Below are 57671 nucleotides of genomic sequence, written 5' to 3' on the forward strand. Positions count from 1 at the left end.
CGTCGGGCCCGTCAGCGATCACGGCAGGAAGGTGCAGCTCGGACACGGTCTTTCCTGTCACGTGTGCCTGCTGCGGCCGAAAAGCCGTGGGTCGGTCAAGCTGCGAAGCGCCGATCCGCTCGATGCGCCGCTGATCGACCCGGCATTCCTCGAGCACGACGATGATCTCGAGGTTCTGGTCGAGGGGTACAAGCTGACCCGGCGGTTGATGGCGGCGCCGGCGATGGCCCAGTTCGTGACGGAGGACCTGTTCGCGTCCCGGTCGCGATCGGACGACGACATTCGTGCATTGCTGCGCGAGCGGACCGACACCGTGTACCACCCGGTCGGAACGTGTCGCATGGGGAACGACGCGCTCGCCGTCGTCGATTCCCAGTTGCGCGTACGGGGAACGGAAGGCCTGCGCGTGGTGGATGCTTCGATCATGCCGACGCTGGTGGGCGCAAACACGAACGCGCCGACGATCATGATCGGTGAGAAAGCCTCTGATCTGATCCGGAGGATCTCCCGATTCCCGTCCGCGGTGCCGGAAACCGCGGTGTGAGTGGCCTTCTCGTGCCGACGTTCGTCGGCACGAAGGCCTCAACCGCACGTGAACGTTGCGAGCATGATGGGTGCAGCAACGTCCACGACCCGAAGGCAAGGGCTCGCCGAGACTGGACGTTGCCGGGGCGTCGCGCGCTTTCTGGCGTCGAGCGCTCGCGCGGTGACTCCTGGTGATGCGGCCAACCGCCGATCATGAACGCACCCCTGCTCGTTGAAGCGCAAGGCGAGCACGAGGCAAGCGATGCCGCCACCCGACGCGCGGATGCCGGGTGGCGACCTGCATGCGCCAACAACCGGAGAAAGACCGCTGCTTGCTTCATGGCGATGAGTCGCCGCAACCGAGGAACCCGTCGGCCGATCGATCTCGCTCGGCGTCCGGCCATGTCCGGGCGCAGGAAATATTCTTCCCCAGCCATCTATCCCGATGGCTTCGGCGTGTGTCATGCCGAACGCCGTCTTCAATTCGACGAGCCATGCCCGTGAACGGGGCCCCCTGTGCGGCGCCTGAACGCTGTCCGCAAGGTGTCCGCGTGCACGAAAGGCAACGACTCGGAAATTCAATCATGCACTCGCTCATACTCATCGCGGATGACGCACCGGAAATGTCGTCAACGCTCGATACCTGCCTGACTCGCCATGGCTTTCGAACATTCCAGACCCACCCCGCCCAGACCGTGCTGGCCACGCAACTGAGCCTGAAGCCGGATCTGGTCATTCTCGACGTCCGTGAACTGTGTGCGGATATCCTGGACATGCTCGCCAGGCTTCGACGGCAAAGCGATGCCCCCATCGTCGTCATTTCGGCGTGTGACCGGGACGGGGAGCAGTTGCGCGCACTGCACGCCGGCGTCGACGACTACATCGTCAGGCCGTTCGACCCGGACGTGGTCGTCGCGCGATTGCTCGCGATTCTTCGCCGCTCCGGCACGCTCGCGCCTGAACGTCGCCTTCGGGTCGGTGCGCTCGAAGTCGATACGGAAAGCTATATGGCGTGCGTGAGAACGTCCTCCGGCGAAACGCCGGTCTCCGTGACACTCGTCGAATTCCGCCTGCTGGCTCACATGGCCAGGCTGCCGAATCGTGCATTTACGCGCGTCGAACTGCTCGATGCGTGCATGGCGGACGTCAGCGCATCCACACGCACCGTCGACAGCCACATGAGCCGGTTACGGCGAAAGCTGATGGCCGCCGGGGCGTCGGGCATCGTGGAAAGCGTGCACGGCATCGGCTATCGACTTCGAAAATCCGGCTGACGGGGGAGCGTGTCGCGCGTGGCGTGACGCGGCGGTTCGTCCATCAGCCGCTTCTCCTTCGAGTGATCCGTGCCCCCGGAGTGGGAGAACTCGATTGCCGTTTGACACCCCGCTCCATCCGAGGTCAGGCAGGCTTCGATACAGCGGGCCGCGATTCACGATCGCGGCCCGCCACGTGCATCAGACTTCCGACCGTTACTGCGCGACGACCCCGTCGCGAGAAAAGATCAGCCACTTGTCGCCCGTCGACGGGAGCGCCGCGGTGTACGTCGTCCCGGTCTGGGTGCGCAGGCGCTGGAACGTCTTGCCATCATCGTTACTTTGAGCCTGCAGCCCGTCGACCCCGACCGCCAATACCGCGGAGCCACGGGACGCAAGCGCGGTAATGGAATTCCGGGTGTCGAGCGTCGCGCGTGACCAGGTATGGCCGTTGTCCTCGCTTCGCATCAGCGTGCCGCGCAGCCCGCCGACCAGCAGCACGCCGTTGGGCAGCGCCACGCCGCACCAGAACGACCCCTTGTAACCGGTCTCCACGCTCTCCCACGTGTTGCCTTTGTCCCGGGAGATCAGGAGTTGCCCCTTCTCGGCCGTGGCAAAGATCTCGCCATTGCCGTTCGAGAAAAGACCGAACAGATTCAGGTCCGACTTCTTGCCGTTCGGGAGCACGGCTTCTCTTTTGGTCCAGGTCTTGCCGCCGTCATCGGTGACGAGGATGAGCGACCAGAGTCCGACGGCCACGCCGTGGTTGGCATCGATGAAATGCACGCCGAACAGCGGGCGATCCTCGCTCGTCACGAGACGTTGAACCGCCCACGTCTCGCCGCCGTCGGTCGTCTTCAGGATCGCGCCCCAGTGGCCGACTGCCCACCCTGTCCTGGCGTCGATGAAACTGACGGACGTCAGCGTCGAGCTCACGGGCACGGACTTGGCCTGACGGTACGTCGCACCGCGGTTGTCGGACAGCAGGACGATGCCGTTCGCGCCGACACTCACGACCCGCGTGCCGGCCCAGGTCGCATCGAGCACGGGGGACTGGGTCGCGATGCTGGACTGGACGGCCGGAACGGGCCGGAGTTCCGATGCAGCTACCGCGCCTGGCATGCTGCCCAGCAGCGCGCCAAGGACGACGGCGCCGGCCGACAGGGAGAGAAGCTTGCGATACAGGGTCATGGAATCCTCTTCTTCTTCAATGGGCGAGCAGGCCGGGGGCACGGGCGGGCTTGCGCCGCGGGAAGATGCGCTCGAGCCAGACGGCGAACGCGGGCAGAACCGTCATGGCCATGACCATGTTGACGATGAACATGAACGCCAGGAGCTTGCCCATGTCTGCCTGGAACTTGAGCTCGGAGAACGACCAGGTGGCGACGCCGATCGCGAGCGTGATCGCCGTGAAGATGGTGGCCGTCCCGATCTCGAGGATCGATTGTTCGAGCGCCTTGACGATGCCGATGCCGTTGGCGAGATGCAGCTGCAGGCGGTTGTAGATATAGAACGCATAGTCGACGCCGATGCCCACCGCCAGCACCATCACGGGCAACGTGGCGACGGTCAGGCCGATCTGCAGCTCCTTCATGAACCAATATCCGATGAACGTGCCGATCGTCAGCGGCAGGCAGCAGGCGAGAACCGCGCGCAGGTCACGGTACGTGACGAGGACGAGCAGGACGATGGTCGTATAGACGTAAAGCATCATCGGCAATTCGCTGCGCTCGATTTCGTCGTTGACCGCGGCCAGCACGCCGGCGTTGCCGGATGCGAGCCGGATCTTCACGCCCGGCAGCTTGTTCGACTCGCGGAAATGCTTCGCGGCGTCGATCACCTGGGTGATCGTGGTCGCCTTGTGGTCGGCCAGATAGATGTTCACCGCGGTCATGCTGCAGTCCTTGCGCATCACGCCGGGCGTGCGGGCCACCTCGCCGGCGAGCGATGAATAGTTGTCCGGATCGATGGGGATCGCGGACATCTTCGGATTGCCTTCGTTGTATCCCTCGTTGTATTGGCGCAGCAACGACGAGAACGAGACGACCGACAACACGCCGGGGACGGCACGCATCGACCACACGAAGCGATCCTGGTAGGCGCCGACCTCCACGTTGTTGCAGGACTGGGGCGGCGCTTCGAAGACGATCGAAATCCAGTCCAGGCCGACGTCGTAGCTCGATGCAATCGAAACCGAATCCTGGTTGAACCGGGCGTCGGCACGCAGCTCGGGCGCGCCGGCCTGCAGCGTGCCGACCACGCGGTCCCGGCTTTCCCAGGCCGCCACGGCGAACACCACGACGGCGGCCAGCAGGACGATCGCCGCATTGCGCGGAATGGCGACCTTGGCGAGCACGCGGAGCACGCGGCCACGACGAACGGCGTGCAGCTCCGCATGCTTCGCATAGTTGCCGTCGACCTTGAGCAACGACGCGGCCAGCGGCAGCATCACCAGGTTCGTGACGATCTTGTACGCCACGCCGAGCGAAGCGGTGATCGCGAGCTCGCGCACCATCGGGATCGGAATCAGGATCAGCGTGACGAAGGAAACGAACGCGGTGACCAGGGCGAGCGTGCCGGGAATCAGCAGCCCGCTGAAGCTGGAGCGAGCGGCTTGCTCCACCGACTTCCCGTGGGAGATCTCGCGCACGATGAAATTGATCTGCTGGACGCCGTGTGACACGCCGATCGCGAACACCAGGAACGGAACCAGCACGCCCAGCGGGTCGAGCCCGTAGCCGAGCAGATGCAGCGTGCCGAACTGCCAGACGAGCGAGACGAGCGAGCAGGTCAGCGGCAGGATCGTCAGGCGAATGGAGCGGCAGTACCAGTAGACGGCCAGCGCGGTCAGGAGCAGGGCGATCGCGCAGAACTTCAGGACGGACGACGCACCGTTTGCAATATCGCCGATCTGTTTCGCGAAACCGATGATCTGGATTTCATAGTTCGCATCCTCGAACTTGGCGCGCAATTGCGATTCGAGCGCCTTGTCGAATGCCACATAGTCGACCCGCTCACCTTTCGCATCCAGCTCGTTGAGATCGGCGGTGACCATGGCGCTGCTCTGGTCGCGCGACACGAGGCTTCCGACGAAACCGCCCTGGGCGGTCGAGCGCGAAATGGCGCCGACCGTGTTGCTGTCCAGCTGATCGGGCGTCACGGTGCCGGGGATGAGCGGGTCGGCCCGGAATCCGTCTTCGGTGATCTCGTTGACGAATGAATTCGGTGTCCAGAGGGATTGGACGCTGCTGCGGGACACGTTCGGCAGGAAGGTGACCGCCTGGGTGACTTCATACAGGCGCTTCAACGCGGCCGGCGTCCAGATGCTGCCCTTGCGGGCCTTGACGACGACGATCAGGCGGTTGGCGCCGAGCAGGTCACCGCGATACGCGTTGAACGTCTGCGTGTATTCGTGGCCCAGCGGCAGTTGCTTCTCGAACCCGGCATCCATGCGCAGCTTGACGGCGAAGCAGGCCATGACGACCGTGAAAAGCACCAGGAGCCCCAGCACGAGACGCCTGTGACCGAACAGCGTATTTTCCAGCGAATGAAGAATTCTCAGCAGCTTGCTGGGTCGGGCTGCGTCGGAAACAGGCGTTTGATTCATATTGACCTCAGAAATTGCGAGATGCGACGATTGCCACGAAGTCCCTGTCACGTAGCGGGTTGGCCAGCGGGTTGGTCGGGCCCATGAAACGGGTGTAGTTCAATCCGACCTGCCAGTTCGCCGGGTTCTGTATGAAGTTCACATACAGGTTCATGGCCGTCACGCCGCGCATGAACTGGGCATTCACGTTCGGCGTGTTGCCGAAGAGGCCGTACCGGACGAATATCCCCGGATTGACCTGCCACCCGGGAATGAGGGTGCCGTCGTAGACCCAGTTGAAATCGACGTCGATCCCGCCGGAGTATTTCGTTCCCTGGGCACTCCCCGGCGTGTTGAGTGCGCCGGTCGCGAACAAATCGTTGAATTCGTTCCCCCACAGAAGCGCGCCCGGTGAAATCGGCGACCCGCCGTAGCTCTTGTGAAGCCCCGGATAAGCAATGATCACCGTCTCGGTCGTGAGTGTGGCGGTCTGGGCGCCGAGCAGCTTCAGGAATGCCGCGGAATTGCCCGGCTGCAGCGAGTAGAGGGTCGTCAGGTGCCACTGGAATCGCTTCTCGTCGACCCAGCAGTTCCCCCCTTGCGCGACGCATCCACTGGCCGGATTCAGCGGAACGGCATCTCGCGGCCGGTACGAGAGCTCGGTACCGATCGCCCAGTCGCCCACCGGGAAGTTGGCGCTGACACCGATCATGTGGCGGTCTTCCGGAAACCGGAAGACCGTCCCGCCCGTCGAACTCAGCGAGACTTGCGGGAACTTGTCGTGGTACGCGATCGTGTAGAAGCCGAGATTCAGGTCCGTTCCCGCCGGCTGGTAGCGAATGGAAAAACCATACTGCCCGCCGTTCTTCGGATGGACGGTCGAGACGCCATACGTGTTGTTGCCGGGCCCGACGATCTGATTCGACCAATAGCTGCCAACCGGCGGCAGGTAGTTCTGGTTCCAGTTGCTCTGGTAGTACCCTTCGACGTTCACGCCGTGGCCCACGCCGGAGGCGACGCTCACGATCGGCGCGGGCAGGATGATCTCCTTGACCTGCGCGCCGGGCTGGGACGCGCGATTCACGTCGATCGCGTTCGTCGCATTGACGCCGCCGATTTCCCAGATGCTTTCGCCCCAGCTGACGACCTGGTTACCCACGCGGACGCGGGCAATCTGGTCGCCGACGTTGAACTGCTTGCTGACCCACAGGTCGAGCAGGCGCGGCTTGAAGCGGATGTTCTTCTCGGCATCGGACGGGAGCCCGCCGCTCAGGTTGGGCGAAGGGTTGTAGAACAGGTCCTGTCCGCTGGTCGCGCCTGTCGTGCGGGTGCCGGAGTAGTCGTATTGCCAGGTGCCCCGTGCCATGAACGTGAGCCCTTGCGACGGCATCTTCAGGACCAGCTCGTGGTTGCCCTTGAGATAGCTCGTGAACGGATCTCCCTTGCCGTAGTTGATGTCGCCCTGATCGGAAAGGCCGCTCAACTGACCGAGCCGGCCGCCACCCGTCTGCGCACCGGTGGCCACGTTGTAGGTCGGCGACACGAGATTGCTGCTCGGCGACGCGGTGCGAATGCCGACGCCTGCCGAGATCGTCGAATCGAAACTGCCTTCGACGTTCCCGACCGTGAACGTGAAGGCGTGCGCGCCGCCGCACCCGACGGCGACAAGCGCCGCGATTGCCGCGCGCACGAACACCACGCTGGAGCGGGGCTGTAATGAGGAGGTGCTAGCCATTTTGTCTCGGCCCCTGTCAACGCTCGCTCAACGCACGGAGATTATCGGCGTTGTAGAAGCTCGGCTTGTAGTGTTGGTCCGCCGACGAGTCGACCGACCACTTCGCGTCCCGTCCGGCCGCGAGCATCGAACCGTCCACGAGATACCGGCCGTCGACGAGGTTGTATTGAGCGAATGCGAGCGTGTCGCAGCTCCCCGTCTCGTACACCGGAATGATGTAGCCCTCGCGAACCTTCGAGATGTTGCCCTGCGCGTCGTAGTCCACCGCGCCGAGGTAGCTCCAGCTGTCTTCGTCGACGTAGAAGAGGCGCTTGGGCGCGGTATGGCGCATCCCCTGCTTGACCGTGGCTTCCACGACCCACACGCGATGGAGTTCGTAGCGACGCTTCGACGGGTTCACGAAGTCGGGGCCGTACGCATCTTCAAATTTCTCCGAGAAGTCGTACATGCCCAGGTCGTTATAGGTAACGATCATTTCCTTCTTGCCGAGCAGCTTCCAGGAGAATCGGTCCGTCTGTCCGGAGAAGACCAGCGCTTCATCCATGTTGTACTGATTGTCGAAGCCGATCTGCGGCGCATCGTACGCATACGACGGCATGCGACGGGTGCGGCGCTGCCCCGGGAAGTAGTAGAAGACTTCGGTCGGCTTGCCGGCGTAGGTCGTGAAGATCGCGGCCTGGCCGGCAATCGCTGCGGGGGACTTGTACGCGTAGTAGGCGTTGCCTTCGACCTGGTTGACCTTCGCGAACGTCGTGCCGGCCTTGTCGCCCCACGGCTGGTAGATCCACGCGTCGGACACGTTCTTGATCCAGTCGGACGCGCCCTTGCGCGGGGAGACGACGGTGATGATGTCGCGCATCTCGACGCCGGCGCCGCGATAGTGCAGCTTCGCGTTCCACATCACTTCCGCGCCGGTCTTGGGCGCAGGGAACGGGTAGCCGGGCAGGTGCGCATCGGCGAGTTCCGATCCGTCGGCCGACATCTTGGCGAAGCCCGCGTTGTTCTTCGTGTTCTCCGCGACGAAATCGGGGACGCCGCACGTGCGCCGGGACGGATAGACCGGCATCGTGAAGCCCTTCAGGTTCTTCAGCAGCGCAATCTGGCCCGGGTTGAGCTTGTCCGCGTACTTGTCGACATTGCTGGCGTCGATCGTGTACAGCGGCTTGTCGGACTTGTATTTGAAGAAATCCGCGCGGCGCTTGCCGTAGCTCCAGCCCGCCCCGACGTTGCCCACGGGGGTCCAGGCGGGAATGCCGCTCGCGGTGCCGGCGATTTCGGCGCCCGACGGCGTATGAGATGCATCCGTCCCTTCCGCAAGCGCACCGGTCAAAGACATCGCGACGGCGGAAGCGATGACGGACAATTTCGCTGCCGATCGGATGAGCGAAGCGGATTTCTTGAAAGCATGAGTCTTGACCACGGCTATCTCCTTGACCTTGACCAGGTAACGTGCGCCCGCCAAAGGGTTGTGCATAGGTGAAAACGGATGAAGGTACCGATTGCCACGTCCATTTATTAGCTATGCGAAATGAATTGGGGTGTGCTTGTACTTTGTTTTACTGAGTCACCGAACTCCAGGTCATCGCCATGACGTGGAAGTTCGTATTGTCCGGCGCCTGGGTGGGGCGCCGGACGGCTTGTCAATGCATGCGGCTATTGGGCGCCCGCCAGGGCCGGATACGGCTTGTTCGACCGGACCGGCTTCGTACGCGCCACTGTCGAACGGGTTCTGGCTTCCGGCTTATGCCGGGACCGACGAGAAGTATTCAGCCGGCTGAGCGTGCCATCCTGCCCAGCGCTTTTCCCAGTAGAGGTTGTGAATCTTCTCGGAGATCGGGCCGGGGCCGTTGTGGTGGCCGAGCGGTTGGTCGTCCACTGCGCTGACGGGCATGATCCCGCCTGCCGACGACGACGTGAATGCTTCGTCCGACTCGCGCAGCTGGGTCGCGGTGTAGGTGCCGATGTTCACCTTGATGCCGAGCTCGGCGGCGATATCGAACACGCTCTGGCGCGTGATGCCCAGCAGGCAGCCTTCAGCCGGCGTGTGGAGCTCCCCGTTCTTGACGAAGAAGACGTTCGCACCGGCTGCTTCGGTGAGGTTGTCGTGTTCGTCGACGAGCACCGCCCAGTCCTTCTCCTGCGTCATGGCTTCGAAGAGCGCGAGCTTCATGTCCATCCAGTGGAAGTTCTTCGCCGTGGGGTCGACCGCCTTCGCGGAAATGCGGTTGTACCGCTTGCTGATCAGCAGGTTCGAGCCGCGCGTGCGGACCTCGTCGTCGGCCTGGAAGAAGAACGGCACGGCAAACGCGAACATCGCGTTCTTCATTGCGCTGCGGTCGCGGCGGTCGACGCTCAGCGGCCCGCGAGTGACGCACCACCAGACGTACGCGTCCTTCAGGCCGGCGTTGCGCACGAGCGTGTGGAGAATGTCCCGGACCTGGTCACGATTGAACGGATTCTCGAGGAAGAACTTCGCCGACGACTCTTCCATGCGCGCGAGGTGATCGTCGAGCCGGAAGAAGTTGCCCCGCGAGACGGTGACGACGTCGTAGGCGGCGTCGGCGTGCAGGAACCCGGCGTCGACGAGCGGGACGGTCGCTTCGGTGATGGGAACGTATTTGCCGTCACAGAAGGCGCTGCCATCTTCATAGCGGGGTTCATGTGGAGCGCGAGCATGCAGCGGATTCTCGTGCATGATCTGCTGGACTTGAATGATTGCCATGGTAATTACCTTTCGCTCCCGAGGGAGAGTTGTCGTTCGATGTTGACGTCAAAAGCGACCGGATCGCGGTGCGCTTCCTTGCGGATTGCTTACTTCCTGGCTATCCGGCGTGAAGTCTGCCATATGACTTGATCAAGTGACCGTGTAGTGGAAAGTATTGCTCGAAAAATTCCTTGTCGATGAAGGTTAACCCTCTGTGATGCTTGCCTCGATACGCGAGCGGCGAGCAGACTCGTGCTTGCCGGTCGGTGATCGTCGAGCGCCCATTCCGGCGGACCAAACCGATCCGCCTGGGTCGCGAGGCTTCGGTGTGTTGCGAGCGTCGCGTCAAGCCGCGTGATGTCGTCTCCCTCATCATCCGGTCACATGCGCTGCAAATCTTGCGCGGCAGCATGACGGTTCGTTCCCTGAAGCGTCTTACTTTGGCTTGCCGGTGGCAATACAGATTATTACCGAGTCATGTGACTTGGCCAAATGATCAAAAAAGACGTTAGTATGGATCTTCACGGGCGATCCGGAAGGGTGAAGACTCGCCCTCGATACCAAATGACATGGAGCGAGCAGATGCCGATTTTCGAAGCAGACCATCTCCGCAAGGCGTTCATCGGCGGCCGTTGGGCGGAGCCGGTGAACGGTGGTGTGGAGCACGACATCATCAATCCGGCGACGGGCGAAGTCTCCGGCGCGTTGCTGTTCTCCGACGAAGCCGATGTGAACCTGGCCGCGCAGGCGGCGCGCGACGCGTTCGCGGCATTCGCGAACACGCCGCTCGTCGAGCGGCTCGCGATGCTCGAGCGCGTGATCGCTGCCTACACCGAGCGGTTGCAGGATATGGCGGACGCCATCACGCTCGAGATGGGCGCGCCGATGGACGCCATTTCTCGCCCGCTTCAGGCGGCACTGGGGCTCTGGCACCTTCATACGACCCTGGAAGTGGCGAAGCGGTATCCGTTCGAACGCACCCAGGGCACGTCGCGGATCGTGAAGGAGCCGGTGGGGGTGTGCGGGTTGATCACGCCATGGAACTGGCCGATGAACCAGGTCATGTGCAAGGTGGCGCCGGCGCTGGTGGCGGGTTGCACGATCGTGTTGAAGCCGAGTCAGAATGCGCCGTACTCGGCGATTGTTCTCGCCGAGATCCTCGAGAAGGCCGGCGTACCTCCCGGCGTATTCAATCTCGTGCAGGGCTCCGGGCAGCGCCTGGGCAGGGCCATCGCGTCCAGCCCGCTCTTCGACATGGTGTCGCTGACCGGTTCGACGAGCGCCGGCGTGGAGGTCGCTCAGGCCGCTGCGACGACGATCAAGCGGGTGACGCTGGAACTGGGCGGAAAATCGGCGAACATCATTCTGGACAGCGAAAACTTTCAGCAGGGCGTCACGCATGGGGTGCTCCAGATGATGGCCAACTCCGGCCAGACGTGCACCGCGCCTTCGCGCATGCTGGTGCCGGCGCATCGGCTCGGGGAGGCAGAGCAGATTGCCGTCGCGGCGTGCGCGCAGGTCGTCGTCGGTGATCCGCGCGATCCCGGTACGACCATGGGGCCAATGGCGAACCAGCGCCAGCATCGCAAGGTGCAGGAGATGATCCAGACGGGCATCGACGAGGGCGCGGTGCTCCTGTCGGGCGGGCTCGGCAATCCCGCCGGCCTGGAACGAGGCTACTACGTCAAGCCGACGGTCTTCAGCCGCGTGAACAATCGCATGACGATTGCAACCGAGGAGATTTTCGGCCCCGTCCTGGTGATCATCCCGTATCAGGACGAATCGGACGCGGTCGCCATTGCCAACGACTCGCCGTACGGATTGTCCGGCTACGTTTATGGCGACTCGATCGAACAGGCGGAGCGCGTCGCCAGACAGTTGCGGACCGGGATGGTGCATTTGAACGGCGCGCCCGTCGACATCGCGGCGCCGTTCGGTGGGTACAAGCAGTCCGGCAACGGACGGGAGTGGGGCGACGCCGGCATCGAGGAGTTCCTCGAGACGAAGTCGATGTTCGGCGCAGCGCCGGGCGCCGTTAGCTAGCGGGAATCGACGACGGGCGCCCGGCGGTATGCGGACGCCCGTCTACGGAAAGGCGACAGGATCGAAGCCTGTCATGGCGCATCGTGTGGATGCGCTTCGTCGGGTTACCGGCAATGGCGCAATGACACGCCACGGCGACGCTCAAGCCTGTACCGTCGAGTGCGAGAGCGAGGTGGCAAACGCCTCCAGAGCCGCACTGGCACTATCCAGGTTCGCCTTGAGCTGGCGCATATTCGTGTCTCCGTGCCAGCTGTTCAGCAATCCATCGATCAGGATGATGCTCATTCTGGCGACGGATTCAATCGCGTCAGGGTTGACTTGTGGCGCGCACTTGCCGAGGTAAGCGATCGTTCGCTCGATCGTCTGGACATAGGTTTTCAACGCGAAATCGGGGCGATGACGCGCTGCCCACTGGATCAGTTCGGACTGTGCTCGGGCATACGAAGGATGCTGCACGAGCCATTCGACATTCTTGCGCAGCTGCCATCCGGCGAGTTCGCCGAAAGACTGAAATTCCCGGTCAGCGGGGGCGTTCGCCGCGAGCAGGTCGAACAGGGATTCGTAAACCGCGTCGAACAGATCGTCCTTGGTATGGAATACATAATGCAGCGATGCCAGAGGGCAGCTTGCGGCTTCAGCGATTCGCCGCGTGGTGGCTCCAGCGACGCCGTGCGCGGCGATGACTTCAACGGCAGCGTCAACAAAATCTTGTCGCCGCAACGCAGCGCGAACTCTTGTCATTGGTAAACTCCGGTACCCGAAAATCCTCTTCCGTTCACGTCGTACACAGGCGTAGTGTTTATCCGTGATACATGGTCAAGTGACCATAACGCCTGTGAATTATGTCGGCTTCTTGAAAGTTTGTCCATGAATGGAGCAGACCGCAGGTGCCCTGAATATTCAGTTCGCTTGTTCGAGCGGATTCTGGAAAATGAGATCGTTTGACTTGATCAATTGATCGGTCAACGTTAAGCAGACAAAGAGGCGCTGTCGATGGAGGTAAACCCGTGAGCGCGAGAGCGGCAACGTCAGACCGAGGGCTGCCTGCCGGGAGGGTCGGGTTTCGATGCGAATGGAAACGGGGTGCTTGGTCGCAGCCTGTGTGGATGTTGCCCGTTATCTCGCGTCGAACATGTGCGTCCGGACGCGCGCAACGGTTCCTGAACGCACCTTCGAGTCGAGCTTGCGAGTAGGGCGGCGCATGAGACGAAGTTGCAAACGTCTCGCGCCGCGCACCGTGCGGTCATCCTGAAGAGGCGACGCGTCGCCGTCGCCATGAGGGCACCGGGGAGCCGGCGCCTCGGGGCAGGTGGCGGCAGCTTACTGCTTCCGTGCCGACTTGCGAGGCGTCTTGGCGGCAGGGCGAGCGGCCGACAGCGTCGTCGCATAGGCGGCCAGCATCTTGCTGGCGTGGTCGACATCGGCGGCCAGACGCTTCGAATCTTCCTGGGCAAACCACGAGAAAAGCAGCCCGTCGACCAGGGCAATGCTCAGCCGCGCGATGGCATCCAGCGCCTTGGCATCCGCGCGAGGCTCGGCGGCGGCCAGCATGGCACGGGCACCTTCCTGGGATATGCGAAGGGCGCCAATGGCCATGTCGGGCTGATGTCTGAGGGCCCACGTGTACAACTCTGATTGCGTCTTCGCGTATGCCGGGTTGGCTTCGAACCAGGCCATCACGGAGCGCAGGTTGAACTCCGCCAGTTCCGACAGGGTGCCGTGCTCCGGCGCCTCGGGGCTATCCGAGCGGATCAAGTCGATCAGGGATTCGTAGACGGCGAACAGCAGCTCGTCCTTCGAGTGAAAGACGTAGTGCAGGGAAGCCAGTGGGCATCCTGCAGCCTCGGCGATGCGACGGGTCGTGGCACCCTTCACACCGTGCTCTGCAATCACCGCGACAGTCGCCGCTACGAGGTCCTGGCGGCGGACTTCAGCCCGTACTCGCTGCATAGGCCAGCGCTCCGTTTTATGTCTTCGTCCATAGGCGCTACCCATGCAGGGTAGTCGAATCCTCGGATATTAGCATGACGATGGGCGGCATTTCGCAAGCAATGCAAGGCGTTGTCCCGCACGGATGTTACGCCGCCGTGGCGGCGTGAGACGTGCCGTTCGCAGCGACGTGCCGGGCATGGTGACGACGTCGATGCGTCGCGACGCCGGACGAACATCGCCACTGTGATGCGATTCGGCGGCATGCGTCCTGAGCCAGGAGGCGGCCGCGTTCATCATGGATCGGCCCTGCGCATCAAGCGGTGCTCCGCTCGTCGAACGGCGCATGCGTTCCTGCTTCGATGAGGCTGTCTCGGAGCAGCGCAGGTACGGTGACCGTCACACGTGCACGGTAAAGCAGCCGTGCGGATCGTGGAAGGGGCGCCGCTGCGTTGGCTCGTGCGGCGCCTTCATGACGAGGCTAATGGAAACTCCGTATTCCCAATGTCCTGTCGAAGCATAAGACTCGTACCTGTGGATTCGTGGTCATTTGATCAAGTCAACCGTCTGCACCGCGATCGTGACGCTGAGCATCATCTGGTGCGGCGAATTCCCCGCGCCGGGGCATGTGCATCACCACCGCGCGCGTCAGCCGCCCTTCACGAACGGCGAACACCCGGATCCGATTGGCATGCGGCTTGCGTGATAGGCATATGACCAAGTCTAATGATTCGTGTGGTTGACTTGAAAGAAGGATGTTTCTCGGTAGTGTGGTCAACGACAACGATAGGGAATACGAATGAGCCATGTGATTGCCGTCTTGGGCCTGGGTGTGATGGGGTCCGCCATTGCCGCCACCCTGATTGACGATGGTGCGGAAGTCGTCGTCTGGAACAGGAAGGCTGAAAAGGCGCAGCGTCTGCGCGAACTGGGAGCCCGGGTTGCCGAGCGCGCCACCACCGCCTTTGATGAGGCGGACGTCATCGTCGTCGTGACGGCAACACCGGTTGACCTCGCGGCGGACTTCGAGGCGCTGGGCGAGCGCCTGAAAGGGAAAACGGTGGTCAATCTGGCCACGGGGCGCCCGTCCGAGGTGCGGAAGCTGGATCAAATCGTGCGTGGCGCCGGAGCAAAATTCATCAGTGGAACAATCCAGTGCTTCCCGCCCGATATCGGCCGCGAGAACGCCGTCATCCTTTTTGGCGGCGACGAGAAGATCTGGAGCGAAGTGGAGCCTCTGCTCCGGAAGATTGCGCCGCAATCCACCTACGTCGGTGCACGACCTGACGTGCCGAACGTGCTCGATGCCGGGTTGACGGGCACGTTCGTTTTTGGTGCTGGCGCAGCCTTCCTGGAAGGCCTCAGATTCGTGGTGAACTCGGGCATTTCGATCGACGAGATTCGCGACCTGATCCCAAACTATCTCGCCGGTCAGACTCACTTCATCGAAGGTCTGTTCGAGTCCGTGGCGGCGTCCGACTATCAACCGCGCGGAGCGGACCTCGACATCTACGCGCGAGCGACCGAACTGTTTCAGCAGGCGCAGGAAGATATCGGACAGCCGCCGCGAATTCTGAAGGCGCTACGCGAGCGCATCCTGTCATCCATTGCAGAAGGCAGTGGTGACCGAGGATACGCTGCGCTTTTTAATCATTGACAATTTGTTGGAGGAATCATCATGTCGTTGCAGCGCCTTTCAAGTAATAGCACTCCTGAAGATCTTGCCAATGCAGTCAGGCAGGATGGTGGTGCGATCGTCAAGAACTTTCTCGATTCCGATTTGCTTGCGCGAATCCAGCGTACGCTTTTTGACACGCTCGAGTCGGCTCCGAACGGAGTAGACGATTACTTCGCCGGGACACAGACGCGTCGCGTCTCGCGTCTCTTCGCGCGTACCGACTGGATGGCCGAGGTTGCATTGCATCCGCTCTACCTGGGTGCGGCGCGCAGCATCCTGCAGACGCCGATCAAGATCTGGAGCGGCGAGAACCAGGTTGATGTCGCGCCCGATATCCAGGTGGGGGTGACGCAAGCCATCCAGATTCTGCCGGGTCAGGGCCTTCAGCCGTTGCATCGTGACGATTCCGTATGGCTCTGGCGGCACCCGAACTATGGGCGCGAAGCGCGGTTCCAGGTGATGGTGGCCGTATCGGACTTTACGGCGGCAAACGGCGCCACGCTCGTCATCCCGGGTAGCCACAAGTGGGACGACGAGCGCATGCCCAGGCAGGAGGAAGCCGTTTCCGCGGAGATGTCCGCCGGCGATGCGCTGTTCTTCATCGGCTCGACGTATCACGGCGGCGGGAAGAATACCAGCGACGCCCCGCGCACCGGCCTGACGATGTCGTATGACCTGGCGATCCTCCGCCAGGAAGAAAACCAGTACCTCACGCTGCCGATCGAACGCGTGAAGCGCTATCCGGAAGAGCTGCAGCGCCTGCTCGGCTGGACGTACGGCACGACGTTTGCCGGCTTCGTCGAGCGTAACGGTCAAATGTCGGATCCGAACGACCTGTTGAAGATGAAGGATTTCCTCGAGGTCGGGCATTTCGATTAATGCACGGGTTGGGTGGTGGAATCCTGGCCCGGTTTTCACGCGGAAATCGGGCGATTCCATCATCTGGAGGCATCGTGGTCGCTCGACGGGATGCCTGGATCGGTGCAGAGCGAGCAAGCCTGATTTTGCGATTTTTCGGTTGGATGCAGCAGTCTTCGAAACAGTACCGGTATGAATGCGAGCAAGAGGGCGATTCGATGCCTCGTCGCGATCTCGTATTCGTGCAAACGACAAGGAGTCGATCGTGAGTGTCGAAATCAAGGGAATCCGAAAAATCGCGCTGCTTTATACCGGGGCCGTGGTCTGGACTCCCACCTATCTGCTCCCATTCAGCATCGAGGAATCGATGGCCCGGTTCGGGCTGTCCGAAAGCACCGCTGGCTGGCTTGCGTCCGCGGTGCTGCTCTGTCTTTCGCTTTCCATCATCTTTTTCGGTCGTCATACGGCGACGTTGAACAAGAGAACGGGTGCGCTCGCTGCGGCAGCGCTTGCGGTTCTGTCGACGTGTGCGATGTTTTCACATAATTTCTACGTATTCGTCGCCGCAAAGCTGGTTCTCGGCGCCGCCTTGGGCGTCAGCTGCGTGTGCGCGTATGGGGTGATTGCACACGTCAAGCACCCGGAGAAAGTCGCGGCGCAAGTCGCCGTGGCGATGGCCATCATATTTTCCTGTGCGATGTACGTCGTACCGATCCTGAATGTGAAGATGGGTCATATCGGGGTGGATGCCGTCCAGCTCGCCGTGGTCGTGGCGGCGTTGTTTTTCGGCGCGTTCATGCATCCTGCGGTCAACGCAAGCGAGGAAGCGGTCGGGAAGGACGCCATCAAATCCAGTGACGTCCGAGGGATTCTGATCAGCGCATTCCTCATCTACGTCTCACAGACGGCCCTCATGGGATTTGCCGCTGAGGTCGCTGCAACCCGGGGCGTCGAAGCGGAGCAACTCGGCATGCTGTTCATGCTCAATGCGGCCCTCCAGTTGCCGGTGGGGGTGGCGGTCAACTGGCTGGGCGATCGCTTTGGTCTGTTCAAGCCGATCGCACTTGGACTCGCGCTGTTGATCGCATGCAGCCTGGGCATGTATTGCGTGGGCGGCAAGTGGGCGTTTCTCGTGTCGACGGCGCTCGTCAGTGCCGGCGCCACGCTGGTGGCGCCTTATATGGTGGGGGCACTTTCGCAAATGGATGCCAGCGGAAGAAGCACTGCGACCTGTGCGTCGGCAATCAATCTCGGCCTGGCGGTCGGCCCGGCGATTGCCGGCACGGTGTTCAGCGTGGCCGGTTTGCGCGCGGTCGGCTGGCTTTCCGTCGGGTTGCTGGTGGTGCCGATCCTTCTGACCAGCGTGGCGATCCGGCAGTTCAAGGCAAAACATGCCGAAGCCGCTGTCGCCTGACGTGCGCGATGAAGCGATCAACCGAGCGCGGCCGCACTGACCGCACCGGTACCCGGGCGGCGCCAGCATGCCTGACATGCCAGTGCGGCGCAGACATCTCTCGGAAGCGTCCTCTCGCGTCGACAGGCAGCGCGAAAAACTGCCTTGAACGTGGACGATGAACACAGCGGCAGACAAACCTCTCGACGATCACGGAATTTTTTCATGGAACTCAAATTCTATCTTTATTGCCTGGCTGATCTCGCGTTGATCGTGACTTCGTTCATTTGTGGCGTGAAGTACTTCCGAAAGCGCAACGGCCTTCTTGGATTCGAGTCGCTGGTCGTGACGTTCTCGGCGACGAATTTGATGATCAATGCCTTGACCGACAAGACGATCTTTTTCAGTATCTCGCTTTTCTGCGACGCGTTTTCAAGAGGCTTCGGCGTGCCGATCATCATCGTTGCGGGGATGATGGCGGTTACGCATCGATATAAGCCATCGATGGTCGGCGACGTTTTGTATGCGGTGGGTGCACTGGTGGGGACGGCTATTTTGTGGACCGCGGATTTCATGGTTGGACCCAAGCCGTATTTCTATCTGGTGATGTGGTCTTTGTTCTCGTTTTACCTCATTTACGTTGTCAAGAAATTGGCGAATGCCGGAGAGTATCGTAATGCTGCGAGTGTGGTCCTGACACTCGTATCTACGCAGGTCATTGCGAGCATCTACGACTTCCTTCATATCCCTGGCGACAGCGATCATATGATTTTCTATATATTTGCATTGCTGTCGTGGTCTTATATGTCAGTTTCGTTGTATTACGCCTATTGTGCGCTGGAACGGGTGCAGGAAAGGGAAGGGAATCTGATTCGAGGTTATACCCTGGGCCGCCTGGAGCGAAAGCCGCAGTAATTGTCGCGCTCCTGCGGGAATGTATTTGAATCTTCATGCGAGAGATCGGATATGGCTACCTTGATCGTGAGTTATCCCGCTGTAGAGGGTATGGAATTTGATCGCGAGTACTATCTTGCCACCCACGCCTCGCTCGTACGTGAGGCGTGGGGCGAATGTGGCCTCCAGTCGGTGGAGGTTCTGTTTCCGGCTCCGGGCCCACAACCTTTTGCCTGCGTCACGCTGCTGCGTTTCAACGATCAGGCTGGAATCGACGCCGCGCTGTCGTCCGCCAGAACAGCCGAGGTGGTCGGCGATGTGCGGAACTTCACCCAGGTCCAGCCGGCGATCTTCCGGGCGGGCGACTGATTGGCACGACGTGATGCCTTGCGCGGAAGCGCGTGCGGCGCCGCGCTTGGCGGCCTTCCGGCGCGTTGTCGCGCCCCTGTTGGGCAATGAGCGTGCCGTTGCTGGAAGGGGGGGCAGCAGACGGAATGGGCGACGGCAATTTGACGAAGACGCGGTTCGGTAGTGAATCGCGTGTTGCCTGACACCACGCCGATCAATCGCTCGCGAGGCCACTCAGGGCGTTGACGCCGGAAGAACTCACCGGGGAATACAGCCTTCGGCCGTGGGCCGAAGGCGCGTGGAACGTCCGGTATTAACGCTGCACCGTGTCCAGGATATCCAGGCGGCTCACTGCCACCGCCTTCTGCTTGATCGCACCAAACGCCGTTTCCGTCGCCTCGAGCGTACGCGCGATGTCTTCGTCGGTATGGCTCGCCGTAAAGAACATGTTGTGCCACGGGTGGAGATAGGCGCCATTCTTGATGACTTCCGAAGCCCACGCCCGGCCGCGCGACACGAGCTCGTCGTCACCCGCGAACAGCATCTGGGGCATGACGCTCGGCCCGGTCTGCTTGAGTTCGAAGCCATGCCGCTCGGCTTGCTCGGCGAGGCCGGCACGCAGCTTGTCCGCCAACCGCGTGGTGTGTTCGAGGTAGTCCGTTTCACGTACCAGGCGCAGCGTTTCGATGGCCGCGGCCATCGGCACGGCCGAGAGCCAGTAGGAGCCCGTGACGAAGATGTTCGTCGCGGCCTCTCGTGCCTTGTCCGAACCGAGCACCGCCGCGATCGCATAGCCGCCGCCGATGGCCTTGCCCCAGCAGCTGAGGTCCGGGTGCACGCCCCAGTCCGACCATGTGCAATCACGCGACAGGCGCAGCCCCGTGCGGACCTCGTCGACGACCAGAAGCGCTTCCTGCTCGTCCGCGAGGCGACGGCATTCCTTCGCGTACTCGATCGACGGGAAAAACTGGTCGTAGAGCACTTCGTGCCGGAACGGCGTGGCGTAGATGGCCGCTACGTCACCGTCGACGCTCTTGACGGCGGCGTTGAGGCTCTCGATATCGTTGTACTCGAAGTAGACGACGTGAGCGCGGTCTTCCTTGGTAATCCCCGTCGTATAGGGTACGTTCCACGGGGATGCACCATGGTACGTGCCGCGCGCAACGAGGATCTTCCGCTTCTCGCGATACGCGCGCGAGATCACCATGGCCATCGACGTGGCGTCCGAGCCGTTCTTGCAGAACATCGCCCAATCGGCGTGGCTGACCTGTTGAGTGAGCGCCTCGGCAAGCTGAACCATCACCTCGCTGGGGCCCGTCGCCGTGTCGATCTTCTGCAACTGGAGGGCCGCGGCTTGCTCGATCCGCTCGTTGCCGTAGCCGAACAGGTTCGTGCCGTAGCCACATACGTAGTCGATGTACTGGTTGCCGTCGACGTCCCAGAGATGGGTGCCTTTCGCCTTTGCGAAGTACAGCGGGAAATCCTCCGTCAAATACTTGACGCTCTGGTGACCGTACATCCCGCCCGGGATGACCTTTTCGGCTCTTGCGAACCACTCGTTCTTCCTTGCCAGCCTGTCCATGCTCGACTCCTTGTGAAAAATTCGTTCCCGGAACGTCAGACCCGATTTCAATTCGCTTGACTGAGTCATATGACCATGTATTCGAGCCCTCCGGAATGTTGGGGAATGCCGCATCCGAAATCTCGCGTCTCGGCGGTGGATCGATGTGCCGACTAAGCTCGCTCCGCGAATGCAGCCTTGCTGCGTCACGCGCTTGGGTGTCCGTCGTCAGTTCATGTGACTTGGTCATTTGACCGAATCTAGTGTCTATAAATGTCGTCCAGACGGAAATTGGCGTTTTCCACTAGTGCTGCCCGGCAGTGGATCAACGTCAGGTGCGCCATGCCACGGCGATGGGGAGGAGGCGAGTCGAACGGCGGCAGTTCGGCGGCGTGCGCGGTGCGGCGTCGACATCCGATCCGCATGATGGAAATCCCCGCTCCAGCTGTCGAGCAGGGATGCAGGGCGATCAACGCGGGGATGCGGGCTGGGCGGCGGCGGCGGTGGACTTCCGCGAGAAGATTTCGCGGCGGGAGATAGCTGTGTGTACAGGCGTGTTCAGGCGCACGGTGCGCGCATGGCAGGGGCAGGCTGATCGACACAGTCGGAAGTATCCGCAGCGTGCGGGCCCGCGCGTTCTCGACGCATGGCCTCATACACTGTCTGGTCGGTTCAAGACCGAAAGCCGCCGACCGAAGCGCAAGCAGCGCGCTACGCGGATCGCGTTCGACACGATCCGCGCGCGCGGCTACGCCGGCATGTTCGATCTTTCCGGATGGCGCCTATTGGCTCGAGTCGTAGTGCTCGATATGGTAGAGAACCATGAATCCCGGGCTGAGTACAAGAAGGAGTCCGGCAACGAGAGAGATTGCGACAAATAAGCGCTTCACCATGATCACGCTCCTGAGTTGGATGAGGTGCAATAGAAAGTCGGCTCTTGAGGGCCATCCCCGGAAAGGCGCGCGATCCCCGCATTGTTCTCAAGATCGCAACGCGATTCGTCGGGTCGATCTTCATGGGGTGTCTCGCTGGCGGTGATGCTGTCGTGGCCGGTGCATGTGCATCACGGAATCCGTGGAGGGCGGGGGCCCTCCCGGACGGATGCAGGCGTCTGTTTGAGGCTCAGAGACCGAGATGCGTCGCGATATCGTCGTAGTCGACTTGCCACAGGCCCGGCGTGCCGGCCGGATATTGCGAGCGGAAGCCGATGATTCGCTGAACGCGTTTCGACAGGCGCCTCACGGTGTCCATCTCGACGATGAAGGGATACGCTTCCTCCGGCGTCAGGTAGGACGGTTGCATCGGAATCGTGAGCCCGCGCCGGCGCTCGTTCTTCGTCACGTTCGCGCCGCCGCCGTGGATCACCTTGCCGCTGAACAGCAATGCGTCGCCGGCATCCATCTCGGCGGCAATGGTCATGTCGGGCGTGCCCTTGCTGTCGAAGTAATCCTCGTCCCAGTTCTGGCTCCCCGGAATGATTCGGGTGGCGCCGTTTTCCTCGGTGAAGCGCGTCAGCGCAATCATGAGGTTGGTGAATACCGTCGGCCCGTTGACGCCGAGCGCGCACAGGGGCGGGAAATTGCCGACGTCGCGATGCAGCATCTGTGCCGTGTTGCCCGGGCCGATGTCGATGACCTGCGCGGTCGAAAGCCACCAGTCGCCGGACTCTTCACGGTAGAGCACCTCGCCGAGCTCATGGAAGAGTTCGTCATCCAGAACGTCCCCGAACGTCTTGCTGTGCGTGACCATGTTCGTCAGGCGCTTCGTATAGGTGCCGTGGAATTCCTTGATCAGTTCGTTGTCGTGCGACGACCCTTCGCGAAGCCGCTCGAGCGGCGCATCGACCTCGCGATTGATGTTCGCGACCTGCTCCTGGGTCAGATAATTCTTGATCCGGACTCCACCATATTGATTCATGAGCGACACGATCTCTTGCGCGCTGGTCTGCTTGGGGACGGTGGGGAGCGTGTCCTGAATGGTCTGAATGTTTGCGTTCATGGTTGCCTCAAAGTTGCGTGGACGGGTAAATCAGACGCGGCGTCACGTGCTGATTCGGGTGGTGATCCAGACCTCAAGTCGAATAATTGACTGAGTCATTTGACCGTGTATGCCTTCGCTCTCAGTCATACGTTCCTTTCACGCCGGTTGACGGAGCCCGCACGTTGTTCCCGACGTTGTCGCGACCTCTGGGTGGTCCAGTAGGTGTTCCCGAAAGCGACAGACAGGTAGGCGTTCGCCGGGTTTTCCGGTGAGCTGGCGAATTCGTGACGAATCAGGTCAAATGACCAAGTCGTATGATCGAGGAAGTTAACATGGCGTTTTTAGACGGTCGATCATGGTTAACCCGTCGCTTTTGAATGGTGTAGCCGATGAAATGAGAGCGGTCGTTCCGGCGTGGATGCGAAAGGTGTGATCAAGCCTGGCGCGATGTGGTGAGACATGATTCGAGATCGAATGGTCACGCCGGCGACGACGTTCCTCGACACGTTCAGTCTTACGCTCGGGTTCGCGCATACGGGGCAGGCTCAGTGTGGCGCGAACCAGGTGATCGGGCACGCAAGCTGCTCGCTCGTCATCAGCGCCCGCGTACGGGACCGATTCCCGTGCCGTTGCGTGCGCGACGATCGACATTCCTCGCCGGCGCGGCTGCACGGCGACCGGCGCGCGATCCTCGGACGATTTTTCAAGCCCTTGTCAATTCTGTCCCGACGCCGCGGCGCGCGAGGTTTCCGCACGACGCAGCGTCGTGAGATGCGCGAACGCCATGGCATGCAAGTATTTTCACAGGGGTTCGCGCGCTGAGCCGGGCACGGAAATCGCTCCGCCCCGCAATGAAACGCTGCACGACACATGCCCGTCGTGTTTCGGCGAGGCGCTTCATCCAGCGATTTCGCGATCTATTGTCATGAGGGCAACGCCATGCACACATTCACGAACTGGAGCCCGTTGGTCTCGCTGATCGCCGGGATTCTCATTCTGGTGGTACCGCGCCTGCTGAACTACATCGTCGCAATCTATCTGATCGTCATCGGCCTGCTTGGGCTTTTCGGCCGACATTTCCACTGACGCGCCGCGTCGGCGTCTAGATACGTTCGACGCGTACCTCGACTGAATCCCTGGGCACCGTCAGTCGCGTACGGCCGAGCAGTGCGTCCGTGGGTGCGGTGCCGTCCGGGTTCAACGGCTTTACCTTGTTGAACGTGACGGAAAAGGATTCCGGTGTGACGGTGGCTGATGCATAACCCTGCGCGTCGTGGTCGGCGTGGCACAGATCGGGGTTGTTCGCGATCAGGAAGCGGTCGAGCCTGGCCGGGGTCGCCACGATCGATGCGAGCGGTGTCCCGTTCCACGCGGCTTTCAGGTACGTATAGAAGGACAGGCTGCTGATGCCGGCGCAGACGAAATCGACGATGACCGGCACGCCCGTCGCGGGATCGGGAGCGTCGCGCACGACCCCGCCCTGAAAGGCATGCAGGTCGCCGGTGATCGCGACGACGTTACGGATCCCGTGCTCCCGCAAGTAAGCGAGCAGTTCGTGCTTGTGCGCGGGATAGCCGTCCCATGCGTCGCAATCGACCACGAGGCAGGCCGCCGGCGCCGCGGGTGCGCCCGGCATCACGAACCACAGACGGTTCAACATCACTTCGTTTCCCCAAACTTTCCAGGTGGCCGGCGAGTCCTTCATCAAGGTTTTCCACCATCGTGTCTGTTCCGGGCCGAGCATCGACGGCGGGCGGCCGAGCTGGCGGGTCTCGCGCGCCTCGTCACGTTGCAGCACGTCCTGCTTGACGAAGTAGCGCGAGCCGGCTGCGTCGTCCCCATGCACCGGGTCGTGCCCGTGCGCCCGTGCGACCGCGGCTTCGCTCACGACGTGGTCGTCGCGATACAGCCGCTCGTCCGTCATCACCAGATGCATCAGCATGCCGAAACGAAAATCGCGGTAGATGCGGATGTTCGTGTACGACGGATTGTCCGGCTCGAAGCGCACATCGTCCCAATCCACCGGCATGTATTCGGCCCACGCGCGACTGGCGCTGCGGCGTCGCGAGGTTTCCTGCCGCTCCTCGTTGGTGTAGACCTGATGATCCTGCCAGCAGTCGTCGGAAAATTCGTGGTCGTCCCAGATCGCGATCATCGGCAGGCGCTGGTGCAGCGTCTGCAGGCGCGGATCGGTTCGATAGGTGCGATAGAGCGCACGGTAGTCTTCGAGCGTCTCGGCGTACGCGCGGCCGTCCGCGAGCAGCTTGCCGCCGCTCAGGTGCAGCGGAGGATGCGCCGGCTCGGCGCGGCCCGGGGGAGCGGTCCCGACCGTTTCATAGATGTAGTCGCCCACGTGCACGACGAAATCGAGGTCGCGCTCGTCGGCCAGCAGCGTCATCGCTTGCCAGTGGTTGACGCTCCAGTCCTGGCAGGTGAGCCACGCGAAGCGAACCCGTTCGTTGGCCTCGTTAGCCGCCGGCGCGGTGCGCGCGACGCCCGTCACGCTGACGTCGTCGCCGGCGACGAACCTGTAGTGGTAGGTGGTCTTCGGCGAGAAGGCCGTCACCTTCGCACGCACGGTGAAGTCGTAGATGGCCAGCGCCCGCAGCGGGACGCTCGCGACGAGCGTCGAGAAATCCGCCCGCGTCGACACTTCGAGTCGTAGCGGTACTGCGCGCGCGGCGCCTTTTGCGTCGTGCTGCACACCGCTGGATACCGGAACGCATCGCGTCCAGAACACGATGGAGCGATCGCGCGGGTCACCGCTTGCGACACCTTGCGGGAATCGATGGAGGTTCTTGCGCGCGGGGCTGCCCGGCAGGGCCGCCGGTGAAACGTCGTGCGTGGCGGCGACGGCGGCCGCAATGGTAAAAAAAGCCGACGACTTGAGGAAATGGCGACGATCCATTGATCCTCCCGATCGACATCCCGGGGATGCGGGAAGCGCCGCGGCGGGCGCCCGCTTCTCGCCCCCAACAGCTTGCAATCGCTCCCGCCGCGCGCGGCAGGTGGAGCAGTCGATCCGGAACGTTACTGCGAAGCGCGACGACCGGAAAGTCGTGAGAACCCCATTTCGCATGACCGCACGCCCTCTGGCGGAAGGCTTCTGTCCGCAGGAACGCGCCTTGCTTGATACCGGGCAGCAAACTCGGGGAGTGAGCAATGCACATCGGCCACAGCGTCGGCAAGGCGGCCGCGTGGCTTGCCGTGAGCGTCGCCCTGGCGCTTGCCGCGCTGGTGATCGTCATCGTGACGTTCGACTGGAATCGAGCCCGACCGTGGATCGATGACAAGGTATCGGATGCGATCGGACGGCAGTTCGTCATCAACGGCGACCTGCAGGTCGGGTGGCGTCGGCCCGCGAGCGAGCATGGCTGGCGCGCATGGGTGCCATGGCCACGATTCGTCGCACGTAATGTCACGATCTCCAACCCCGACTGGGCGCGCACGAAGTATTTCGTCACGCTGGACGCGATCAGTTTCGAGGTCGAGGCGCTGCCGCTGATGGCGCGCCGCATCGTGATTCCGGCAATCGATCTGGTCAATCCGTCCGTCGACCTCGAGCGCCTGAAGGACGGGCGAGCCAACTGGACGCTCAAGTTCAAGCAGTCCGCCCAATCGGGCCGATGGACGCTCGACCTGCATGAGATCGCGTTTGCCCAAGGCAATCTCGGCTACTACGACCAGCAGAAGCAGTTCGACCTGAGCGCGGTGATCGACACGCTTGGCCAGCCGATCCCGTTCGACGCGGTGATGAAGCAGCAGGAGGCGTTGGCGCACCACGAATCGGCAAAGGCCGTCGGGCCGGCGGGTCAAAAGAAGCTCGCGGCCCAGGCGCACGCCGGTTCGGCGCAGCCGGTGGTTCCTGCATCGGGTGCCGAAGCGGCGTCACGCGCCTCGGCAGCGGCTTCGCAAGCGTTGGCCGCTGCCTCGCATGCTGCCGCGACGACATCCGGCAGCGCGATCGCCCCGGCCGCATCAGGCACGGCAGCGGTATCGAACGCTCCCGCCACCGCCGCACCGGGGGCGGCGGCCTCGGCGGCATCGCATGCATCGGCGGCCTCGGCGCACGCGGCCACCACCGGCGTCGGCACTTACACGATCGGCTGGACCGTCAAGGGGACCTACAAGAAGGGCAAGGTCGCCGGCACGGGCAAGATCGGCAATTTGCTGGACGTGCGGGGCGCGCAACGTCCGTTTCCGGTTCAGGCCGATTTGCGCTTTGGCGATACGCACCTGGCGCTCGTCGGCACGCTGACGGACCCGTCTCACCTGGCCGCGGTCGATCTCCGGCTGTGGCTTGCGGGCACCAGCATGGCCAAGCTGTATGACGTCACGGGCATCACGCTGCCCGAAACCTCGCCCTATGCGACCGACGGCCGGCTGGTCGGCCAGTTCCGGGCGTCCGGCAACGTCTTCAAGTACGAGAACTTCACGGGACGCGTCGGCGGCAGCGATCTCGGCGGCACGCTGGTGTACGTGTCGCGCGAACCGAGGCCGTTGTTGTCCGGCACGCTGGAGTCGAGGCTGCTGCAGTTCTCCGACCTTGCGCCGCTCATCGGCGCCGACACGAATGCCAGCAAGGCGCGGCGGGGCGCCGCGGTCGCACAGCCCGCGAACAAGGCGTTGCCGGTCGAGACATTTCGCACGGACCGCTGGAAGAAGATCGACGCCGACGTTCGATTCACCGGTCGGCGCATCGTCAAGACCGCGAGCCTGCCGATCACCGACCTGTCGACCCATCTCGTGATGCATGACGGCGTGCTGACGCTCAACCCGCTGAACTTCGGTGTCGCGGGCGGGACGCTGGCGTCGAACATCCACCTGGACGGCAGCGGCGTACCGCTCAAAGGGCGGTTCTCGCTGCAGGCGCGGCATCTGAAACTCAAGCAGTTGTTCCCGACCTTCCCGGTGATGCAAACGGCGCTCGGCGAGGTCAACGGCGATGCCGCGTTATCGGCCACCGGCAATTCGCCGGCGGCGCTCGCCGCGACTGCCAACGGCGAGGTGAAGACCTTGGTGACCGACGGCACGGTGAGCCTCTTGCTGATGGAAGCCGCGGGGCTGAACGTCGCCAACGTGGTGTACGAGAAACTGTTCGGCACACGCGACGTCAAGATCAACTGCGGCGTGGCCGACTTCGTGGCCACCAACGGCGTGCTCGACTCGCGCGTGTTCGCGCTCGACACCGAGGATGCGGTGATCGGAATGGACGGCAACGTGAACCTGCGGGACGAGACCATGAATCTGACGATCCATCCGCATACCAAGGGATTCCGGGTGATTTCGCTTCGCTCGCCGCTGTACGTCACCGGATCCTTCAAGCAACCGCACGTCGGGGTGAAGGCGGGCGCACTGATCGCGCGTGGCGGTGCCGCGGTCGGGCTGGGCTTGCTGAACCCGCTCGCCAGTCTGCTCGCGCTGCTGCAACCGGGCCGCAGCCGCCCGTTGCCGTGCGGGCAGATGCTGGCCGACATGGAGCGGCGCCCGGTCGCGCCGCCGCCGGGTGTCCGGCAGAAGATGAAGGCGGCGCCGGCGTACATGAATGCGCCGGCGGGGGCTTCTTCGGCTTCCGCGCCGGTGGGTGGCGAACCCCGGCATGCGAAGTGAGTGAGGTGGGCGGTAGCTACACAGACGCTTCGCGCCGACGCTGGTGCAACCAGCACGCGTCGCCCAGACGCAAGCGTCGCGGACGCGCGTCGGCCATGCAGCCTAGACGGCCCCGGCAAAGGTGCGGCGCAGGCCGACCGCGGCTTCCCATTGCGCGCCGATCGCCGTTTCCAGCGCGTCGCGGGACCGCAGGTGCGCGTGGCGCGCGGCGAGCACATCGCTCATGTCGGCCTGGCCAGCGTCGTATAGTCTGGCCGCATTGCGTGCGGCGACCTTGCCGGCCGCCTCGGCGCGTTGCCACTCCTGCATCGAGCGATCCGACGCGGACCATCGGGCCAGGCTCGTCTCGACGTCGACGAGCGCCGTCAGCATGGCCTTCTCGTATTCGGCCATCGCTTCCTGCGCGCGCGCATCCTGCACCGCGACGTTGGCGCGAATCCGGCCACCGTCGAGGATGGGCAGCGTCACCGACACGCCATAGCCGACGGCCACGCGAGGCGCGGCGCCATCGCCGACCGCGGCCAGCCTTTCCTTCGTCCCTGCCCACTCGATCTGGAGGCGCGGATAGACCTCTTTCCGGGCGGCGCCGGCACGGGCGAGCGCGGCGTCGAGTGCACGCGCCTGACGCTGCACGTCGGGCCTGCGCTCGAGCAGCGTGGCGGGCAACACCGTCGCGGGCGGCACGGGCAGTGCGGCCGGCACGGTGTGCGCGCCGAGCTCGGGCGCCTGGGGGCTGCCGACGAGCAGCGCGAGCTGATGCAAGCGCACCCGGTGTTCGCCGTCGAGCTGGGCAAGCGACGCCTGTTCCTGCGCCAGCTCGGCACGCCAGCGTTCGACATCCAGCGCCGTTACCTGGCCTGCGGCGAATTTGCGCGCCGCCACGGCCGCCTGCCTTTGCGCAACCTCGAGCGCTTCGCGCTTGAGCGCGGAGCGCCGCTCCAGCGTGCGCAATTCGAAGTAGGCGGTACTGACGTCCGCGGCCAGCGCGATGCGGGCCGCGCGGAGCGCCTCGCGAGCGACATCGCTGTCGGACCGTGCGGCGTCCACCAGCAATGCACCGCGCCCGAACAGATCGACTTCCCACGAGGCACGCAAGCCGACGCCGCTGCGCTCCGCACGCGGATCGACGCTGTTTTCGCGCCCGCGCTCGCCGCGCGCCATCGCATCCAGCCGCGGACGGCGCTCCGCCTCGGCGCTGTCGCCGAGCGCGCGCGCCTGCGCGAGGCGCGCCGCGGCGACCTTCAGGTCACGATTGGCGTCGAGCGCGCTGTCCACCAGTCGATCGAGCACCGGATCGCCAAAATCCCGCCACCACATGTCGCCGACGGCGCCCTGGCTCCCGGGGGACGTTTCGGCCCATTGCGAGGGCGCCGCAACGGCGGGCGTCGTGGCCACGTGGCTGGGCGGGGCGGTTGCACAGCCGCCGAGGGCGAGTGTCGCGGCAACGGCAAGACAGGTCAGCACTCGGTGCGCGGAAACGGGGCGGGAAACAACGGTCGTCATGGGTTTGCCTTGAGTCTTGACATGGAGTTCGCGAAACTATACTGTACGTATAGTTAAGTTTCAATCCCAAGGAGATGCACCATGTCGACTTCCGAGCGACGAGCCGGCCGCACCAGTTCACGCGACCGTCTTCTCGATGCCGCGGCCGAGCTCGTGGCCAGCCAGGGTATCCAGAACCTGACCATTGAAGCCGTGGCCGCTGCCGCGAAGGTCACGAAAGCGGGCCTTGTCTACCATTTCAAAACGCGCGACGACTTGCTGGCTGCGCTGATCGAGCGGGTGGTCGGCGAACTGGACATGCTGGACCTGCGGGCGCAGGAGGCACGTGATGCGCGTGAGGCGGACGATTCCGCGAAGCCGTTGAAGTCGTCGATGGCCGAGCTGTCGAAGCTGACCTTCGACATGCCGGAAGACCGCCGCCTGCTGCTGGCCAACCTGCTGGCCGCCACGTCGTTGTATCCGCATCTGGCCGGTCCCGTGCGGGATTTCTTCTCGCGCAGCTATGCACGGGTTGCGCAAAGCGGCCCCGATGCAGGGCAGGTGCTCGCGCTGGTCGTCGCCCTCGACGGCATCGCCCTGCTCGAAGTGCTCAACCTGCACCGGTTCACGCCCGAGCAGCGCCAAGTGTTGCGCGACACGCTGGAAAGCGCGATTCGCAAGCTTCCCTGAGCTCCCTCATTCATTTCGAAGGTTTTACGATGCATTCCCGTTCCATGCCTCAAGCGGGCAGGCTGGTACTCTGCGCGCTCGTCTCGGCAACGCTGCTGTCGGCATGTCAGCCATCCGCCGCACCGGTTGCCGACGTACCGCGGCCCGTCAAGGTCGAAGTGGCCGGCGGTGCCGGCCAGGCACATGCCGACACCTTCGTCGCGACGCTTCGTGCGCGCCAGCGCACCGACCTCGGCTTCGAGTCGTCGGGCCGCGTCGTCGCGATGCTGGTCGACGTGGGCGATCGCGTTCGGGCCGGGCAGGTGCTCGCCCGACTGGACGAGTCGCCGGCACGCTGGCGGCTCGACAAGGCGACGGCCGATCGTGCCGCCGCCGCCGCGACCCTGGCCGAGCGTCGCACCCACCTGCGTCAGCAGGAGGAACTCGCCCGCGACGGCATCATTTCCGCGCCCGCGTTACAGGCCGCACAGGCGTCGCATCAGCAGGCCGCGAGCCAGCTGGGCGTCGCGGAGGCCGCGGTGGCGAGCGCCCGGCGCGATCTCGCGTTCACGCGCATCACGGCCCCGTTCGACGGCGAAATCGTCGCACGTCAGGTCCAGCCGTTCGTGGATGTCGCCGCAGGCCAGCGCGTGCTGCAGATGGAGGCCGGCCGCGCGCTGGAAGCCGTCGTGATGCTGCCGGACACGATCGCCGCGACGCTTGCACCCGGCGCCGAAGCCCACGCGGTCAGCGGCACGGATCGCGTGACGCTGACCATGGAACGGCTGTCCGGCCGGAGCGACAACGGCTCGCTGGTGCAAGCCATCTTCCGGGTCCAGGGCGCCCCTTCCGGGCTGCGCAGCGGCGGCGTGCTGTCCGTCGCGCTGCCGCGCGGCGACGCGCATGACATCACGCTGCCGGCGGCGGCCGTCATGGCCGGCACGGAAGCCGGCCGAGGCAGCGTCTTCGTCATCGACGGGGCCAGCCAGACGCTGAAGCGTCGCGCGATCCGCACGGACGGTCAGTTGCTTCCGGGCGGGCGCGTCGCCGTGACGCAAGGCCTGCGCGCCGGCGAGCAGGTGGTGGTCGCGGGGACGGCCGTCCTGAACGAGGGCCAGTCCGTCGTCACGTATCGGGCGCAGACCCTTCTGCAGGGAGCGCGCTCGTGAAGCTGACCCAGGCCGCACTCAATTCCAGCCGGCTCACCTTCTTTGTCGCGCTGCTGATTCTCGTGACCGGCGCGTTCACCTTCCTGACGTTCCCGTCCCAGGAGGAACCTTCCACGACCGTTCGCGACGCGCTGGTGTTCGTCGCGAACCCCGGCGTGCCGGCCGAGCGGATGGAGCAGTTCGTCGCCCGGCCGCTGGAAGAGCGCCTGCGTCAGTTGAACGAACTGAAGCACGTCACGAGCACCGTGCGCGACGGCAGCGTGATCCTCCAGGTTTCGTTGCGTGAAGACGTGCATGCACTGATGCCGGTGTTGCAGCGCATGCGCGCCAAGGTCGACGAAGCGGTGCCGCTGTTCCCGGCCGGCACGCTGCCTCCGCAGATCGACGACGACTTCGGTCGCGTGGCGATCGCGTCCATCGCGGTGACCGCGCCGGGGTTTTCGATGAGCGAGATGCGCGAACCGCTGAAGCTGCTGCGCGAAGGGCTGTACCGCGTGCCCGGCGTGCAGGGCGTCAGCTTTCATGGGCTGCAGGAGGAGCGCGTCTATATCGAATTCGACCGGGCCAGAATGGCGGGGCTGCATTTGTCCACCGCGTCGGTCATGCAACAGCTGCAGAAGCAGAACGTGGTGCAGTCCGGCGGTCGGCTCGTGGTGTCGGGCCTGAACAGCGCGGTCGTCAGCTCCGGCGAAATCCGCTCGCTGCAGGCGCTGCAGGATTTCACGCTCACCGTGCCGCCGGCCGGCGCGCGCGCGGAAGCCGCGCCGGACACCGTGCGCCTGGGCGACATCGCCCAGGTGGAGGTCCGGCCCGTCGACCCGCCCGAGTCCGCGGCGATCTACCGCGGCGAAGACGCGGTCGTTCTCGGCGTCTCGATGCGCAAAGGCCAGAACGTGAAGGCGGTCGGCCAGGCGTTGCGCGCGCGTCTGGACGAATTGAAGCAGCAGTTGCCCGCCGGTTTTTCGCTCGACTACGTGACCTTCCAGGCGGACGTGGTCGAGCGGGAAATGGGCCGCATGAACCAGGTGATGATCGAGACGATCGTGATCGTGATGATCGTCGTCGTGCTGTTCCTCGGCTGGCGCGCCGGCGTCGTGGTGGGCGGCATCGTGCCGCTGACCATCCTGGCCACGCTGCTCGTGATGCGCTCGCTGGGCATCGAACTGCACATCGTGTCGATGGCCGCGATCATCATCGCGCTCGGCTTGCTGGTCGACAACGGCATCGTGATCGCGGAGGACGTCGAACGCCGCCTCGCCGCGGGCGAGGAGCGCCGTCACGCGTGCATCGAGGCAGGCCGTACGCTCGCGATCCCGCTGTTGACGTCATCGCTGGTCATCATCTTCGCGTTCTCGCCGTTCTTCTTCGGCGACACCGCCACCAACGAATACCTGCGCCCGCTCGTGGTCGTGCTCACGCTGTCGCTGCTCGGGTCGTGGCTGCTCTGTCTGACGGTGACGCCGCTGCTCTGCTATTTCTTCCTGAAATCCGGCCATCACGGCGGCGGCGATGCGCACGGGCACGATGCCGACGCGACGGTCAAGCAAAGCCGCTTCTACGGTGCGTATGCGCGCCTGATTCGACGCGTCCTCGATCACAAGGGGCGGTTCCTGGTCGTGATGACCGCGTTGCTGATCGGTGCGCTCGCGATTCTGGCCACGCGTCCGGCCGGGTTCCTGCCGGCTTCCGACCGGCCGCAGTTCCAGGTCGAACTCGAGCTGCAGCCCGGGAGCGATGCGCGGCTCACGCGCGACGTGGTCCGCGACCTGAGCCGTTGGCTCGACGATCGCAAGCGCAATCCCGAGGTGACGACCAGCATCGGCTATGTCGCCGACGGCGGCCCGCGTGTCGTCCTGGTGCTGAATCCGCCGCTGCCTGCGTCGCATATCGGCTACGTCACGGTCAGCGTCGCGAAGCCGCAGGATCTCGACGCCGTGATCGCCCGAACCCAGGCGTGGATGACGCAACACCATCCCGAGGTGCGAACCGATGCGAAACGCTTCTCGCGCAGCGCCCACGACGCGGGCACGGTGGCGTATCGCGTGTCCGGCCCCGACGAGGCCGTGCTGCGCGAGATCGGCCGCAAGATTCAGGCAGCGTTGCATACCCAGCCGGGCATCGTGCAGATCCACGACGACTGGGGGCCGCGCGTGCCGCGTGTCGACGTCGAGATCGACCAGAACAAGGCACGGCGCCTGGGCGTCAGCAGCGAGGACATCTCCACGGCGCTGGCCACGCGCTATACCGGCGTCAACGTGTCGGTGTTGCGAGACGGCGATACGCTGGTGCCGCTGGTCGTGCGCGGTGCGCAAGCCGAGCGCACGCGGCCCGAAGATCTCGCCAATACGCTGATCCATCCGGCTGCGGGCGGCGCGCCGGTTCCGCTGTCCGCGGTCGCGACGGTCACGTTGAATACCGAGCCGTCGACGATTCGACGCCGCGACCTGATGCGCACGCTCACCGTGAAGGGCCGCAATACCCACGGCACCGCGCAGCAGGCGGTCGATCAGCTCGCGCCGGCCATCGGCCGGATCGCGTTGCCGCCGGGGTACCGGATCGAGCTGGGCGCCGAAATCGAGGAGTCCGCCGAGGCCAACGTGGCGCTCGGCGAGTATCTGCCGCATGCGGTGGTCGCGATGCTGGTGCTGTTCATCTGGCAGTTCGGCTCGTTCCGCAAGCTGCTGCTGATCGTCGGGATCATTCCGTTCGCGATGATCGGCGTCGGGCCCGCGCTGATCATCGCCCGCGAACCGTTGGGCTTCATGGCGAACTTCGGCCTGCTGTCGCTGGCCGGGATCATCGTCAACAACGCGGTGCTGCTGCTGGAGCGTATCGAGGTCGAACTGGCGGCCGGCAAGTCGCGCCGCGAAGCGGTCGTCGCGGCGGCCGTGGCGCGCCTGCGGCCGATCGTGATGACCAAGCTGACCTGCATCGCCGGCCTGATTCCGCTGCTGCTGTTCGCCGGCACGCTGTGGACCGGCATGGCCGTCACCATCATGGGCGGGCTGCTGCTCGGCACGTTGATCACGCTCGGCATGGTGCCGGTGCTGTATGAACTGCTGTTCAGCGACAGGCTGTCCGGCTGGAGCCGGAAGTTCTTCGGTTCCGGCGCTGTCGATGCGCCCGGGAAATGTTGAAACGGGTCGCCTGACCCTTTAGCGCCCGTCGATGCGGGCGCCTTGGAAACCCGGGTGCGACCAACAGCACGAGGTCCTCCCGGTGGCTGGCGGTTGCCGGCCGTTTATGAACGAGGTCGCGAGACCTGCCTCTTTTTTTGAATGGAGCTTCACGAATGAACAAGACGTTGATCGCTGCAGCAGTTGCAGTATCGTTCTCCACCGTCGCACACGCGCAAAGCAGCGTCTCGCTGTACGGCGTGCTGGACGCAGGCCTGACCTATCAAAGCAACGTCCAGACCGCATCAGGCCAAGGCAAGTCACGCTTCTCGATGGGTTCGGGCATTGACCAGAGCCGCTTCGGCCTGCGTGGCTCGGAAGACCTGGGTGGCGGCCTGAAGGCAATCTTCACGTTGGAAAGCGGTTTCAACCTCGGTAACGGCAAGTTCGCGAACGGCAACGGCGGCGTGTTCAACCGCCAGGCATTCGTCGGCCTGTCGAGCCAGTACGGTACGGTGACGCTGGGTAAGCAATACGACGCGACGCAAGACTACCTGGCGCCGCTGACGGCAACGGGCTCGTGGGGCGGCACGTACTTCGCACATCCGCTGAACAACGACCGCCTGAGCACGAACGGCGACGTCGCGCTGAACAACACGATCAAGTACACGAGCGTGAACTATGCCGGCCTGCAATTCGGCGGCACGTACTCTTTCTCGAACAGCACGAACTTTGCGAACAACCGCGCATACAGCGCCGGCGTGTCGTACCAGTTTGAAGGCCTGAAGCTGGGTGCGGCGTACTCGCAAGCGAACAACGCAGGCCTGTCCACGTCGGGCGCGGTGAACCCGACCGTCGATACGAACGGCAACGCATTCGGCATTCAGGGCCGCAGCCGCACGTATGGCATCGCGGCAACGTATGCATTTGGCCCGGCACTGGTTGGCGCGGCATGGACGCAATCACGCCTCGACAACCAGACGAACGGTGCCGGTACGCTGCGCGCCGACAACTACGAAGTCAATGCGAAGTACAACCTGACGGCGGCGCTCGGCCTGGGCGCAGCCTATACGTATACGAATGCGAAACTGAACGGTAACAGCGCGCACTGGAATCAGTTCGGCGTGCAAGCCGATTACTTCCTGTCGAAGCGTACGGACGTCTACGCTCAGATGGTGTACCAGCGCGGTACGAAGGGCGCCGGTTTGGGTTCGTCGATCTACAACGGCGATATCAACGCGTTCCCGAGCTCGAAGGTCAGCCAGACTGCCGCAACGGTCGGCCTGCGTCACCGCTTCTAAGCGTCACGGCGGTCGTCCTGCATGGGCTGAATAAATGTACACGATGTGCGTTTTGACGGTAGCCACGCGCAACCTCGACGAACTTCGACACCGATGGCCCGGGCTTCGGTTCGAGTGTGGCATCGACAAGTCCCGTGTCGCAGCCTCGTGCAACTACCAAGTTGCTGCAAGCTTCCCTGTATGGTCAAATGACCATATCAATTGACCAATTTCAGCGTCCCCCCTGACTCGGAAGTCGCGTCTCGGGGGGGGCATGAGTTTGCCTGCCCGGCAGGGTGCGATGAAGGCGAAACAAGCAGGATGGTGGCCGTCGCCCGTCAACTGTCTGCCGACGACGTGATCCACGGCGTCGCTGACTGGCGGTCGACCACGCAGCCCTATCGTTGCGACGAGGGATGAGTCTCGCGGGTTCGAGGCGTCCCGGCATATTCACGCGCGTGATGAGGAGATTGGCGTCGCGCGATTATTCAAACGGGACAGAGGAGATTGGGTATGGAAAGGATCTGGCTTGATGCCTATCCGCCGGGTGTTCCGGCAGAGATTGATTCCAGCGCGTATCGAAACATCAGTGCATTGATCGAACAAAGCTTCAGCCGGTTTCGCGCGAATCCGGCGTTTGCGTGCGATGGCAAGCAGATCACCTATGGTGAACTCGACAGCATGTCCGCGGCACTGGCCGCGTGGCTGCAGTCACGCGGCCTCGAGCGGGGTGCGCGGGTTGCCATCATGATGCCGAATGTGTTGCAGTACCCGATCTCGATTTGTGCAGTCCTGCGCGCCGGCTACGTTGTCGTCAACGTCAACCCGCTCTATACACCCCGCGAGCTGCAACACCAGCTGAATGACAGTGGCGCGGAGGCGATCGTCATTCTCGACGGCTGCACGGCAACGCTGGATGCAATCCTTGCGCACACGCAGGTGCAGCATGTTCTGGTGGCCGCGCAGGGCAACGCTTCCGGCGCGGAACAGACGCCGAGCCCGTATGAGGCATTTGACGATGCGATCGAGGAGGGACGTCGGGGCACATTCGTACCGGCTTCCCGGTCGCCGGACGATGTCGCCTTTCTCCAATATACGGGCGGGACAACCGGCGTGTCGAAAGGCGCGACGCTGTTGCATCGGAACATCGTCGCGAATGTACTGCAGACGGACGTCTGGCTCAAACCCGCTCGCGACTGGCGCCCGGACGTGACGCAGTTCATCACGGTGGCCGCACTTCCGATCTATCACATCTTTGCGCTCAACGTCTGCTGCCTGTTGACGATGCACACGGGTGGGCTCTGCATACTGGTGCCGAATCCGCGGGATATCGGCGGGATGATCGAGTCGCTCGCCGGATACAAGATCACGAGCTTTCCGGGCGTCAACACGCTCTTCAACGCGATGCTCCATCATCCCGACTTCTCGCGCCTCGATTTCTCCAATCTGCTGCTGGCCAACGGCGGCGGGATGGCCACGCAGGAAGCCGTCGCCAGGCGCTGGAAGGCGATGACCGGCGCGCCGATCATCGACGGATACGGGCTGTCCGAGACATCACCTTGCGTCGCGATCAATCCCGTGGCCGATGGCGAGTTCAACGGCACGATCGGCCTGCCGTTGCCCTCCACGGAAGTGTCGATCCGGGACGACGACGGCAACGAATTGCCGCCCGGCGCAGCCGGAGAGCTGTGCATTCGTGGCCCGCAGGTGATGGCGGGTTACTGGCAGCGGCCGGACGAGACCGCGAAGGTGATGACCGCGGACGGCTTCTTCAGATCGGGTGACATTGCGTCGATCTCCGAAGCGGGCTTCGTGCGAATCGTCGACCGCAAGAAGGACATGATTCTCGTGTCCGGTTTCAACGTCTACCCGAACGAGATCGAAGAGGTCGTCGCCAACCACCCCGGCGTATACGAGGTCGCGGCGATCGGCGTGCCCGACGAGCATTCCGGAGAGGCCGTCAAGCTGTTCGTGGTCAGGAAAGATCCGGCGCTCACGTTCGAAGACCTGATGGCGTTCTGTAAAGGCCAGCTGACGGGTTACAAGCGCCCGAAAAGCATCGAGTTTCGCGACAGCCTGCCAAAGAGCAACGTCGGGAAGATCCTTCGGCGCGAGTTGCGGGTGTCGAACCATTGACGTGATCGACCGAGGTGATGCCGGAAGGTCGAGCGGCCGGCATCACCCGTCTCCTGACCGGCACGCGCATGGCAGCACGGAAAAGGTCCGTCGCGCGCCGCGCGCCTGGTGCGGTGGCGCATCAGGCGCGCATGCGACACAAGGTCCTCTCAAGCATCCGCGGAAAGGTAGGCAGGGCCCGCAAGAGCGGGGCTGCCGCCCCATTCGTGTTGCGGGTAAAGACACGTTCCGTCAGACGACTTCGAACAAGCCGGCCGCACCCATGCCGCCCCCCACGCACATCGATACGACGACGTAGCGCGCGCCGCGTCGCTTGCCTTCGATCAGTGCGTGTCCAACCAGGCGGGCGCCCGTCATCCCGTACGGATGGCCGATCGAAATGCTGCCGCCGTTGACGTTGTATCGGGCCGGATCGATTCCCAGCTTGTCGCGACAGTACAGCACCTGGCAGGCAAATGCCTCGTTGAGCTCCCACAGTCCGATGTCGTCGACCGTCAGACCATGAAGCTTCAGGAGTTTGGGGATCGCGTAGAGGGGGCCGATGCCCATCTCCTCGGGCGCATTGCCTACGACGGTCATGCCGCGATAGATGCCCAGGGGCGTTGCGCCGATCTGTTCGGCGGTCTTGCCGTTCATCAGCACGCAGGCGCTTGCACCGTCCGACAGCTGGCTGGCGTTCCCGGCGGTCACCACGCCACCGTCGACCACCGGTGCGAGCGCGGCAAGCGATTCGAGCGTCGTGCCGGGACGATTGCCCTCATCCTGCGTGAGCGTGACCTCCCTCCGCCACGTTTCGCCGGTCGCCTTGTCGACGACCAGCATCTGTGTCGTGATCGGGACGATTTCGTCCGAGAAGCGGCCTTCCTTTTGTGCGGCGGCAGTGCGCAGCTGGGAATCGAGCGCGTACTGATCCTGCACGTCCCGAGCGATCCCGTACTTGCGGGAAACGAACTCGGCGGTCTCGAGCATCGGCATGTAGGCGGCGGGCTGCACGGCCAGCACGTTGGGATCCTGGTCGGCACGCGTCCACTCGAAGTAGCGCGTCTGTACCGCCGAGATGTTTTCCTGGCCGCCCGCGACCACCACCTGCATCCCGTCGCACATGATCTGTTTGGCGGCCGTGGCGATCGCCATCAGGCCCGACGCACATTGCCGGTCAAGCGTTTGCGCGCCGACCGAAGCAGGCAGCCCGGCCGCCAGCACACCTTGTCGGGCGACATTGTTGCCGGCGGTACCCGCGTTGAGCACCGAACCGATGACGGCGTCCTCGATGCGATCCGGTTCGATCCCGGCGCGCAGCACGGCATGCCGGATGGCGTGACCGAGCAGGGTGGGCGAGTGCGTGAGGTTGAATGCGCCGCGATAGGCCTTGCCGATCGGCGTGCGCGCGGTGGAAACGATGACGGCATCAATCATATGACATCCTCATGAATTAAACGAAAGCAACGGAATGGAGGGTTCGCGCACGGATTAGAACCAGTGCTCCGGCATCGTCAGGGGCGTGGTTTCCACGGGATTGAGCACCGCCAGCCACGCGGCCACCTTGGGCATTTCCCACCCGAAGAAGTAGTCGCACGCGGCGAGCTTGCCGCGATGGAAGTCGCTTCCGGCGGGGCCGCTCGCGAGCGTGTTGGCCACGATCGCCTGATCGAGCCAAAGCCAGCCGACGACGACATGGCCAAATGCTTCGAGGTAGGCCGCCGCATTCGCCAGCTGGCGCTCCGGGTCGTCGAGCCGGTGCAACTCGGCGGTGACGAGTCGGATGCGCTCCCACGTGCATTCGAGCGTGCCGGCATGGTCATGGAGCGAACGGATCGACCGTGCGTTGAATACCGTCGCGGCGATTTTCCGGTCGAGCGCATTCATCGCGGCGCCGCCGTTTGCACGCGTCTTTCGACCCAGCAGGTCGAGCGCCTGGATGCCGAATGTGCCTTCGTGTATCGGGTTGAGCCGATTGTCGCGATAGAACTGCTCGACGTTGTATTCGCGCGTGTAACCGTAGCCGCCATGAACCTGAATGGCGAGATCGTTGGCGACGAGACCCCATTGGGACGACCAGCTCTTGACGACGGGGGTGAGCAGGTCAAGCAGGCCGTGCGCTTCTTCGCGATCGTTGGCGTCTTCTTGCGAATGCATTTCGTCGCTCAGTCGGGACGCATACAGACACAGCGCGAGTGCACCGGATACATAGGCCTTTTGCGCGAGCAGCATGCGCCGGACATCGGCATGACGAATGATGGGGACCTGTTCCGACGAGGGCGATCGGTCTCCGCGTGTCCGGCCCTGCAGGCGCGTCATCGCATAATCCAGCGAGTGAAGGTAGCCGGTATAGCCGATCGCGGCGGCGCTGAGGCCGACCGAGATACGCGCCTCGTTCATCATGTGGAACATGTAGGCCAGCCCTTTGCCGGGCTCGCCGACGATTTCCCCGATGGCGCCCGCTTCGCCTTCCGGGCGGTAGCGACCCTCACCAAAGTTCAGCAGGCAATTGACCGTGCCGCGGTACCCCATCTTGTGATTGATGCCGGCGAGTACGACATCGTTTCGCTCGCCAGGCAGCCCGTCGGCGTTGATCAACTTGCGCGGGACGGTGAAGAGCGATATCCCTTGAACGCCCGGAGGAAGTTGGCCGTTTTCATCGGGAATCTTGGCCAATACCAGGTGGACGATGTTCTCGGCAATCTCGTGATCGCCGCCGGAGATCCACATCTTGTTGCCGAACAGGCGGTAGCGGCCGTCCCGGCCCGGAACCGCGCGCGTGCGGATATCGGCAAGACTCGACCCGGCTTGCGGCTCCGACAGGCACATCGTGCCGAAGCATCGCCCTTCCGCCATGGCCTTGACGTAGGGCTCGACCCGGTCGCGCTCGCCGTGGGCCATCAGCAAATTGGCGTTGGCGATCGTGAGAAAGGCGTAGCCCGCGGTTCCCGGATTGGCTGCCAGCAAATACGCCATGCCGGCCCGCTCCACGGTGCTGGGCAGGCTCATGCCGTTCCACTCGTTGGGGAACGATGCGCTGATCAGGCCGGCGGCCGCAAACGCACGCAATGCGACCCCCACTTCCGGGTTGAGGGTGACGCGTTCTCCGTCGAATGCGGGTTCGTTACTGTCGTTCTTCTTGTTGTGCGGTTTGAAGAGATCCGTGGCAAGCGATTCGTACACATCCAGCACGGAGGTGTAGTCGAAGCGGTCCTGCCCGGCAAATCGTGGCCGGCGCGTAAGCGATTCGACCTGCAGCCAGTCGAAAAGAATGAACTCCACGTCGCGGCGGGAGAGGGTGAGTTCGCTAGTCATGGCATCGAGTGAGTGGGGGTCTGGTGTCTTGGCACGATTTCGAATCGCTTCAATAAATTCTGGAATGCGAAATGATGGGTTCGAAGCGATCGAGCCGGGAAACGCTGAAGGACGTCATGGGGTGATCGGCATCGTCCATTCCGCCACGACATCGGGGTGATCGATCACGCATATCCGGAGGCGGCATGCATGGAGCGATTCGCGTGGTTTCCAGGGGACGGCATATCCATACCAATGTTGATCAAATGACCAAGTCATGTGGCCGATGAAGTTAGCATGATGTTCATCGACGGTCGATCGTGGTTAACCCGTTGCTTTCCGAAGCGTGCCGTCATTGAAAGACGTGGGGTCGATTCGACGCAGTCATGCGGTGTGTGATCAATCCCTGGTTCCGGTCGAGTTCCGACCGGAACCAGGGTGAAGGACGCAAGGAAAACGGAGCGCAGGCCGGGATCGAAGCACGTGTCGCATCCGTTCCGGCAAGCGGCGGCGGGGCAGGTCAGCTGTCTGCCGCAACCGGACGTGGCAGGATCCCGTCACCGTCATGCAAACACGTCGGCAACATATCTGCCATGCTCCCGCTCCATCGTGTCGATCCACGCGCTGGCGCTTTCATCGTTCGCTCCCGTCGCCTCCTGATAAATGCGGGCAAGCGTGGCGCGTACGGCAGGCGCCATATTCTTTCCATCCCCGCAGACGAAGACGGTGGCGCCTTGCGCAAACAATGCGGCGATCTTCTCGCGCTCCAGCCAGACTTTGTCTTGAACGAACCGGGCACCTTCCTCCGGGCGGTTCGAGTAAGCGGGCATCACTTCGACCACACCGCGTCGTGCCCATTCGTCGAGTTCGTCGCGATAAAGAAAGTCGACGTCGGGATCATCGATACCGAAGAAGAGCAACGACTTGCCGACGTTTGCCCCCTGCTGTTGCTGCAGTGCGCGCTCTTGCAAGAAGCCGCGGAATGGGGCGATACCGGAACCGGCGCAGATCAGGATCATCGGAAGACCGGTTTCGGCGGGGGGGCGAAAGTGTGCGTTCGATGGCCTGACTGCAACGGACAGGCTGTCCCCGGTGTCGAGTCGCGCGAGATACGACGACGCCACCCCTTCATGGCGACCATTGCCGGAGAGCGCCGGTGCATCGACCACGGCTACCGTCAGCGTGACATGGTCTGCTTTCCAGAGCGGGGAAGACGAGATCGAATACTGGCGTGCTTTCAGCGCGGGCAGCATATCGAGGAACTTGTCGAGCGGCAGATCGACGGATCCGAAGCGTTCGAGCAGATCCATGACGGTTGTCCGTTTTCCCAGGATCTCGCCTTCGAAATCGTCGGCGCTCAGGCGCTCGAGCTCGACCTTCTCGGGAGGGCAACGCGTGGCGGCGGCCAGGGAGGCGACGTGTGATCGGGTGGCGGGAACGGCGAGTTCGACATAGCTCGAGAACAGGTCACCGCAACTGATGGGCTGGCCGAGCGGAAGGCGCGGATTGCTAGACGTGCCTTCAATCACCACCTGCGTGTCCCAGCTCACGCGAAACCGGCGCAAGACGCGATCGACGTTGTTTTTCGAGTTGCGCGGCAGAACGGCCAGGTAATCTCCCGATCGATACGTCATCGCTTCCGGCAGTTTCAGTTCGATATGCTTTTTGGAGCGGCTGCCGGCCACGCTGATATCGACCAGTTCCCTGTTGTCGACGATGGACGCATGCGCCATGTCGCCGAAGTTCAGCAATTTTTCACGGGTATTCTCGGCGAAACTGACTTTCAGCGCGGTATCGCCATGCTGCACGGTCGAGATTTCCTTCCCGGCGCTGATTGCAAAGCGACTCCACATTTCGGTGTACCAACGGTCGAATTCACCAAAGAAGTCGCCACCGGAATCGAGCTCGCCCCGGAAGTGCACTCTCGTGGCGCCGGCCTTCTCGAGCGCTTCATCGACTCGCTTGGGAATCGCCTGGTAGGTCCGTGCCCATTGTTTGTTGCCGCACCCGAGCACCGAAAAATGGACACCGTCCAGCGCGCCTTCGCCGAGTGCCTCGACATACGGGACAAATGATCGGGCGTTGTCCGGCGGCTGTCCTTCATAGGAAGCGGTGACGATCACGATGGCCGGATATCCATCGAGTTTTCCGGCGAAGTCGTCGAGCGGAGCGCACGTCGCGTGAAACCCGTGACGACTCGCATCCCCTGCAATGCGTCGTGCGAAGGATTCGGCGGAACCCGTATTTCCCCCGAAGAGGACGAGCATGGTCGACACGTCTTCGCCGGACGGGATCGACTGAACCGGGGCGACGCTCGGGCCTCGAGCGCTCGAGCGGGCGTGAACGGCCGTATCGGGCACTTTGAGCGTGCCTCGGGCCCGCGGTTTCACGTTCACCCGGAAACCGGTCGGCTTCAGCGTAAGCGTTTCGGCGACGTCCAGCTCGTAGTCCGGATCGGCGAAAGAGAAATCGAATCGCTGGAGCAGCATGATCAGGACGAGATGCGCTTCCTGCATCGCAAAAGGGCGGCCGATACAGGCACGGGCCCCATTGCCGAAGGGCTTCCATGAATTGGGCGGGAGTTGCTCCGCATGCTCCGGGGCAAATCGCTCCGGGCGGAACGCCTCGACGTCCTCGCCCCAGACGCTCACATCCCGATGCAACATGGGCGTCAGGATCATGATGATGTCATCGGGAGAAACGGCATATTTCCCGCCGAACGTGGTGTCGGCGAGCGGTTTCACGGCGAATGCCGGCGCGGTCGGCCAGATTCGCAACGTCTCCATGAGGATGTGTTCGATGTAACGCAGTCGTGCGAGATGCTCGATCCGCGGGGTCTCGCTGCCCACCACCTCGTCGACCATGTCCCGTGCTTTTTGCAGGATGTCCGGGTTCTTGAGGAGGAAATAGGTGGCGAAGGACAGGAGCCCGCTGGTCGTTTCATGTCCGGCGATGAGAAAGGTAATCATCTGGAAGACGATGTTCTCGTCATCGAGTTTTTCTCCCGTCACCGGATCGACGCCGTTCAGCATTCGATCGAGCAGGTCCATCGACGCTTCGTTGACGTGCGGGTGCTTGCGCCGGTCTTCGATCATTTTGATCGCGAGCGATCGCATGACTGCGATGTCCGCGTCGAACTTTCGACTGCGATTGACCATCAGCTTCGACACCAGTTTGGGTCGCAATTCGCGCTTTCCCGCCTCGCTGAGAGTGTTGACCATGGCATCGACAAACGGATGCTGATCTTCACGGTAGAAGCTGTTGAAACGACAATCAAACGCACACAGGGCAATCGTATCGAGCGTCAGTCGCGTCATGTGATCGGACACGTCGACCGGCGTCTCCGGGCCGAACCGCTCCCAATGGAGAAACATCTGGTCGGCGATGTCGACCATCTTGTCGAACATCGACCAGATACTGAGCGGGCCGAACGCCTGCATCAGTACACGATGCGCCTTGGCCCAGTTCGGTTCGTCCCCGAATGCCGTAAATAACCCGTCGCCGATCGCCGGTCTGAGTTCGAGCAGCGACTGGTGCACGCACTTCTGAAATCGGCTTTCGTCGCACACCTCATTCACCAGTGTTTGCCCGCTGACAACGTAGTAACCTTGCCCGAACACCTCGAACCAGTAGACCGGCCCGTACTTGCGCGCGAGATCCATCATCTTGGCAAGTGGCGACGGCCCGAGGACCTCCATCAGATGACCGATGACGGGTTTCAGGGGCGGCTGGGGGACGAGGGATGAGGATTTCATTTCAATAGCCTTTCAGAGGTATGTCGACGCATCACATCTCAATCTATTGAACGAATGTAAAATAGACAAAACCACGTGTCCAGAGCTTTTTATGCCACCTGATGTAAGCCCTAATACCGCCGACCCTCGCTTTCAACGGAGTTACGACGCGCTCGTTCGCGCCATGACCGAACTGCTCGACGACGCGCCGCTGAACACGCTCAGCATTGCTCAGCTGGTGCAGCGCGCGGGTGTCGCGCGTCCCACCTTCTATCAGCACTTTCCCGACCTTCAGTCGGCCGCCCAGCGGGCAGCGCTGGTGAGGCTCGACGACGCGTTTGCGTTCGTCGAGGAGCAGGGCAAGCTGATCAACCCGCCGAATGCCACGTTCATCAGGTCAATGGAGGTGGAAACCGCGCTGATTCTCGAGCATCTGCATGCGCATCAGGCTTTCTATCTGACCGTATTCAACGACGCGGCGACATCGGCGTTTTTCGATGAACTGGTGACATTCGTTTCCGGCCGGATTCTTCCGCCTTATGAAGGCGTCCGTACGGAAGCAGAGCAGGATTGCCTGACGGTGCTCGGCGGGGGATTGGTCTGGACGGCGGTGCACTGGCTTCGCCAGGGCGCCATGCGCGAAACGCCGGAGGCCATGGCGAAGCGCATGGCCCGCACCGCGGCGACGATCCTCGATGCGTTCGGGCTGACGCTCGGGTTCGCGCAGGCGGATTCGGAGTAACGAGAGGGGAAGCGCGGGAAGCGGGCGGGTGGATCGACATGCGCCGCCCGTGTGCCGAATCGACTCGCACCGAACGCGTTGCGCAGGAATGGCATCTTCGGCCGCATCACCAACCGGCAGGTATTGACCGATGCGGGTGATCGCGAAGCTCGGTCGGTGTGGTCTTCACGTCGAAAAGTAGTTTGTAGTGCTTGTTGTGTGCGCGCTGGATACGGAGGTTGATAGCACTGCTTCTGCATTCTCTTCAATCGCCATCGAAGGGGACGGTCGGAGCGCCGTTCCGGCATCGACTCCCGGCACGCGCACCGGCCAAAGTTAAATAAAATGTGACCACTTCCGCCGGCAAAATTTTGCACAATGGCGGCAGCGCGGCCGTTGCCGCGATTCGCCCCCGCGCATCCGGCCAGCCGGACCGGGCCCGAACCGATACCCGGCACCGACGTGCCGCCGCCCAGCGCCATGGACCAACCGAAACGCATCCTGATCGTCGAGGACGACGCCGATATCGCCGATGTACTGAGCCTGCACCTGCGCGACGAGCGCTACGAGGTCGTGCACAGCGCGGACGGCGCCGAGGGGCTGCGCCTGCTCGAGCAGGGCGGCTGGGATGCGCTGATCCTCGACCTGATGCTGCCGGGCGTCGACGGCCTCGAGATCTGCCGGCGCGCGCGCGCGATGACGCGCTACACGCCGATCATCATCACCAGTGCGCGTTCGAGCGAGGTGCACCGGATCCTCGGCCTCGAGCTCGGCGCCGACGACTATCTGGCCAAGCCGTTCTCGGTGCTCGAACTCGTTGCCCGCGTGAAGGCGCTGCTGCGGCGCGTCGATGCGCTCGCGCGCGATTCGCGGATCGACGCGGGCACGCTCGACGTCGCGGGGCTGGCGATCGACCCGATCGCGCGCGAGGCGAGCGTGGACGGCGCGCGCATCGACCTCACGCCGCGCGAATTCGACCTGCTGTATTTCTTCGCGCGGCACCCGGGCAAGGTGTTCTCGCGGATGGACCTGCTCAATGCCGTGTGGGGCTACCAGCACGAAGGCTACGAGCACACGGTCAACACCCACATCAACCGGCTGCGCGCGAAGATCGAGGCCGATCCGGCCGAGCCCGTGCGGATCCTCACCGTGTGGGGCCGCGGCTACAAGCTCGCCGCACCGGGCCAGCGGGACGCATGATGAAGCTCACCCTCACCCAGCGGCTGTCGCTCGTGTTCTCGGTGCTGCTGCTTGCGTGCTCGGGCGCGTCCGCGTGGCTGCAGATCCGCGCGAACGACATGCGCGAGCAGGAAGTCGTGCAGGGGCTGTCGCGCGACCTGGCCGCCAACATCGTCAACAGCGTGACCCACAGCGCGCCGCTGATGGACGCGAACGGGCTGCGCCCGGACGCCGTGCGCACGCTGTTCGGGCAGTTGATGGGCGTGAACCCGAGCGTCGAGGTCTATCTGCTCGACAACGCGGGGCGGATCAAGGGCGACGATGCGCCGCCCGGCCACGTGAAGCGCGAGCGCGTCGATCTCGCGCCCGTGCAGCGCTTCATCGCGGGCGAGCCGCTGCCGATCCTCGGCGACGACCCGCGCAGCCCCGATGCGCGCAAGGTGTTCAGCGCCGCGCCGCTGCAGCTGGCGGGCCAGCCGCCGTCGGGCTACATCTACGTGGTGCTGCTCGGCGAGGCGCACGACCAGCTGGCCGCGCGCGTCGACGCCGGCAATGTGCTGCGCACGACGCTGTGGTCGATGGCGCTGGTCGCGCTGCTCGGCCTGCTCGCGGGTCTCACCGCTTTCAGCTTCATCACGCGTCCGCTGCGCCGGCTGACGGACGCGATGCGCCGCTTCGACGCGAACGGTACGCCCGACACACAGCCGCCGGTGCCGCGCTCGCGGCCGGGCCGGCGCGGCGACGACATCGTCGTGCTCGAATCCGCGTTCGCGCAGATGGCCGACCGGATCGGCGACCAGTGGCGCGCGCTGACGCACCAGGACCAGCAGCGGCGCGAGCTGATCACGAACATCTCGCACGACCTGCGCACGCCGCTCACGTCGCTGCACGGCTACCTGGAGACGCTGTCGCTGAAGTCGGACACGCTCGCCGAGAACGAACGGCGGCGCTACCTGTCGATCGCGCTCGCGCAGAGCGCGAAGGTCGGCCGGCTCGCGCAGGCGCTGTTCGAGCTCGCGCGGCTCGAATCGGGCGGCGTGCAGGCCGAGCGCGAGCCGTTCTCGCTCGTCGATCTCGTGCAGGACGTGTTCCAGAAATTCGAGCTGACCGCGCAGGCGCGCGGCGTCGCGCTGCATGCGCGGATTCCGCCGCGGGTGCCGGTCGTGTCGGCCGATCTCGGGATGATCGAGCGCGTGCTGACCAACCTGCTCGACAACGCGCTGCGGCACACGCCCGCGCACGGCGAGGTCGAGGTCGCGCTGGAGCCGCGCGGCGACCGCGTGCTCGTGACCGTGGCCGATACCGGCGAAGGGATTCCGGCGGCGCGGCGCGAAGGGTTGTTCCAGCGGCCGCAGCGGCCGATGAGCGGCGGCGCGGTGACGAGCGGCGGGCTCGGGCTGCTGATCGTGCACCGGATGCTGGCGCTCAACGGCAGCCATATCCGGCTGGTCGACCGGGCCGGGCGCGGGGCGGTGTTCGAGTTCGCGCTGGCGGTGGCCACGCCCGCGGCCGAGGATGGGCGCTGATCGTCGCCCCTGCAATGCCCGCGTTCAACCGCCGCGCTTGCGCCGCACGTCGTTCGGCGTCATCCCCGTCCAGCGTTTGAACGCGTGGCGGAAACCCACCGCGTCGCTGAAGCCGAGCGTCGATGCGATGTCCTCGGTGCTGAGCGTGGTCGTGCTGAGATAGTCGATCGCGAGCGCCTTGCGCACGCTCGCCAGCAGTTCGCTGTACGACGTGCCTTCGGCTTCGAGCTTGCGGCGCAGCGTGCGCGACGTGATGCACAGGATCGCCGCGATCGCGTCGATGTCCGGAAACTGCCCGGGCGTGCGCGTGAGTTCCTGGTACACGCGCCGCGTGACACCGGCCTGGCTGCGCAATTCGTCGAGCAGGCTCGCGCAATGCGACGACACCTGCGCGGCGGTAATCGGATTCGCGAGCTGCGGCGCGCGCGTGAGCCACGCGGCCGGGTAGCTGAGCACGTGATGCGGCTGGTCGAAGGCGATCGGGCATTCGAGCGCATCGGCCAGCCGCGCCGCGTGCGCCGGCTGCGGCCGCGCGAACTGCGCGCGCGCCGGCACGCACCACGCCCCCATCACGTCCTTGATGATCGTCACGTGCAGCGCGAACTGCATGTCGATCAGGAAACGGTACAGCGGCTCGTCGAGGTCGGGGAGCGCGACTTCGTGCCGGTCGGGAAACTGCCACGACACGATGTCGCCCTGTTCGACCCAGCGGATCGCGAGCATGCCGTTCGCGAGCCGGTGATACTTGACGGCGGATTCGAACGCGTGCGCGAGCGATTCCGAACACAGCATCGCGTAGCCGTACATGCCGTAGCTCGACGCATGCAGCCGGTGGCCGACGCGCACGCCGAGGTCGGTGCCGCCGTAGCAGCCGATCGCATTGCGCGCGGCCGTGAGGAACTGCAGCGGCGACGTGAGCGTGAACGGGTCCGCGACGGCGGCCGGCGTGAGGCCGGTACCGTCGAGCACCGTGGCCGGGTCGAGGCCGGCTTGCGCGGCCACGTCGAGCAGCACGGCCAGCTTGGCCGGCGTGAAGCGCTGCTGGCGCAACGCGTGGGTCGGCTCGGCGTCCGGCAGGCGGGCTGCGCGGGCGGTCGTCGGGGTCAAGAGCGCACTGCGCGGCATGGGAGCATCCTGCGTCCGAATCGATATCGTTGACGGCACGCAATTCTGCTCGGGATCGGTCCCCTGCGCCACAGGGTTCACCCTGATGCGCGTGCGGGTGTGACCCGTGCAGCGGGCTTCGGTGGCACCCATGCCGCCGCAGCCGGCCTGGCGCGTGCCGGCCGGCCAGGTCGGCGGTGTCCGGCGACGTTATCTGGGCAGGTGCGGCCCACCTGTCCGTTTCGATCATCTTTTCGGCCGCCCGGATCATTTTCAAAGTGCGCCGCGCGGGCGATAGTCGCCGGTCAGGCGATGGTCCGCGCTTCTCCGGCGTGCAGGCCGTCGTGCGAACGGCGCGGCCGGCGCGCCGTCCCCCGTGGAGTGAGACATGACGAAGAGACACTGGACCGGGTCATATGGCTCGATCCCCGCCGAGATCGATCCCGATCGCTTTCCTTCCGTAAGCGCGTTGCTGGACGACGCGATGCACCGATTCGCCGATCGCCCGGCGTTCCACTCGTATGGCCGCACGCTGACCTATGCCGACGTCGACCGCCTGTCGACCGCGCTGGCCGCCTATCTGCAGCAGGTCGTGGGCGTGCGCAAGGGCGATCGCGTCGCCGTGATGCTGCCCAACGTGCTCGCGTTTGCGGTCGCGTTCGTCGCGGTCGCGAAGATCGGCGCGATCCAGGTCAACGTGAACCCGCTCTACACGGCGCGCGAGCTCGAGCATCAGCTCAACGACGCGGGCGTCGAGGTCGCGCTGGTGTGCGGCGGGTCGATGGGCACGTTCGCCGAAGTGGTCGGCGGCACGCGCGTGCGCACCGTGCTGAGCGTCGGGCGCGGCGATCTCGGCGTCGTCGACGCGCCGGCCGGGACATGCGACGCGCTGCCGCCCGGTTCAATCCCGCTCGCGCGCGCCATTGCCGCCGGCGAATCGCTCGCGCTCGAACCGGTTGCGCTGGGCGGCGAGGACCTGCTGCTGCTGCAGTACACGGGCGGCACGACCGGCCTGTCGAAGGGCGCGGCGCTGTCGCACCGCAACCTCGTCGCGAACATCGAGCAGTTCGGCGCGATCGTGCCGGCCGCGCGCGAGCCGGGCGAGGAGGTCGTCGTCACGGCGATCCCGATGTATCACATCTTCGCGCTGACGGTGAACTTCCTGTCCTACTTCGCGATCGGCGCGCAGAACTGGCTGATCGCGAACCCGCGCGACATGGACGGCTTCATCGACGTGCTGAAGGCCGCGCGGCCGACGGTGTTCGTCGGCGTGAACACGCTGTACGCGGGGCTCGCCGGCCATCCGCGCCTGACGGAAGTCGACTGGTCGCGGCTGAAGCTGTCGGCCGGCGGCGGCGCGGCCGTGATCGACGTGATCTCGTCGCGCTGGAAGGCCGTGACGGGCAACTTCATCCGCGAGGGCTACGGGCTGTCGGAAACGTCGCCGGTCGTGTCGTTCAACCCGCAGTCGATCGACTCGTTCACGGGCACCACCGGCCTGCCGCTGCCGTCGACCGACGTGAAGCTGCTCGACGACCAGGACAACGAGGTGGCGATCGGCGGCGCGGGCGAGATCTGCGTGAAGGGGCCGCAGGTGATGGGCGGCTACTGGCAGAAACCGGACGCGAATGCGGCCGCGTTCACGGCCGACGGCTATTTCCGTACCGGCGACGTCGGCGTGTTCGACGAAGCCGGTTTCCTGCGGATCGTCGACCGCAAGAAGGACATGATCATCGTGTCGGGCTTCAACGTGTACCCGAACGAGGTGGAAGCGGTCGCGACCGCCGTGCCGGGCGTGGCCGAATGCGCGTGCATCGGCGTGCCGGACGCGCGCACGGGCGAGGCGGTGAAGCTCTTCGTGGTGCTGGCGCAGGACGCCGACGTGACCGAGGAACAACTCGTCGCGCATTGCCGCGAGAGCCTCGCGGCCTACAAGGTGCCGAAGCTGATTCGCTTCGTCGACCGGCTGCCGAAGTCGACCGTCGGCAAGATCCTGCGCCGGGAACTCAGCCGCACCGACTGATGGCGTCGGCGCGCCGACGGCCCGGAAGACCCCGCGCGGGCCGCTCAAGTACAATGCGAGCGGTTCGATCGACGGGGACGCGATGACCGGTTCAGATTCACTTTCCGCCCAGCCCGGGCCCGCGCCCGGGCGTGCGCTGCCGTCGCCGAGCGCGACGGTGCCGATCTCGCTCGTCAACGGCTTCCTCGCGAGCGCGGCCGTGCAGCGCGACGTGGTCGAGCGCTACCTGTGCGGGGCCGGCATTCCGATCGAGCTGCTCGGCGAACCGCATGCGCGCGTGACGGAGGAACAGTTCTCGACGCTGTACCGCACGCTCGCGATCGAACTCGACGACGAGATGCCCGGCATCTTCTCGCGCCCGCTGCGCGGCGGCACGCTGAAGTACCTGTGCCTGAGCCTGCTCGATGCGCGCAACCTCGAAACGGCGCTGCATCGTTTCGGGCAATTCTTCCATATCCTGCTCGACGATTTCTTCGTCGAATCGAAGCGCGACGGTCTCGTCGCGCAGACGGTGCTGCGCCCGAACGACGCCATCGGCCCGATCGGCGCGCTCGGCCAGGAACTGATGCTCAAGCTCGTGCACGGCGTGTGCTCCTGGCTGATCGGGCAGAAGATCCCGCTGCTGCAGATCGAGTTCGCGTGCCCGCGGCCGCGCCATGCGGTCGAGCACCTGTACTTCTTCACCGGCGCCGTGCAGTTCGACTGCGAGCGCACGCTGATGCGCTTCAGCGCGGACTACCTCGACGCGCCGATCCGGCAGAGCAAGCGCAACCTGCGCAAGTTCCTCGCGCGCGCACCGGGCGACTGGATCTTCGAATCGTTCAGCGAACAGCTCGTGTGCCATCGCGTGCGGCAGTACCTGTCGGAAGCATTGCCCGACCTGCCGGTGATCGACCAGGCGGCCGAGCACCTGCATTGCTCGGTGCGCACGCTGAGCCGCCACCTGGCCGCCGAAGGGACGACGTTCCAGGCGCTCAAGGACGAACTGCGGCGCGACATCGCGATCCAGCGGCTGACCGATACGCCCGATACGATCGCGGCGATCGGCGCCGACATCGGCTTCGACGATCCGAGCGCGTTCCATCGCGCGTTCCGGCACTGGACAGGGAGCACGCCGGGCACTTACCGGCGGCGCGCGTAACGCGTCACGCGTCTTGCATCGCTTCAAGGTAGCCGGTTCCCATAACCCGATACCTTCGCGCGCTCCCATGGACGGCTCCCCTGGGCGGGACGTTCTTACGAATCGGCGGGACAGGCAGGGCGGCCGTTGCCGACGCTGCGCACCGTGCTCGCGATCCGCGTGGCGAACTGCTCGATCATGCGCTGTTGCACCCGCACCATGTCCGCGTAGCCGCCGGGTGCCGCTTCGTTGAGCCGCGTGCTGCACGAAATGCGCGTGCCCGGCGCGCCTGGTGTGTCCTGCTGCACGCCGACGACCCAATCCGCTTCGAACTGGGCCATGCTCCCGGGCCACGCATCGAAGCGGCGCACCTGCGTGCGGATGCTCACGACGGTCTGGTTCGACGGACGCGGCAGGCCGGTGACGTTGCGCGCGCCCAGCTGCTCGACGAGCGCCGACGAAAGCGCCGCACGCAGCTCGTCGCCGAGCGGCGCGACCCAGCGTTCGTTGTCGAGTATCCGCGCGGCGCCGGTCCCGCTGCGCACGACCATCTGCTGCTGGTCGAGCTGGGCGGGGATGCCGACCGGCAACACGTTGATCGCCAGCGGCGCGGCGGCGCGCGCGGTGGTCGACGTCGCCGTTGTCGTCGCGGCCGGGGCCGGCGAGACGAGGGTGTAGTAATGCACCGGGTTCGACGCGCAGGCGGTCAGCGCGATGACGGCGCCGGCGCCCAGGGCGATCGTCCTGGCGCGAATCGGGAGGCTCATGGTTGTCGTGGCTCCTGCTGGACAGGCGAGGTGGAAGGGGCGACCGGCGCGATCGGCGCGTGATCGGCGCCGGTGCCCCGGAGCAGCGCGTCGGGACGGCGGCCCAGCATGTCGGTGAGCGTGCGCAATGAGCGCGCGGTACGCTGGACTTCGGTCAGCGTGCTCGTGAGGTTTTCCTGAAGCGGGCCGTCCTCGGCGATGCCCTGGCGCAACGCGCCGAACGTCTGGTTCGCCTGGTCGAGCGCGCGCGTCGTCGACGGCAGCAACTGGCCGTTGACCTGCCTGAGCGTCGCGTCCAGGTTCGTCAGGCTCGAATCGACATGCTTGCCGATCGACGCCAGCGGCAGCTTGTTGATCTTGTCGACGATGTCGGCGAGCTGCTCCGGCAGCTTGTCGAACGTACTCGGCACGGTGGGCAAGGTCAGCGGCGTGGCATTCGCATCGAACGGCACCTTCGGCGCGTTCTTCACGAAATCGAACGAAATGTAGAGCTGCTCCGTCAGCAGGTTGCCGGTACGCGCCTGCGCACGGAGCCCATGTTCGACCAGGCCCGCGAGAAACTGGGCCGCGCGCGGATTGCCGTTGCCTTCGGTCTTCTGCAGCTTCTCGATGACGGGGCCGAGCCGATACGGATAGACCTTGACCATGACGATGGACTGGAAGCGCCGGGTGCCACGGTCGAAGTCGAGCTGGGTCGACACCACCTTGCCCATGTTGACGCCGGAGAATTCCACCGGCGCCCCGACCGCGAGCCCGCGCAACGGCTGCTCGAAACGGAGTCGAATGAGTTGGGATGGGCCGTCCGGGGCCGCCATCGCGGACGTTTCGTTGTCGGCGAGCGTAAACAGGTGGTTTGCACGGGCCGCCGCCCCGTCGCTGTCTTCCGGCGTCGCGAACGCGATGCCGCCGCCCACGATCGTCGCGACCGACTGGGTCTTCAGCTTCAGGCCGTTCGCGTCGAGCGACAGATCCATCCCGCTCGCATTCCAGAAGCGCGTATCGGTCGTCACCAGCCGATCGTACGGCGCATCGATGAACACCTGCAGGTTCATGTCGCGGCGCTGCATGTCGAGCTTGTATGACGCGACGTGGCCGACCATCAAATGGCGGTAATAGACCGGCGAGCCGATATCGAGCGAGCCGAGATCGGTGGCGCGCAGCGCGAAGCTCGTCCCCGGCATGCCGTTGATGACGGTGGGCGGCGTCTCGAGCCCGGTGTAGGCCTTGCGCGATTGCGTCGAGCCGCCCGTGTCCATGCCGATATAGGCGCCGGAGAACAGCGTATCGATGCCCGATACGCCGCTCATGCCGACGCGCGGCCGCACGACCCAGAAGCGCGTGTCGTCGCGAATGAGGTTGAGCGCATTCTTCACGAACGACACCGTCGCGACGACATGCGAACTGTCGTCGCTCAGCGAGATGGCGGTCACGGTGCCGATCACGACGTCCTTGTACTTGACGGGCGTCTTGCCGGCTTCGAGGCCTTGCGCGGTGTTGAACGTGATCGTGATTTCCGGTCCGACGGACAACCACGCGTGGATCACCATCGACAGGCCGATCAATGCCGCGACGAGCGGCACGAGCCAGACGAGCGACAGCCGCAGGCGGTTGCGCGTCACGGGCGGGTCGTGGGGTTCGAGGCCTTGCGGGCCGGATGGAGGATTCATGCTTCTTCGGCGTCCCAAATGAGGCGTGGGTCAAAACTCATCGCTGACAGCATCGTGAGAATGACGACCATGCCGAAAAACAAAATGCCGGCGCGCGGCTCGATCTCGGACAGCGGACCGAACTTCACCAGCGCACAGATGATCGCGACGACCAGCACGTCGAGCATCGACCAGTAGCCGACCAGCTCGACCGCGCGATACAGCACGGCCCGCTCGCGCATGGCCGACACGCTGCGCCGGCCCGTCGTGACGAGCAACGTGCCGAGCGCGAGAAACTTCGTGCACGGCACGACGACGCTCGCGATGAAGATCACCGACGCGATACCGTACGAGCCGGCTTTCCAGAACACCACGACGCCGCTGAGAATCGTCGATTCGCTGTGGCTGCCGAGCAGCGTGGTGCGCATCACCGGCAACAGGTTGGCGGGGAGATAGAGGATCAGGCTGGCGATCAGCAGCGCCCACGCGCGCACGAGGCTGTCCGGGCGACGCGCGTGCAGCGCCGACCCGCAGCGCGGGCAGCGTGCCGCTTCGGCGGCATGCGCGTGCGCATCCTGCGCGGCGCACGCGCGGGTCCGGCAGACGAGGCCGCACGCATGGCACCCGACCATGCCCAGCTGACTGGCGCGCACCGGCAGGCTCACGAGCGGCCTCCGGCGGGTTCCACTGGCACGACCCAGTCCCACAGCCGGCGCGCATCGTGGCCCGCGATCAGCGGGATCAGCACCATCAGCACGGCGGTGGCCCACAAGCCCGCGCCGGGAACGATCTGCATGATGCTGGACAGCTTGATGATGGCGATCAGGATGCCGAGCAATCCGACCTCGATCATGCTCCACGGCCGCAGCGCGACGAGCAGCCGCATCAGCGGGCCGAACGCGGGCGCGCGACGCCCTGCACGGGCGAAGGCCAGCAACCAGATCAGCGTGGCGATCTGCAGGAACGGCACCACCACGATGGCGAGCGCCGTCGGAATCGCGATCGGCGCGGCGTAGCCTTTGGCCAGCGCGAGCGCGGATTGCCACAGCGTGGCTTCGCTGTGCAGCCCCTGCACGCTGATCCGCATGATCGGGCAGAGGTTGGCGATGGCAAACACCACGCCTGCCCCGATCGCCAGCGCGAGCCACCGGTCGATATCGAGCCAGCTCGAGCGAAACAGCACGGCCGAACAGCGCTGGCAACGCGCGACCTCGTGCGGCGCCAGCGCGCGGCGTCGGTAGATGCTGTCGCAATGCTCGCAGGCGATCAGGGCCGGAAACGTGTCCATGGGTGCGTGTTGCTCGCGCATGCGCTCTCGATGATGGGCTTCGCAGTGTGCCGGGCGTCGATGGACGCTTTGGTGCGGTTTGATGGAGAAATGATGGAGCCGCAACGGGCTCGAAGGCGTTGCGTCTCCATCGATGGCGATCGGCTCACGCCTTGGCGGAAATGGCGCGGAGTTCCTCGAGATCGAGGTCGCGCGTCAGTTCGTGCAGCGTGTGCTCGTCGATGTCGCCGGCGCGGTAGAGGCGCATGAGCTCGGCCCGTCCCGCCGCGATCAATTCCAGCACGGTGTCCGAACGCGCAACGAGGTGGGGCTTGTATTCGTCGGCGTGCCGCGCGTAGCGGGCCATGTCCTCGGCCTTGTGCCGGTGAATGTCCAGGAGCATCGGGTGAACGAGTTCGCCTGCCGCGTCGTAGGCCCGTTTTGCCATCAACTCGTACTGCACCTTGGCGATCACGGCCTGCGCCTCGCTCATGCTCAGGCGCGGCTTGTCGCTTTCCGGCGCCGCGAGCCCGGTCCAGCGGATCACGGCGCCGAGCGATTGCCCCTGCACCAGCACGGTGGCGAGGATGACGGCGATGGCAGTGACGAGGATGAAATCGCGCCCCGGGAAACTGTCCGGCAGGCTGGCGGCGAGCGCCAGGGTGATCACCCCTCGCATTCCGGCCCAGCTCAATACCGTGGCATCGGCCAGCCCGAGCGGATGGAAGCGGGTCACGCCCAGCTTCCGCAGCACGACGAGCGCGCCGTCCGACACATACACCCACGCAAACCGCGCGAGGATGACGGCCAGCACGACGATCAGCACCGGGACGCCCATCTCCGCGAGCATCGAGTCGAGCCCGTCGCCCCGCTGGATCAACTCATGCAGCGAGGATCCGATGATCAGGAACACGAACGCCTCGAGAATGAAGATCGTGACGGACCAGAAGCCGGTACCGTACAGGCGTGCCGACGCGCCGAGCACGCGGTGCTGGAACCAGGCGCAGATGAGGCCCGTCGTCACCGTGGCGATCACCCCCGACACGTGGAAGCGCTCGGCCAGCAGATAGGAGCCCCACGCACACAGCGGGCCGGCGGCGATGACCAGGCTGTCTTCGTCGAGATGGCGCATCAGGATGACCCAGGCGCCCCCCACGAACGCGCCGACCAGTGCGCCGCCCAGCGCCAGCAGTGCGAAGCTGCCGAGGGCTTCGGCCGGACTGAACAGGCCCGTCACGCCCGCGGCCACCGCGAAGCGGAACAGCACGAGGCCCGTTGCGTCGTTGAACAGGCTCTCGCCCTCCAGGAGGATCAGGAGGCGGCGCGGCAGTTTCACCTGCTGCAGCGCTGCGCGGGCCGACA

At 64.3% G+C, this 57671-nt stretch carries 43 protein-coding genes (2 of these 43 running past the window's edge); 23 read left to right on the forward strand and 20 right to left on the reverse strand.

Features of this window, described 5'->3' with window-relative positions; translation table 11 throughout:
* The 3 genes from G3N96_RS02275 to G3N96_RS02285 form a co-directional block, all read left to right on the forward strand.
* Positions 1-544, forward strand: the 3' end of a protein-coding gene (locus G3N96_RS02275; protein ID WP_206136094.1) for a choline dehydrogenase. 1085 nt of this gene lie to the left of the window's left edge; only the last 544 of its 1629 coding nucleotides appear in the window; its start codon lies off the left edge, out of view; it ends in the stop codon at positions 542-544.
* Positions 545-738: 194 nt separating this feature from the next.
* The gene (locus tag G3N96_RS02280; protein WP_206136095.1) at positions 739-1029 is read left to right on the forward strand and encodes a hypothetical protein; all 291 of its coding nucleotides are present in this window, start codon (positions 739-741) and stop codon (positions 1027-1029) included.
* An 80-nt stretch (positions 1030-1109) separates the two neighbouring features.
* Entirely contained in the window at positions 1110-1799 is a 690-nt protein-coding gene (locus G3N96_RS02285; RefSeq protein ID WP_206136096.1) for a response regulator transcription factor, read from the forward strand.
* A 195-nt stretch (positions 1800-1994) separates the two neighbouring features.
* On the opposite strand, the gene G3N96_RS02290 is transcribed toward G3N96_RS02285, so the two are convergent.
* From G3N96_RS02290 to G3N96_RS02310, 5 genes are all read right to left on the reverse strand, one after another.
* Entirely contained in the window at positions 1995-2969 is a 975-nt protein-coding gene (locus tag G3N96_RS02290; RefSeq protein ID WP_241022430.1) for a YCF48-related protein, read from the reverse strand.
* A gap of 16 nt (positions 2970-2985) precedes the next feature.
* Positions 2986-5385 carry an MMPL family transporter gene (locus tag G3N96_RS02295; protein ID WP_206136097.1) on the reverse strand — a complete coding sequence of 800 codons (2400 nt, stop codon included), beginning with the start codon at positions 5383-5385 and terminating at the stop codon, positions 2986-2988.
* Positions 5386-5392: 7 nt separating this feature from the next.
* Complete coding sequence (locus tag G3N96_RS02300) at positions 5393-7099, reverse strand: DUF1302 family protein (RefSeq protein ID WP_206136098.1); 1707 nt, start codon at positions 7097-7099, stop codon at positions 5393-5395.
* 16 nt (positions 7100-7115) lie between these two features.
* Entirely contained in the window at positions 7116-8435 is a 1320-nt protein-coding gene (locus G3N96_RS02305) for a DUF1329 domain-containing protein (protein ID WP_124579393.1), read from the reverse strand.
* Between the two features lie 405 nt (positions 8436-8840).
* Complete coding sequence (locus tag G3N96_RS02310; RefSeq protein ID WP_124579391.1) at positions 8841-9821, reverse strand: aminotransferase class IV; 981 nt, start codon at positions 9819-9821, stop codon at positions 8841-8843.
* Positions 9822-10385: 564 nt separating this feature from the next.
* Here G3N96_RS02310 and G3N96_RS02315 point away from each other — a divergent pair.
* On the forward strand, positions 10386-11846 hold the full coding sequence (locus tag G3N96_RS02315; protein WP_206136100.1) for an aldehyde dehydrogenase family protein: 1461 nt from the start codon (positions 10386-10388) through the stop codon (positions 11844-11846).
* A 141-nt stretch (positions 11847-11987) separates the two neighbouring features.
* Here the strand turns inward: G3N96_RS02315 and G3N96_RS02320 are convergent, their stop codons facing one another.
* Together G3N96_RS02320 and G3N96_RS02325 are read right to left on the reverse strand one after the other, a co-directional pair.
* Positions 11988-12587, reverse strand: a complete 600-nt coding sequence (locus tag G3N96_RS02320; RefSeq protein ID WP_206136101.1) for a TetR/AcrR family transcriptional regulator — start codon at positions 12585-12587, stop codon at positions 11988-11990.
* A gap of 579 nt (positions 12588-13166) precedes the next feature.
* The gene (locus G3N96_RS02325; protein WP_206136102.1) at positions 13167-13796 is read right to left on the reverse strand and encodes a TetR/AcrR family transcriptional regulator; all 630 of its coding nucleotides are present in this window, start codon (positions 13794-13796) and stop codon (positions 13167-13169) included.
* Positions 13797-14574: 778 nt separating this feature from the next.
* On the opposite strand from G3N96_RS02325, the gene G3N96_RS02330 reads away from it, so the two are divergent.
* The 5 genes from G3N96_RS02330 to G3N96_RS02350 all read left to right on the forward strand — a co-directional run bounded on the left by G3N96_RS02330 (position 14575) and on the right by G3N96_RS02350 (position 18967).
* A complete protein-coding gene (locus G3N96_RS02330) occupies positions 14575-15432 on the forward strand; it encodes an NAD(P)-binding domain-containing protein (protein ID WP_241022431.1) in 858 nt (285 codons plus the stop codon).
* A gap of 21 nt (positions 15433-15453) precedes the next feature.
* On the forward strand, positions 15454-16332 hold the full coding sequence (locus tag G3N96_RS02335) for a phytanoyl-CoA dioxygenase family protein (RefSeq protein ID WP_175238298.1): 879 nt from the start codon (positions 15454-15456) through the stop codon (positions 16330-16332).
* 244 nt (positions 16333-16576) lie between these two features.
* Positions 16577-17725, forward strand: coding sequence for an MFS transporter (locus tag G3N96_RS02340; protein WP_346778868.1), 1149 nt, complete (start codon positions 16577-16579; stop codon positions 17723-17725).
* A gap of 204 nt (positions 17726-17929) precedes the next feature.
* The gene (locus G3N96_RS02345; RefSeq protein ID WP_206136104.1) at positions 17930-18619 is read left to right on the forward strand and encodes a hypothetical protein; all 690 of its coding nucleotides are present in this window, start codon (positions 17930-17932) and stop codon (positions 18617-18619) included.
* Between the two features lie 51 nt (positions 18620-18670).
* Positions 18671-18967: an EthD family reductase gene (locus tag G3N96_RS02350; protein ID WP_124579375.1), complete on the forward strand. Its 297-nt coding sequence runs from the start codon at positions 18671-18673 to the stop codon at positions 18965-18967.
* A 292-nt stretch (positions 18968-19259) separates the two neighbouring features.
* On the opposite strand, the gene G3N96_RS02355 is transcribed toward G3N96_RS02350, so the two are convergent.
* On the reverse strand, positions 19260-20528 hold the full coding sequence (locus tag G3N96_RS02355) for an aminotransferase class III-fold pyridoxal phosphate-dependent enzyme (protein ID WP_206136105.1): 1269 nt from the start codon (positions 20526-20528) through the stop codon (positions 19260-19262).
* 437 nt (positions 20529-20965) lie between these two features.
* Between G3N96_RS02355 and G3N96_RS02360 the strand changes: the two genes are divergently transcribed.
* Positions 20966-21388 carry a hypothetical protein gene (locus tag G3N96_RS02360; protein ID WP_206136106.1) on the forward strand — a complete coding sequence of 141 codons (423 nt, stop codon included), beginning with the start codon at positions 20966-20968 and terminating at the stop codon, positions 21386-21388.
* A gap of 241 nt (positions 21389-21629) precedes the next feature.
* Here the strand turns inward: G3N96_RS02360 and G3N96_RS02365 are convergent, their stop codons facing one another.
* Positions 21630-22505 carry a phytanoyl-CoA dioxygenase family protein gene (locus tag G3N96_RS02365; RefSeq protein ID WP_124579369.1) on the reverse strand — a complete coding sequence of 292 codons (876 nt, stop codon included), beginning with the start codon at positions 22503-22505 and terminating at the stop codon, positions 21630-21632.
* A 456-nt stretch (positions 22506-22961) separates the two neighbouring features.
* Between G3N96_RS02365 and G3N96_RS02370 the strand changes: the two genes are divergently transcribed.
* Both G3N96_RS02370 and G3N96_RS02375 read left to right on the forward strand, forming a co-directional pair.
* Positions 22962-23309: a hypothetical protein gene (locus tag G3N96_RS02370; protein ID WP_206136107.1), complete on the forward strand. Its 348-nt coding sequence runs from the start codon at positions 22962-22964 to the stop codon at positions 23307-23309.
* A gap of 117 nt (positions 23310-23426) precedes the next feature.
* On the forward strand, positions 23427-23573 hold the full coding sequence (locus tag G3N96_RS02375) for a DUF3096 domain-containing protein (RefSeq protein ID WP_206136137.1): 147 nt from the start codon (positions 23427-23429) through the stop codon (positions 23571-23573).
* 16 nt (positions 23574-23589) lie between these two features.
* On the opposite strand, the gene G3N96_RS02380 is transcribed toward G3N96_RS02375, so the two are convergent.
* The gene (locus tag G3N96_RS02380; RefSeq protein WP_206136108.1) at positions 23590-25395 is read right to left on the reverse strand and encodes an alkaline phosphatase D family protein; all 1806 of its coding nucleotides are present in this window, start codon (positions 25393-25395) and stop codon (positions 23590-23592) included.
* Positions 25396-25649: 254 nt separating this feature from the next.
* Here G3N96_RS02380 and G3N96_RS02385 point away from each other — a divergent pair, with 254 nt between their 5' ends.
* Positions 25650-28097, forward strand: a complete 2448-nt coding sequence (locus tag G3N96_RS02385) for an AsmA family protein (RefSeq protein WP_206136109.1) — start codon at positions 25650-25652, stop codon at positions 28095-28097.
* A 102-nt stretch (positions 28098-28199) separates the two neighbouring features.
* Here G3N96_RS02385 and G3N96_RS02390 read toward each other — a convergent pair whose 3' ends face one another.
* Positions 28200-29600: a TolC family protein gene (locus G3N96_RS02390; RefSeq protein WP_206136110.1), complete on the reverse strand. Its 1401-nt coding sequence runs from the start codon at positions 29598-29600 to the stop codon at positions 28200-28202.
* A gap of 81 nt (positions 29601-29681) precedes the next feature.
* On the opposite strand from G3N96_RS02390, the gene G3N96_RS02395 reads away from it, so the two are divergent.
* From G3N96_RS02395 to G3N96_RS02415, 5 genes are all read left to right on the forward strand, one after another.
* Entirely contained in the window at positions 29682-30269 is a 588-nt protein-coding gene (locus G3N96_RS02395; protein WP_124579365.1) for a TetR/AcrR family transcriptional regulator, read from the forward strand.
* A gap of 29 nt (positions 30270-30298) precedes the next feature.
* Positions 30299-31417 (forward strand): efflux RND transporter periplasmic adaptor subunit, encoded by a 1119-nt coding sequence (locus tag G3N96_RS02400; protein WP_124579363.1) that lies wholly within the window; start codon positions 30299-30301, stop codon positions 31415-31417.
* Positions 31414-34554, forward strand: coding sequence for an efflux RND transporter permease subunit (locus G3N96_RS02405; protein WP_206136111.1), 3141 nt, complete (start codon positions 31414-31416; stop codon positions 34552-34554). Before G3N96_RS02400 ends, G3N96_RS02405 begins: the two co-directional genes overlap by 4 nt.
* 155 nt (positions 34555-34709) lie before the next feature.
* Positions 34710-35834, forward strand: coding sequence for a porin (locus G3N96_RS02410; protein WP_206136112.1), 1125 nt, complete (start codon positions 34710-34712; stop codon positions 35832-35834).
* 492 nt (positions 35835-36326) lie between these two features.
* Entirely contained in the window at positions 36327-37949 is a 1623-nt protein-coding gene (locus G3N96_RS02415) for an AMP-binding protein (RefSeq protein WP_206136113.1), read from the forward strand.
* A gap of 231 nt (positions 37950-38180) precedes the next feature.
* Here G3N96_RS02415 and G3N96_RS02420 read toward each other — a convergent pair whose 3' ends face one another.
* The 3 genes from G3N96_RS02420 to G3N96_RS02430 form a co-directional block, all read right to left on the reverse strand.
* A complete protein-coding gene (locus G3N96_RS02420; protein WP_206136114.1) occupies positions 38181-39365 on the reverse strand; it encodes an acetyl-CoA C-acyltransferase in 1185 nt (394 codons plus the stop codon).
* A 54-nt stretch (positions 39366-39419) separates the two neighbouring features.
* Positions 39420-41243: an acyl-CoA dehydrogenase gene (locus G3N96_RS02425; protein WP_206136115.1), complete on the reverse strand. Its 1824-nt coding sequence runs from the start codon at positions 41241-41243 to the stop codon at positions 39420-39422.
* A 542-nt stretch (positions 41244-41785) separates the two neighbouring features.
* Positions 41786-44977: a cytochrome P450 gene (locus tag G3N96_RS02430; RefSeq protein ID WP_206136116.1), complete on the reverse strand. Its 3192-nt coding sequence runs from the start codon at positions 44975-44977 to the stop codon at positions 41786-41788.
* Between the two features lie 163 nt (positions 44978-45140).
* On the opposite strand from G3N96_RS02430, the gene G3N96_RS02435 reads away from it, so the two are divergent.
* From G3N96_RS02435 to G3N96_RS02445, 3 genes are all read left to right on the forward strand, one after another.
* Complete coding sequence (locus G3N96_RS02435) at positions 45141-45698, forward strand: TetR/AcrR family transcriptional regulator (protein ID WP_241022432.1); 558 nt, start codon at positions 45141-45143, stop codon at positions 45696-45698.
* A gap of 459 nt (positions 45699-46157) precedes the next feature.
* Positions 46158-46877 (forward strand): response regulator transcription factor, encoded by a 720-nt coding sequence (locus G3N96_RS02440; protein WP_039353478.1) that lies wholly within the window; start codon positions 46158-46160, stop codon positions 46875-46877.
* The gene (locus G3N96_RS02445; protein ID WP_206136117.1) at positions 46877-48382 is read left to right on the forward strand and encodes a HAMP domain-containing sensor histidine kinase; all 1506 of its coding nucleotides are present in this window, start codon (positions 46877-46879) and stop codon (positions 48380-48382) included. Before G3N96_RS02440 ends, G3N96_RS02445 begins: the two co-directional genes overlap by 1 nt.
* 24 nt (positions 48383-48406) lie before the next feature.
* On the opposite strand, the gene G3N96_RS02450 is transcribed toward G3N96_RS02445, so the two are convergent.
* On the reverse strand, positions 48407-49507 hold the full coding sequence (locus G3N96_RS02450; RefSeq protein ID WP_206136118.1) for an AraC family transcriptional regulator: 1101 nt from the start codon (positions 49505-49507) through the stop codon (positions 48407-48409).
* Between the two features lie 367 nt (positions 49508-49874).
* Here G3N96_RS02450 and G3N96_RS02455 point away from each other — a divergent pair, with 367 nt between their 5' ends.
* Positions 49875-51509 carry an AMP-binding protein gene (locus G3N96_RS02455; protein ID WP_206136119.1) on the forward strand — a complete coding sequence of 545 codons (1635 nt, stop codon included), beginning with the start codon at positions 49875-49877 and terminating at the stop codon, positions 51507-51509.
* A 67-nt stretch (positions 51510-51576) separates the two neighbouring features.
* Positions 51577-52650: an AraC family transcriptional regulator gene (locus tag G3N96_RS02460; RefSeq protein ID WP_206136138.1), complete on the forward strand. Its 1074-nt coding sequence runs from the start codon at positions 51577-51579 to the stop codon at positions 52648-52650.
* A gap of 95 nt (positions 52651-52745) precedes the next feature.
* On the opposite strand, the gene G3N96_RS02465 is transcribed toward G3N96_RS02460, so the two are convergent.
* The 5 genes from G3N96_RS02465 to G3N96_RS02485 all read right to left on the reverse strand — a co-directional run.
* Entirely contained in the window at positions 52746-53396 is a 651-nt protein-coding gene (locus tag G3N96_RS02465; protein WP_206136120.1) for a PqiC family protein, read from the reverse strand.
* Entirely contained in the window at positions 53393-55063 is a 1671-nt protein-coding gene (locus tag G3N96_RS02470) for an MlaD family protein (RefSeq protein WP_206136121.1), read from the reverse strand. The genes G3N96_RS02465 and G3N96_RS02470 overlap by 4 nt, the downstream gene beginning before the upstream one ends.
* Positions 55060-55707 carry a paraquat-inducible protein A gene (locus G3N96_RS02475; RefSeq protein ID WP_124579336.1) on the reverse strand — a complete coding sequence of 216 codons (648 nt, stop codon included), beginning with the start codon at positions 55705-55707 and terminating at the stop codon, positions 55060-55062. The genes G3N96_RS02470 and G3N96_RS02475 overlap by 4 nt, the downstream gene beginning before the upstream one ends.
* Entirely contained in the window at positions 55704-56351 is a 648-nt protein-coding gene (locus tag G3N96_RS02480) for a paraquat-inducible protein A (RefSeq protein WP_206136122.1), read from the reverse strand. Before G3N96_RS02480 ends, G3N96_RS02475 begins: the two co-directional genes overlap by 4 nt.
* A gap of 124 nt (positions 56352-56475) precedes the next feature.
* Positions 56476-57671: the 3' portion of a Na+/H+ antiporter gene (locus G3N96_RS02485; protein WP_124579332.1), read on the reverse strand. The gene runs 379 nt beyond the window's last position; the window shows 1196 of its 1575 coding nt (coding positions 380-1575); its start codon lies beyond the right edge, outside the window; the stop codon is at positions 56476-56478.

Origin of the sequence: Burkholderia sp. Se-20373 (assembly GCF_017104705.1) — a bacterium.
Taxonomy (GTDB): Bacteria; Pseudomonadota; Gammaproteobacteria; order Burkholderiales; family Burkholderiaceae; genus Burkholderia.

Coding starts and splice junctions, on each gene's coding strand:
- G3N96_RS02400 (WP_124579363.1), top strand. CDS start 30,299: ATGCATTCCCGTTCCATGCCTCAAGCGGGCAGGCTGGTACTCTGCGCG.
- G3N96_RS02280 (WP_206136095.1), top strand. CDS start 739: ATGAACGCACCCCTGCTCGTTGAAGCGCAAGGCGAGCACGAGGCAAGC.
- G3N96_RS02350 (WP_124579375.1), top strand. CDS start 18,671: ATGGCTACCTTGATCGTGAGTTATCCCGCTGTAGAGGGTATGGAATTT.
- G3N96_RS02435 (WP_241022432.1), top strand. CDS start 45,141: ATGACCGAACTGCTCGACGACGCGCCGCTGAACACGCTCAGCATTGCT.
- G3N96_RS02365 (WP_124579369.1), bottom strand. CDS start 22,505: ATGAACGCAAACATTCAGACCATTCAGGACACGCTCCCCACCGTCCCC.
- G3N96_RS02455 (WP_206136119.1), top strand. CDS start 49,875: ATGACGAAGAGACACTGGACCGGGTCATATGGCTCGATCCCCGCCGAG.
- G3N96_RS02480 (WP_206136122.1), bottom strand. CDS start 56,351: ATGCGCGAGCAACACGCACCCATGGACACGTTTCCGGCCCTGATCGCC.
- G3N96_RS02410 (WP_206136112.1), top strand. CDS start 34,710: ATGAACAAGACGTTGATCGCTGCAGCAGTTGCAGTATCGTTCTCCACC.
- G3N96_RS02415 (WP_206136113.1), top strand. CDS start 36,327: ATGGAAAGGATCTGGCTTGATGCCTATCCGCCGGGTGTTCCGGCAGAG.
- G3N96_RS02395 (WP_124579365.1), top strand. CDS start 29,682: ATGTCGACTTCCGAGCGACGAGCCGGCCGCACCAGTTCACGCGACCGT.
- G3N96_RS02425 (WP_206136115.1), bottom strand. CDS start 41,243: ATGACTAGCGAACTCACCCTCTCCCGCCGCGACGTGGAGTTCATTCTT.
- G3N96_RS02450 (WP_206136118.1), bottom strand. CDS start 49,507: ATGCCGCGCAGTGCGCTCTTGACCCCGACGACCGCCCGCGCAGCCCGC.
- G3N96_RS02310 (WP_124579391.1), bottom strand. CDS start 9,821: ATGGCAATCATTCAAGTCCAGCAGATCATGCACGAGAATCCGCTGCAT.
- G3N96_RS02285 (WP_206136096.1), top strand. CDS start 1,110: ATGCACTCGCTCATACTCATCGCGGATGACGCACCGGAAATGTCGTCA.
- G3N96_RS02315 (WP_206136100.1), top strand. CDS start 10,386: ATGCCGATTTTCGAAGCAGACCATCTCCGCAAGGCGTTCATCGGCGGC.
- G3N96_RS02420 (WP_206136114.1), bottom strand. CDS start 39,365: ATGATTGATGCCGTCATCGTTTCCACCGCGCGCACGCCGATCGGCAAG.
- G3N96_RS02360 (WP_206136106.1), top strand. CDS start 20,966: ATGCAGGGCGATCAACGCGGGGATGCGGGCTGGGCGGCGGCGGCGGTG.
- G3N96_RS02320 (WP_206136101.1), bottom strand. CDS start 12,587: ATGACAAGAGTTCGCGCTGCGTTGCGGCGACAAGATTTTGTTGACGCT.
- G3N96_RS02300 (WP_206136098.1), bottom strand. CDS start 7,099: ATGGCTAGCACCTCCTCATTACAGCCCCGCTCCAGCGTGGTGTTCGTG.
- G3N96_RS02465 (WP_206136120.1), bottom strand. CDS start 53,396: ATGAGCCTCCCGATTCGCGCCAGGACGATCGCCCTGGGCGCCGGCGCC.
- G3N96_RS02330 (WP_241022431.1), top strand. CDS start 14,575: ATGAGCCATGTGATTGCCGTCTTGGGCCTGGGTGTGATGGGGTCCGCC.
- G3N96_RS02390 (WP_206136110.1), bottom strand. CDS start 29,600: ATGACGACCGTTGTTTCCCGCCCCGTTTCCGCGCACCGAGTGCTGACC.
- G3N96_RS02305 (WP_124579393.1), bottom strand. CDS start 8,435: ATGTCTTTGACCGGTGCGCTTGCGGAAGGGACGGATGCATCTCATACG.
- G3N96_RS02470 (WP_206136121.1), bottom strand. CDS start 55,063: ATGAATCCTCCATCCGGCCCGCAAGGCCTCGAACCCCACGACCCGCCC.
- G3N96_RS02430 (WP_206136116.1), bottom strand. CDS start 44,977: ATGAAATCCTCATCCCTCGTCCCCCAGCCGCCCCTGAAACCCGTCATC.
- G3N96_RS02380 (WP_206136108.1), bottom strand. CDS start 25,395: ATGGATCGTCGCCATTTCCTCAAGTCGTCGGCTTTTTTTACCATTGCG.
- G3N96_RS02325 (WP_206136102.1), bottom strand. CDS start 13,796: ATGCAGCGAGTACGGGCTGAAGTCCGCCGCCAGGACCTCGTAGCGGCG.
- G3N96_RS02375 (WP_206136137.1), top strand. CDS start 23,427: ATGCACACATTCACGAACTGGAGCCCGTTGGTCTCGCTGATCGCCGGG.
- G3N96_RS02445 (WP_206136117.1), top strand. CDS start 46,877: ATGAAGCTCACCCTCACCCAGCGGCTGTCGCTCGTGTTCTCGGTGCTG.
- G3N96_RS02385 (WP_206136109.1), top strand. CDS start 25,650: ATGCACATCGGCCACAGCGTCGGCAAGGCGGCCGCGTGGCTTGCCGTG.
- G3N96_RS02440 (WP_039353478.1), top strand. CDS start 46,158: ATGGACCAACCGAAACGCATCCTGATCGTCGAGGACGACGCCGATATC.
- G3N96_RS02345 (WP_206136104.1), top strand. CDS start 17,930: ATGGAACTCAAATTCTATCTTTATTGCCTGGCTGATCTCGCGTTGATC.
- G3N96_RS02370 (WP_206136107.1), top strand. CDS start 22,962: ATGGTCACGCCGGCGACGACGTTCCTCGACACGTTCAGTCTTACGCTC.
- G3N96_RS02290 (WP_241022430.1), bottom strand. CDS start 2,969: ATGACCCTGTATCGCAAGCTTCTCTCCCTGTCGGCCGGCGCCGTCGTC.
- G3N96_RS02335 (WP_175238298.1), top strand. CDS start 15,454: ATGTCGTTGCAGCGCCTTTCAAGTAATAGCACTCCTGAAGATCTTGCC.
- G3N96_RS02295 (WP_206136097.1), bottom strand. CDS start 5,385: ATGAATCAAACGCCTGTTTCCGACGCAGCCCGACCCAGCAAGCTGCTG.
- G3N96_RS02355 (WP_206136105.1), bottom strand. CDS start 20,528: ATGGACAGGCTGGCAAGGAAGAACGAGTGGTTCGCAAGAGCCGAAAAG.